The sequence below is a fragment of the Antarctobacter albus genome (assembly GCF_900101505.1).
GTDB lineage: Bacteria > Pseudomonadota > Alphaproteobacteria > Rhodobacterales > Rhodobacteraceae > Antarctobacter > Antarctobacter albus.
On sequence record NZ_FMZI01000001.1, the window covers coordinates 500409 to 555474 of the forward strand.

Genomic DNA, 55066 nt, shown 5'->3' on the forward strand with positions numbered 1-55066 from the left:
CCTGCTGGCCGAGATCGCGGCGCACCCGGCCTTTGCCCGTGCCGATCTGCGCATCGCCCCCGCCAGCCCGGGCAAGGCCACGCGGCTCTCCGCCTTTCTGCGCGCGGGCCGCGGGACTCTTTACGTCAACCTCGAAGAGGCCTGCCTTCTCTGCGAAGCCCCCTTCACCAGCGCCGCCGAGGCCGCGCGCGCCCTGGTCGAGCGTGGCGCCGCGCGGGCGCTGGTCACGCATGGTGGCGCGCCCTGTTGCGATGCGACGGCCGATGCCAGCCATACAGAAACACCGCTGCCTGTCACCGTGACCCGCGTCACCGGCGCGGGCGACACGTTCATGGCGGCCCATATCGCCGCCGAACGCGACGGTTTTGACCGGCCCGAGGCCTTGCGCCGCGCGCTGGCCGCCGCCGCGACCCATGTTTCCGGAGGAACCTGATGATGAGCCCGATCAAATGCTCTCATGCCGTGGCCGAGGCCCTGGCCGAACATCGCCCCGTCGTGGCGCTGGAAAGCACCATCGTCACCCACGGCATGCCCTGGCCCCAGAACCTGGAAGTGGCGCGCCGGGTCGAGGCGACGGTGCGCGATAATGGCGCCGTGCCGGCCACCATCGCGGTGATCGAAGGCACGCTTTACGTCGGGCTGGAAGATGCCCAGCTGGAGGCGCTTGCGCAGTCCAAACAGGTGGCCAAGCTGTCGCGCGCGGACATGGCCGTGTGCATGGCACGCGGCGGCACAGGGGCGACCACCGTCGCCGCAACCATGATCGCCGCGCAACTGGCCGGGATCGAGGTCTTTGCTACAGGCGGCATCGGCGGCGTGCATCGCGGTGCCGAGACGACCTTTGACATTTCCGCCGACCTTCAGGAACTGGCCGAAACCCGCGTGACGGTGGTGGCCGCTGGCGCCAAGGCCATCCTCGACTTGCCCAAGACGCTGGAACGGCTGGAAACCCTTGGTGTGCCCGTCATGGCCTTTGGCCAGGACCAACTGCCGGCCTTCTGGTCGCGCGAGGCGGGCCTGCGGGCGCCCCTGCGCGCCGACAGCCCGGCAGAGATCGCCGCGGCCCACCGGATGCGCGCACGGTTGGGCCTGCCCGGCGGTCAGCTCATCGCCAACCCGATTCCCGCCGAGGCCGAGATCCCGCGCGAGACACTTGCCCCGATCATCGCCGAGGCCACGCGCGATGCGGAAACGCACGGAATCGCGGGCAAGGACCTGACCCCCTACCTGCTGCAACGGATCTACGAACTGTCGGGCGGTCGGTCGTTGGAGGCGAACATCGCGCTGGTCCTCAACAATGCCCGGCTCGCCGCCGGGATTGCGCAGGAATTGAGCGCCCTGCCCGCCTGATCGTCTTTCCGATGCAAAGCCCATTGTAGAGCCCGCGCGATGCACCTACTTTCGTCTTGATCGTCCCGGGACCTGCGATGACCACACCATTCGAGCCTACCACCCGCAAGCGGCCGGGTCTTTTCACGCGGCTGCGCACGTCATTCCTGACCGGCATCGTCGTGATCGCCCCGGTGGGCCTGACCGTCTGGCTGATCTGGACCGTTGTCGGCTGGGTCGACGGGTTCGTCTGGCCTTTCGTGCCCGATGCCTACCAGCCCAACGCGCTCCTCAATCGCTGGATGACCGGGCCGGACGGGCCACGCATTCCCTGGCTGTTCGACCTGTTGGACGCCGATGACGACGGACGGATCGAGGTCAACGTGCGCGGCCTTGGCGTCTTTGTCTTCTTGTTCTTCACCATTGTTGTCGGCTGGATCGCCAAGGGGCTGATCGGCCGCTCGATGATCAATTTCGCCGAAAGCCTGGTGGAACGTACACCCGTCGTGCGCTCGATCTATTCCGGCATCAAGCAGTTGGCGGAAACCATCTTTGCCCAGAGCGAGCGCAGTTTTGAAAAGGCCTGCCTGATCGAATACCCGCGCAAGGGCATCTGGGCCATCGGGTTCATTTCGACCGTGGCCAAGGGCGAGGTGGCCCGCCGTGCCGTCACCGGCGGGGACCTGATGTCGGTCTTTGTGCCGACGACGCCGAACCCGACCTCTGGATTCCTGCTGTTCTTCCCCAAGGAAGACGTGATCGAGCTGGATATGAGCCTTGAGGACGCGGCCAAGCTGGTGATCTCGGCGGGGCTTGTCTATCCCAACGGGCAGGACGCCAAGCAGGCGCTCGAGGCGCAGTTCCGCAAGGCGTCCTGAACCCGCGTCAGCTGAACATCGCCCGCAGGTCCGCCGTCTGCCGGTGGCCCAGGTCATCCTTGTGGCTGTCCAGGAACCGCCCCGCCGCGCGGCGTCCGGCCTCTTTCAACTGGGCGATCACCGTCGGCACCGGGACCATCTTGGTGGCCACCGACAGGGCATTCATCAGCGCATCGTCGGCGATCATGTGAATGCGCAGGTCCTTCATCGTGCCCGGCGTCAGCGCGCCGCTCTGCAGGAGGCGCTGCACGAAATCTATGGCCCTCAGCTCGCGCAGCAGCGAGGCGTTGAAGCTGATCTCGTTGATCCGGTTCTGGATCTCGGGCGGGCTGACCGGGGTCTTGTCGCGCAAGAGCGGGTTGATGTTCACCACCACCACATCGTCGGGCAGATGTTCCTCGAACAGGGGAAACAGCGCCGGATTGCCGGTATAGCCCCCGTCCCAGAAGGGTTCCATCGTCCCGGTCTGGGGGTCTTCAAGCTCGACGGCCTGGAACAGCGTCGGCAGGCAGGCCGAGGCCATGATGACCTGCGCATTGATCGCATCGCCGGAAAAGACCCGGATCTTGCCGTCACGCACCTGCGTTGCACAGACATAGAACTCTGGCCCGGTCGCGGCGCAGACCCTTCCAAAATCGAAGCGCTCGACAATCTTTTCCAACGGGTTGCGATAGAGCGGCCCCCAGGCATAGGGCGACACCATGCGCCCCACGGCTTCACCCCAGCTGTAGGGCAGAGAATATTCCAGGCTCTTGCTGACCACCTCGGGGTGCGGCATCCACCCCTGCAGCCAGTCGGGCAGCGCCTCGTCGCGCAGGGCGCCGATCTGCGACCACAGCCAGTCCAGCATCTCGCGCGCGCCCTCGTGGCCACCGGCCAGCATCCCGGACTTCAGCGCGGCCCCGTTCAGCGCCCCCGCCGAGGTGCCGGTGATGGCCGCGATCTCGATCTCGGGTTCTTCCAGCAGCCGATCCAGCACGCCCCAGGTAAAGGCGCCATGTGCGCCGCCGCCCTGCAGGGCCAGATTGATGCAAATGGATTTCGCCATGCGCCGCGCTCCCGTGATTTCTTGGATGCGAAAATGCCGCGGAGGTGACTGTGCCGAAGATGCAGGCGGGGGCCAGGCCCCGCCTGCCCCGTCAGGTCACAGCGCGGTCCAGCCGCCGTCGACGCTGATCGTCGTGCCGGTGATCTGCGCCGCCGCATCCGAACACAGGAAAACCGCCGTGCCGCCCAGCTGTTCGACCGTGGCGAATTCCTTGGAGGGCTGGCGCTTGAGCATGACCTCCTTGATCACCGTTTCCCGGTCCATGTCGTATTCCTTCATGGTGTCGGGAATCTGTGCCTCGACCAGGGGCGTCAGCACGTAGCCCGGGCAGATCGCGTTGGCGGTGATCGGCTCTTGGGCGGTCTCCAGTGCGGCGGTCTTGGTCAGGCCGACGATGCCGTGCTTGGCGGCTATATAGGCGCTTTTGTAGGGCGAGGCGGTCAGACCATGCGCCGAGGCGATGTTGACGATCCGGCCCCAGCCGGCGGCGCGCATCTTCGGCAGCGCGGCAGCGGTGGTGTGAAAGGCCGAGGACAGGTTGATCGCGATGATCGCATCCCACTTTTCGGTCGGGAACTGGTCGATCGGGGCAACGTGCTGGATACCGGCGTTGTTGATCAGGATATCGCAGCGGCCTGCCGTCTCGACCAAGGCGCGACATTCGTCCGGCTTGGACATGTCGGCCTTGATATAGCGCGCCTCGACGCCGTGTTCCTCGGCGATGGATTTCGCCAGGGCGTGATCCTCGTCGGAATCGGTGAAGGAGTTGATCACCACCGAGGCCCCTGCCCTTGCCATCTCATGCGCGATGCCAAGGCCGATGCCCGAGTTCGATCCGGTGATGATGGCGGTCTTTCCCTGTAGCGACATGAGGCTCCCCGATGCTGGTTGTGTTTGCAGATGCAGCATAGTCCTGGATGCGGCGGTATGCACCCGCTCAATCGCCGGGCTGAGGGTGAAATCAAGGGACGTTTCGGCGGGAACCCGCACAGGTCGAAATGCCGCGTGCCGATGCTGCTGTCTGGGGCTGGGAAGCGATGTAGGTGGTGCCTGGCGAATGGGCAAAAAAAACCCCGGCACAAGGCCGGGGTTCAGTCATTGAGGCAGGTTTCATACAGGCAAGAAACCTATCGAGCAGTGCCCCCTTTATAAGCGTTACGGTTTCTGAGTCCAAGCTAAAAGTTTGAAAAGGCGTAAAAGGAGCGATACGCTCGCCTTCAAGAAAACAAGGGCAGACAGGGATCGTTGCAGAAATGTGCGTAAATTTTTTCCGAAATCGGGTCGCAAAAATCGTCGCGGCCGGAGCGATTCTGTCAGCAGGCAGCCTGTGGGCCGATCCCCAGCATGGCATAGCTATGTATGGCGACCCGCAGCTTCCACCCGATTTTGTGTCGCTCCCCTACGCCAACCCGGACGCGCCGACCGGTGGCCGCATCGTCACCGGGGAGCTGGGCAGCTACGACAGTCTCAATCCGCTCATCCTGAAAGGCTCTGCGCCCTGGCAGTTGCGGTTCCTCGTCTACGAAAGCCTGATGGGCCGGAACTATGATGAACCCTTCTCGCTGTACGGGCTGCTGGCCGAATCGATAGAGGTCGGACCGAATCGCGAATGGGTTGAATTCACCCTCCGGCCAGAGGCCGAATTCTCGGATGGCAGCCCGGTGACGGTCGAGGATGTCATGTGGTCCTACGAGACCCTGGGCACCAAGGGGCATCCCCGATACCTGGGTCTCTGGGGCAAGGTTGAGAGCATGGAAAAGACTGGTGACCGGTCGGTGCGCTTCACCTTCAACGAGGACAACCCGGAACTGGCCCTGATCATCGGCATGCGCCCGATCCTGAAGAAGGCCCAGTGGGAGGGATTGGATTTCGAGAACTCCAGCCTCGATCTCGTTCCGATCACCTCGGCGCCCTATGTCATCGGCGACTACGAGGCGGGCCGCTATGTCGAGTTGAACCGCAACCCGGACTACTGGGGCAAGGACATCAATTTTCGCCGCGGGACCAACAATCTCGACACCATCCGGCTGGAATTCTTCGCGGACGACACCGCGCTGTTCGAGGCCTTCAAGGCGGGGATCATCAACACGATCCGCGAGACCAACGCCGAGAAATGGAAGACCCAATACGATTTTCCCGCAGTTCGCAATGGAGAAATCGTCAAATCCGAGATTGCCCACCAGCGCCCCACGGGGATCACCGGATTCGTGATGAACACGCGGCGCGCAAAGTTCGCCGACTGGCATGTGCGGGATGCGCTGATCCATGCCTTCAACTTTGAATACATCAACGACACGCTGACCGGCGGGGCGCAGCCGCGCATCACCTCTTACTACGGCAACTCCTTGTTGGGGATGCGCGAGGGCCCGGCCGAAGGGCGGGTCAGAGAGTTGCTGACCCCCTTTGCCGACGAACTGCTGCCCGGCGCGCTGGAGGGCTACAGCCTGCCCGTCTCGGACGGCAGTCCCCGCAACCGCGAAAACCTGGCCAAGGCCATTGACCTCATGGCCGAGGCCGGCTGGACGGTGCAGGACGGCGTGATGAAGAACGCCGCGGGCGTGCCTTTCACCTTCGAGATCCTGTTGCAACAGGGCCAGGGCGAAAACGTCGCGATGGCAGAGATCTTTATCCGCGCGCTGGAACGGATCGGCATCACCGCCGAGGTGACGATGATCGACCCGGCGCAATACAAGGAACGCACCAACCAGTTCGATTTCGACATGACCAGTTTCCGTCGGGGGCTCTCTCTCAGCCCCGGCAATGAGCAGTTCCTTTACTGGGGCGCCGAGGGGGCCGACCGGGAAGGCTCTCGCAACTGGATGGGGATGAAATCGGCTGCGGCGGATGCCATGATCAACGCGCTGCTCGGTGCGCAAAGCAGGGACGACTTTTTGGCCGCCGCCCGCGCGCTGGACCGCGTCCTGATCAGCGGGCGCTACGTGATCCCGGTACAGGACAAATACGCGGTCAGCCGCATCGCCCACGCGAAGGAACTCACCTTTCCCAAGGATAGCCTGCCGATCTATGGTGATTGGCTGGGCTTTCAGCCTGATGTATGGTGGTGGGAGGGCGAGTGATCTCGTCCCTCACCTAACGGCGACAAGACCGGACAAGAGGCAGATATGAGAGTGGTTTTCGTGATCGCGCTGGCCGTGGGGCTGGCAGGATGTGGCACCGTCGACGGCATCGGACAGGATATTTCCGCCGGCGCGCGGACGGTTCAGGGCTGGTTCTGAACCAGCGACTGTCCTTTGGAATGTAACGGCGCGCCGTAACCATCGGCGCGCCTTTTGCCGTCGGAGCGGGTTACAACATGCCCTTGCACTTGCTGGGGGATCCTCCCTTGCCCAGGTGATGCGGGTTCAGAACGATGATCCAACGCGCGGGCTGGCCCGGTGCCTGCGTCCGGCGATAGGTGCATCCGTCGGGTGTTGTCATGTAATCGCCCTGCGGCACCGCGTAACCCTGCGTGGCGACAAAGGGCTGGGCCTGTGCAAAGACCAGGTCCTTGGGCGTTTCGGCGTCGGTGGCGCTGAACGCGGCAAGCCCGATGGTGGCGGCGGTGACAAGCGGCATGATGGCCATCTGGGAACTCCTGTGATTTGTCTGCGTGCAAGCTGACGCAGAGGTCTTTCACCGAGGTGACTGCGAGACGGCAAAACAGTGGCGCATTCTTCGGATTTTCGGAAAATGCCCGCTGGCAGAGGTTCCGCGGAGCCCTGGATCACAGCGCGATGACGATGTCGGCGCGCAGGCCGCCAAGGCTTTCGCTTTCGCCCAGGCGCAACACGCCGCCGTGCGCCCGTGCGATGTCCGCCGCGATCGCCAAGCCCAGCCCGACACCAGAGCCGCGATCCTGGTTGCGCGCCGGGTCCAGCCGAACGAAGGGACGCAAGGCATCTTCGCGCCGGTCAGCCGGGATACCGGGCCCGTCATCCTCGACACGGATGCGGAGCGCCCCGCCAGTCAGCTGCACCGACACGCGACAGTCCGAGGCATAGCGGCGCGCGTTGGCCATCAGGTTCTCGACCGCGCGGCGCAGGGCACGCGGGCGCAGCATCGCCGTCCCCTCGCCCTGCATCTCGCCAAGCTCGACCTTCTGCCCGCCACGCTGCGCGTCCTCGACGACGCGTTTGATCAGCGTAAAGGGATCTGTGCGCTCCGAGGCGGCGGTTTCGGCATCCCCGCGCGCGAAATCCAGAAAGGCGTCGATCAGCTGCTGCATCTCTTCGACATCACGTTCCAGCGGTTCGCGGTCTTCGTCATCCAGCAGCGACAACCCCAGCCTGAGCCGTGTCATGGGCGTGCGCAGGTCGTGACTGACCCCCGACAGCATCATGGTGCGCTGTTCGATATGTCGTTCGATCCGGTCCCGCATTTCAAGAAAGGCATGGCCGGCGGCCCGCACTTCCGTGGCGCCGGCGGGCGAATAGCGCATGTTGCGACCCTTGCCAAAGGCCTCTGCCGCTGCCGCCAGCCGGGTGATCGGCCGCAGCTGGTTGCGCATGTAGAGAAAGGCGATGAGCGTCATCAGCGCGCCGAAGAAGACCATGTTCACGAACAGCTGGTGCGGGTTCGAGGCAGAAACCCGGGACCGCTCGAGACTGGCCCGGTAAAGCTGGTCGTCATGGCGCAGGAACAGAACCACCTCGCGGTCGCTGGGCAGCAGTATGCGTTCCAGCGTCGGGATTCGCATGTCCAGTTCGCGGATCACCACAAGGCCGGTGAAATCGTACCAGCGACGCTGGTTGACCGCCGGCAGTGCGTCTTCCGCTACGGCCTTGGGCCGAATGCTCAGCCGCAGTCCATTTGACCGGTCCGGCAGGTCTGCCACCACCAGGTTGACCTCACGCGCCAGTTCCTTGCTCATCTGGACGGTGACGCCCTCGAAGTGACGCTGGATGAAGACGACCGACACGACCAGTTGCAGTGTCACCACCGGCAGCACGAGGATCAGTGCGGCACGGCCATAGAGACTGCGGGGCATATATCGTTTGAGCCAGCGGAAGAACATGCGCTAAGCCTAGCCCGCGCCGCCCCGGCCCGCCATCGCCAAAAGGACCCATCCGATGCAGGATCCCCAGCCCGATTTCCAGCCCCGGACGGGCATTGCCGAAACGCTTGCCCCGGGCCTGCGCCGTGTCTTGGCACCGAACCCGTCACCGATGACCTTTCGCGGGACAAATACTTACCTACTGGGCACGGGCGGCATTGCGGTGATTGACCCGGGACCGGATGACCCGACCCATCTTCAGGCCCTGTTGGATGCACTGACCCCAGGGCAGGAAATCACCCATATCCTGGTGACCCACGCACATCTGGATCATTCCCCCCTCGCCCGCGACCTGTCGCGCCGGACCGGGGCACCGGTTCTGGGATTCGGTCCGGCCCAGGCCGGGCGCAGCGCGATCATGCGGAAACTTGCAGACGAGGGACTGGTCGGTGGCGGTGAGGGCGTCGACTCGGGCTTTGTTCCAGACATTGTGCTCGCCGATGGCGACACGGTCGCCGGGGATGGCTGGACCGTCGAGGCCCTGCACACGCCCGGCCACATGGCCAACCACCTGTCCTTTGCCTGGGGCGATGTCCTGTTCTCCGGGGACCTCGTGATGGGCTGGGCAACCTCGCTGGTGTCGCCGCCCGACGGGGATTTGACCGCCTTCATGTGCTCGCTGGAACGCCTGCAAGAACGCCCGTGGTCCCTGTTCCATGCCGGCCACGGCGCGCCCGTAACCGCACCCGCCGAGCGGCTGGAGGCACTCCTGACGCATCGCCGTGGCCGCGAGACCGCCATCCTCGAGGCGCTGACACAGACCCCTGCCACGGCGCGCGACCTGGCCGAGAGGATCTACACAGACGTTCCGCCTGCCCTTCTGCCGGCGGCCACCCGGAATGTCCTGGCTCACCTCATTGATCTGACGTCGAAATCCCGTGTTGCCCTGGTTGGGGATCTGTCCGCCGAGGCCGTTTTTCGGTCGATCTGATGTGGCGAACAAAAATCCTCATTTTTGTGACGAAACCCTCTGGACGCCCGGATTCCACGTTGTTATAGACCGCCGCATGTTCCGGCGTAGCTCAGCGGTAGAGCAGTTGACTGTTAATCAATTGGTCGTAGGTTCGATCCCTACCGCCGGAGCCAATCACCTCTAACTGTTTGAGATGGTTGGAAGGTCGTGATGAGTGTCGCGATCGAACTATATCCCTTCTAATGCAACCAAGGTCTCATCAACGCGGTGACCCTGCCCGGTCCGGACAGGGTCTTTGGTCGGTTTGCTGACGCGTGACCGTCAATGCAGCGCGCGCGTGACATGATCGGGGCCCACGGGGCGAATACCGGTCGGGTTCAATGCCTTGATCGAGTAGTACCCCCGCGTGATGTGGTCCATGTTCACGGTCACACGGACGCCGGGCAGATCCAGGATGCGCCGCATGTAGGCGGACAGGCGCGGATAGTCGGCGATCTGGCGGAGGTTGGTCTTGAACAGTCCGTGATAAGCCGCGTCGAACCGGATCAAGGTGACGAAAGCGCGGATGTCGGTTTCGGTCAGGCGGTCCCCGAAGAGGTAGTCACCGGTCAGGCGATCCTCGAGCATGTCGAGCGTGTCAAAGACGCCCGCGACGGCCTCGTCATAGGCCTCTTGCGACGAGGCGAAGCCGGCCTTGTAGACGCCGTTGTTGAGCCGGTCGTAGATCACGGCGTTCAGGGTGTCGATCTCGGCCGCCAGATCCTGCGGGTACAGCCTCAGGTCCGAAGGCACCAACCCTTCGAAGGCGGTGTCGAACATCCGCAGGATGTCGGCGCTTTCGTTGTTCACCATGACGCCCTGCTGCATGTCCCAGAGCACCGGAACCGTCGCGCGCCCCGTAAAGGAGCTATCGGCCCGGGTGTAGAGTTCGTGCATGTAGGTCGCATCGAAGAGCGGATCCGCATCAGCGCCGTCATAGCCGCCGAACTGCCAACCCTGGTCTGACAGGACCGGGTTGACCACGGTCACGGGAATCAGGTCCTCGAGTCCCTTCAGTTTGCGTGCGATCAGCGTGCGCGAGGCCCAGGGACAGATCAGCGCAACGTATAGCCGATAGCGCCCCGCTTCGGCCTTGAAGCCGCCCTCGCCGGTCGGTCCGGCACTGCCATCCGGCGTGATCCAGTTGCGAAAACTGGAGACCTGGCGGACGAACCGCCCTTTTTCATCGGCCTTCTGAACCGGTTGCCAGTCCGAGGCCCATTTTCCATCTACGAGCATCAGGCCGCTCCTTGTCTTGCGTGGAACACGAAGGACCGCATCGAGACCGCTGCGAGGTCGATGGCATCCGTCATGAAGGTCAGGTCGTCGCGCGCATCCGAGGCGCCTGCGACTGTGAGCGCGGGCAGGTAGTGATCCACCGACGGGTGGGCCATCTTCAACAGCGTCCCCAGGCCCGCGCGATCTGCCAGTGCGGTGAAGTCGCGGTCAGTCAGCTTGTCGGCAAAGAGCCGGTCGAACTCCAGCGCGAAGTCATGGGGTTTGACGTTCTTGCCCCATTCGACGGCGCGCAGGTTGTGCACCACGTTGCCGGAACCAAGGATCAACACACCTCGGTCTCGCAGGGCCGACAGTGTCCGCCCGATCTCAAGCTGATGGTCAAGGCCGCGGCTCATGTCGATGGAGACCTGGAAAACCGGGACATCGGCCCCAGGATAGAGGAATTTCAGTACCGTCCAAGCGCCGTGATCCAGCCCCCAGGTGTCATCCTCCTCGGCATGGTGGCTGGCCAGCAGGCTGGCCACCTCGCGAGCGAGGTCCGGTGCCCCCTGCGCCGGGTACTGTTGGGCAAAGAGTTCGTCCGGGAAGCCGTAGAAATCGTGGATCGTCTTCGGCATGGCTGAGACATCGACCAGGGTCGTGCCCCGGGTCATCCAGTGGGCGGACACTACGAGGATCGCCTTAGGACGGGGCAGCGACTTGCCCAGCTCTGTCCAGGCGCGGCTGTAGGCACTGTCCTGGATGGCGTTCATCGGGCTGCCGTGGCCGAGAAAGACCAGCGGCATCCGGTCGGAGGGCGACAAACTGTTCTTCAGGTCGTCAAGCGTGCGTGTTGCGGGCATCTTGTGGCCTTTCATCGGCAGAAGGAAGTGTGGACGCGCCGGGTATTGTCTCGCGGCGCGTCCATGTGGTCAGCGGTAGGAATAGAGGTACATTCCCACCAGCTCGGCATTCTTGGGCGTTGCGTGGTCAAAGCCGGAGTAGTCACCGTAGACCGGACGCAGTTTTTCTGTCGCGTATTTCCCGACTTCCGCAATCCAGTTGGACAGGTAGGCGGTATGGGCGTTCAGCTGCGCCGGGTCGGTGATTCCGTCTCCCCAGGGCACATTGCCGAGGGCTTCGCCGACCGCCGCCTCGAGGTCGTCGAGGAACTGCCGGTAGAAATCCACATCCGCCCGAGAGCCGACGTTGCCGTGACCGCCCGACAGGAAGTCCCAGTCCAAGGCGTCGAACACCAACACGCCCTCGTCACCCACGTAGAAGATGGTGCCGTAGAACTGGCTCTGGAAGAAATACCCCCCGGTCGGTCAGCTTCTGCGGGATGAACTCCTGCGTCACGTTCCGGGTGTAGAGGTACGAGATCTTCTTCCCGGGCGCCAACGCCCGGGAAGCGGATTCATCGACATGGACGGCGTCGACAGTCGACGGACTTTCACGGATGTCCTGCGCCGAAACCGGTGCGGTCAGCGCCAGTCCAAGCGCGAGGGCCAAAGTCAGCGTGACGGTGCGGTACATCTGTCCGTGCCTTGATATGCGGGTACCGTGATCAGGCGAATTGCCCGAGGGTCCGTTGCAGTGCCGGGATGCGCAGGGCGAAGGCACCAGCGCCAAGAAGGGCCACGGCCAGTTGTGCAACGGTCCAGAACAGCGGGAATTCCCAGCCGCCGCCTTCACCCGAGAACAGCCAGCCATTGCCGATGTGCACCCATGTCGCGCCCAGAAGGACGGGGATCAGGGCCAGCGACACCAGTCGTACGGCCACGCCAAGGATCAGCGCCAGGCCGCCACCCAGTTCGGCGGCGATGGTCAGGTAGGCCAGGAAACCCGGCAGGCCGAGGCTTTCGAAGTAGCCGACGGTGCCCGCGATGGTGAAGACGTTCACCTTGAGCAGCCCGTGGGCCAGGAAAAGAACACCGCTTGAAACGCGCAGCAGCGTGGCGGCATAGTCGGTCGAAGTGGTCATGTCATCTCTCCATTCAGGTGCCCTGCTCCAGGTCAGGCTGTCGGGTCGGGCTGTTGCTCTGACCGCTACCTAGACCTTGCGGCTTTCCCACAAAATGGCGACATTATGGAAATACTATCCTTGAAATGTTCTGAATGGGTGGCGCATGGACGTTGTTGACGAAATCAGGGCTTTCGTGGCCACGGCCAAGACCGGCTCGTTCACTGCCGCTGCCGATCAACTCGGGGTGTCGAACCGGCTGACCTCCAAATATGTCGCCGAACTGGAAAGCCGATTGGGTGTCCGGCTGCTTCAGCGGACCACCCGCAAAGTCGGGCTGACGCCAGCGGGCGAAGACCTGTTGGCGCGCGCGCCTGCTCTGCTGGATGATCTGGACGACCTGCTGGCCGAAGTCTCCGAAGGGTCGCGCGGGTTTACCGGTTTGATCCGGATTTCGGCCCCCGTGACATTTGGTGAGATTTACGTCGCCGGCCTGCTGTCGCGCTTTGCCGAGGGCAACCCGGGGCTGAGTTTCGACCTGCGCCTGCGCGACGACTACGTCGACCTTGCCAGCGAGGGGATCGACCTGGCCTTTCGGATCGGGCGGTCGGACATGCTGTCGCTCAAGTCCCGCAAGTTGGGCGAGATACGATCGGTGGCCGCCGCCAGCCCGGACTACCTGACCCGGCATGGCAGGCCCGAGACGCTGGAAGATCTCAGGCAACACCCTTGCATCCTTGACACCAATCGGCGCGCGCCGCGCCGCTGGGTGTTCCGCCCCGATGGGGTCGAGGAAGTGGTCGAGGTGCAGGGGCGGTTCCAGGTGAATTCCGCCAGCGCGGCGATGCAACTGGCCGCCGAGGGACTGGGCGTCTGTTATGGCCCGCGATTTGCGCTGGAAGATGCGTTGGAGGCAGGCCGCCTCGTGCCGATCCTGCAGGGCGTGCCGAGCGAATCCGTCCCCGTCAGCGCCATCTACCTCGAAGGCCGCGCCTTGCCGCGCAAGATCCGGGCCTTGATCGAATTTGCCGCCGAGGACATTCGCCGCAACGGCAATCTGTGAGGCCCGGGATGGCTGCGCACCGCTGCCATCCCGGTGCAAGCGGACGTCAGCCCAGCATGGCCTTCAGAGTCTCGCGCATCGGTGTCGTCGGACGCCCGATCAGGCGGGACAGGTCGCGGCTCTGCGTGGTCAGCGCCCCGGACGCGGCGCGCGCATCGCTGTCGGCCAGGATCGCGGCAAATCCCTCGGGCAGACCCGCGCCGACAAGCGCGCCGGTATAGCTGGCCTCGTCGAGGTTCACATAGGTCACCGGTTTGCCGGACATATCGCTCAACAGCGCGGCATAGTCGGACAGGCTGAAATCCGTGTCGCCCGCCAGTTCATAGGTCTTGCCCTCATGGCCCTCACCGGCCAGTACAACCGCCGCGGCCTCTGCGAAGTCCTGCCGCGACGCGGTTGCAAAGCGCCCGTCACCCGCCGCCCCAAAATGCTGTCCCATCTCCAATGCCTGCGGCGCGGTCCCGGCGATGTTCTCGGAGTACCAGCCGTTGCGCAGGATCGCATGCGGCAGACCGCTCTCGCGCAGCGCGGCCTCGGTGGCGTTGTGTTCCTGCGCCAGCGCCATGCCGCCGCTATCCGCGTTCAGGATAGAGGTATAGGCCACGAACGCCACGCCTGCATCCCTTGCCGCCTCCAGCACGTTGCGGTGCTGATCCGCGCGCTTGCCGACCTCCGACGAGGAAATCAGCAACAGCCGGTTTACCCCGTCGAAGGCCTTGCGCAGGCTTTCCAGGTCCTCGTAATCGCCCGTGCGGGTGGCGATCCCCTTGGCCTCGAACGCCTCTTGGGCCGAGTTGGAGCGCACCAGCGCGATGATGTCTTCGGCAGGGACAAGGCTGCGCAGGTGATCTACCACGCGTTGCCCAAGCTGCCCCGATGCGCCGGTAACCAGGTAAGTCGTCATTGTCGTTCCTTTCAGGTCTCGAATCGAATATAGGTCTCATTTAGAGACTCATATGCCGCCGCGTAAGGAGGCAGGTTTTCGGAACAAGGTCACAAAATGGGAACCTAGAGATGGCCCAGGTGAGCGCACGAAAATTGCAGGACTGGAAGGACCAGGGGTTTGAACCGGGCAATTGCCCCGTGCGCCAGGTGCTGGACCATGTCTCGGCCAAGTGGCCCGTCCTGATCCTTTTGGAGCTTGGTCGAAAACCGATGCGGTTCAACGAGTTGCTGCGCGCCCTGCCCGATATATCCAAGCGGATGCTGACCCAGTCCCTGCGTAATCTCGAACGTGACGGTATCTTGCGCCGCGAGGTCTTCGACACAAAGCCGCCCAGCGTGACCTACAGTCTCTCTGCGCTTGGCGAGGGGTTCCTGCCGCACCTGCTTGCGCTGGTGGACTGGGCCGAAACCGCCATGCCCGAAATCGTCGCCGCGCGACAACGGTTCGACACGGTGTGACAGGTTTCTGACCGCTTGGGCGGTCCCCGGCACAATGCCCACGCAGGCCAAGAAATGTACGGCTTCATGAATTCGAAAGACCCTTCGCCTTAACCTCCGGCCCAATGGACAAAGGGCTTTGGCCCGTCTCGCGGGTATCGAAGGAATTCGAAGCATGACCAATTTTACGGACGGACTATCCCTTTCAGACCTGTGCCAGGGAATCGTGACATCCGGAAGTGCGCTGCGCCTGAGAGTTGCAGACGGTCGCATCAGTGCGGTCTCGCCCCAGATGCGTGAGTTTCTGCCGCGCCGCACACGCCTGCCCTAGCCTCCGATACGCTTTTTGCCGAGACCGGACCGCTGATCGCGGCGCTCGGCGCCAATTCGGACGTGCGGGAGATCACGCTGGCCCTGCCGGGCGGACAGTCCCTGTCAGGTCGGCTTGTGCCGCTGCCGGACACCGACCCGGCAGAGGTTCTGCTGATCGGCGAAACCGCGCCGCGCCCGACCACCGACAGCAGTAACACCCTGCGGGCCAGGGCCATCGCGGAGGCGGCGGAACACGGCCTGAGACTGGTGGAATTCGACGCCGCTGGCACCGTCCTATATGCGAACGCCACCTACCTGGAGTTGACGGGCTATTCCGAGAAGGAGGTGACCGGCAAGTATCACAGGATCTTCTGCGAACCGGCCTACGCCAAGTCCAACCAGTACGCCGAATTCTGGAGCGCGTTCAGCGCGGGCGATTATCACCAGTGCGAATACAAACGCATCACCAAGGAGGGAAAGGAGGTCTGGATTCAGGCCAACTAAAAGCCGATCCTCGATATCGCCGGGCATCCGGTCAAGGTGGTGAAATTCGCTATGGACGTGACCGAACGCAAGCTCAACGAGCTGGACACCGGCAACCTTCTCCGTGCCATCGACCGCAGCCAGCCGATCATCCCGTTCGACCTCGACGGGCATGCCATGACCGCGAACGAGGTGGTCACGGAACTCTCGGGGACGATCCACCGGATAGCGGATTCCTCCCGCGACTCGCGCGAACCCTCGAATGCCACCTCGCAGAACGCCAACAAAAGCCTCGAATGCCTTGGCGCCGCGATCGAGGCCGCGCGGGCCGGCGAACACGGCGTGGGATTTTCCCTGGTGGCCGACGAGGTGCGCAAGCTGGCCGGGCGCAGCTCGAAGGCGGCGCGGGAGATTGGCTAGTTGATCGTCATGTCCAGCGAGCGGGTGAACCAGGGCACCGAACGCACGCGCAGCGCCCTGCAAAGTTTCGAGGAAATCGTATCCTCTTTGGATCGGACGTCCAGCTCGATCGAGGCGATCTCGGAATGTGCCGTCTCGCAGGAGAATGTGTCCTGCATCGTCTCGGAGATGATCCAGGACCTGAACCGCGCGGTCAGCCGCCACTGGGCGTGCCATTGCGGAACCGGATCCCGGAGCAGACAAAAAAGTGCCGCGCAAACGCGCGGCACTTTGCTTTTCCAGGGTCATGCGAGTCAGACCAGGATCATGTCCTCGGTGATCTCGCCCAGGGCGGTGTTCAGGTAGACGATGGTTTCACCCTGGTCGGTGAACACGACGTCATTGCCCACCTGGCTCATGTTGGCGCGGGCTTCTGCAGCGGTGCCGTAACCGAAGCCTACGAACTCGATCATGTCCCAGGCCTCGACACCGACCACCTGATCATTGCCCGGCTCGGAGGCGTCGAACTGGAAGGTGTCGGAGAGAACACCGCCGAACAGCAGGTCGTCGTCCGCACCGCCGACCAGCAGGTCGTCCTGGCCAAGCGCGCGCATGTGGTCCAGGAGGTCGTCCGCCTGTGCGTTGACCGCGCCCGCGCCCTTGGCAAGGATCGAGATCACCTGCGGACGAGTCATGGTGCCCGCGTCCAGCTGCGCCGGCCAGAGGCTGAGTGCCACCGGATCGGCACCCCGCTCCAGCAGGGTCTGGTAGACCAGCTCGACGAACTCGACGTTCGTGGTGCCGCCGTAAAGCGCCGTCGCCGCGTCCGATGCAAAGAGCTCGGTCGCCACGTCCAGCATTGTGGCGCCTTCGGCCAGGTCCATCGTCAGAGATTCGATGACCGAAACAGAGGGTTCCTCGCCGGTGACCCCGACATAGAGGCGATAGGCCTCGTCGGTGTAGTCCTGCTGATAACCCGCCTGCGAGTATTCCAGCGCCACGGGGCTGGTCTTGGCAATCGCCTCGGGGCTGTCGGCGAAGAAGGCCATGACATCCGCGCGGGTCCAGGTGCCGCCATCCAGCAGCGCGACCCAGCCCGCAAGCCCGCCATCGGGTGCACGATCCAGCGCGTTTTCGTACATCGCTGTCACGAACTCGGTGTTGGTCAGGGCACCGTAGGTCGAAACGCCCTCTGCCGAGTTGAGGAAGGCCTGCGCCATGTCCGTGAGGTCAAGCGTTCCCGCGACCACGGCAGAGGTCCAGCCAAAGTGGCCCGGACGATCCGGCAGGCGGTCGAAGGCGGTCTGGTACATGCGGAACACCTGGTTGGCCGCGGCGTCAAAGACGGGATCGACCGGCTCTGCCAGAAGTTCGTCATCGCCGGCACCGCCCAGCAGGACATCCTCTCCGCCCTGGCCCAGGATGGTGTCGTTGCCTTCCATGCCGTCGATGACATTGTCACCCGGCGTTCCGACCAGCAGGTCGTCGCCGCTGGTGCCGTCCACCGGCACGTCCGGCGCGCGGTTGATCAGCAGGAAGTCCTCGATCGTCAGTTCCTCGGTGACGCCCGCCAGCACGGCGATGCGGTTGCCGTCGATCGAGATCTCGAGGTTTCCGCCCACGACCGTCTGGGTGATCTTGGAGTCGAAGTTGACGTCGTTCACACCCAGGTCGATCAGGCCGATCACGTCCTCGCCGTCGATGAAGTCATTGATCGTGCTGGTGGCGAAGACGGTGTCGCCGTCCTTGCCATAGGACAGGACAAAGAGGTCTTCGCCGTCGCCGCCGGTGAAGGTGTTGCCCCCCTGCCCCACGAGGTGATCCGCCTCGGCGGTGCCGTTGATTGCGACGGCCTCGTCGTGGATCGGGATTTCCTCGTATTCCATCAGCAGCGTGGTGTCATAGAGGGTGGCCGGCTTGATGTCGCCCTTGATGTAGAAAGCCACGTCGAACCCGTCGGTCATGTTCAGACCGTTCGCGGTGGCCAGGCCAGAGTTGTTCTGCCAGCCAGCGCTGATCGACAGCGGCGAAACGGGCAGGCCCCAATCGAGCAGGTTGATGACGGTCGTGTCATCGGCGCCAACCTCGTATTTCACCTCATCGCTGGTGATGGGCAGCGGGTCGCTGGGGTCGATCGGGATCACGACGCCGGGCAGGTCCTGGCCGTACTTGTCGGTCTGCAGGCGCCAGCGCGGGCCAGAGATGTAGTCGCCGTTCGCGTCGAAGTCCGCCTCGAAGGGTTCGCGGTCCATCGTCGTGTACCAGGCGTTGGTATAGCCTTCCAACAGGTCCTCGGAGGCCAGACCGCCCGCCGCAAGCGAAGAAACCGCAGCCTGCTGGGCCAGCCATTCGTCCTTGAGGATGGTTCCTGCCGGGTACAGCGTGCCGTCGCCGGAATAATAGTCGTCGGTCGTCACCCAGACCTCGCGCGGACCGTTGCCGTCAAGGTTGTAGTCCGTGATGATGGTATAGGTCGGCAGCTTGCCGATCGCCGCTTCGTTCTCGAAGTCCTCGGGCCGGATCTGGTCGTTGGGGTTGTTGGTGATCGTGTGGTTGGTCACCAGTTCCGCGGCCGTCACCTTGTAGAGCGGAATGAGACCGTTGTCCGGATCGGTGTCGCTCCACTCGTCCGGCAGGTCCATCGTCGCCTCAAGGCGGATGTCGTTCGGGCGCTTGACCGTGTTCCCCCAGCGATACAGCAGCTTGCCGTCGTCCTTGAGCGTCACCGAGTAGTCGCTGCTGTAGGCAATGTCGTATTCGATGGTGGATTCATTGGGGTTGAGCAGGTCGCGGATGTCCAGCACGCCGTCATCGTTGCGGTCGGTCACACCGTAGGTCACCGGATCCGCCAGAAGGTCGGACACGTACTGCCCGTCCCAGTCGGGATTCTGGCTGAGCAGGATCAGATTGTCGTCCAGTTGATAGACCGCGTCCGGATCGTCCGGGTATTTCTGATCGGACAGGATGTTCTGCATGACCGAGTAGTGCTCGGTCGAGGCCTTCACGGTGTTGAAACCAAGGCCGGACAGCCAGGTGCCCAGTACGGCGGGTGTGCGGAAACTGTCGGTCGGAGCATCCGAGACGACGATGCCCAGCTGTTCACCCGCCGGGCCGGTCAGGTCGCCGACCCAGCCTTCGGCATAATCGTAGTCACGGATCTTTTCCTCGGCACCGACGAAATCGGTGACGTAGAAGCCGAATTCGCTGTCCACGGGATACAGCATGACCCCTTCCTTGGTCACCATCGGCGTGGCGGTGAAATCAACGACCGGCGCTTCGCCGGGCAGGACATCACCCTGCGTCAGACCGTCGAACGTGCCGGTGACGTCATCGGTGCTGAAGACGTGCGTGGTGGTGTAGGTCGGGTTCGTGATGGTCGGGGTATCGGCCATGATCATTATCTCTTGATACGGTTTCGGGGCGGGAACTACCGGAACATATGCCACGGGTTACATATAATAGTTTCGGGATATTTTCGGGATATTTCGAACGTAGCATTGATATGAATCAAATAATGACAATCCATGCATGTTTTTGCGCAACACTGGCGGACATGGATTGAAATGATGCGAGGTTGATCAACCTTTGATTGTATTCGGAGAGATGCGAAACGTCACACAGAGCAGTTGAACCGGGTGTGCAGCATGATCTGCGACGGCGCGGGCTCGCTCTCGACGCCATTGCGGGAATCGGTGATCCAGCGCACCGCCTGGGTCAGTTCCGCCTCGAAGTCGTGGGAGACCACGAAATCCATCGTCCCCGCCTGCAAGAGCCGCTGCGTGACCGGAGTCAGCTCGTGCCCGACAAAAAGCGTCGCGGGCGCCTCGCCGGTCACGTCCAGCGCCTGCGCCACGCCGCGGTTGGCCCCGGCCACGTTGTAGATCGCCGGCGGCACGCCGTTGCTTTCAAAGTGGCTGACCAGCTGGCTGCGCATGGTCTCGGGGCGTTCGTCCGTGAACAGGCGTTCCTCGATCCTCAGGTGGGGAAAGCCCGCGCGCAGGACCCGGCGAAAACCCATCTCGCGCTCTTTCTGGCACCGGTAGGCGACGCTCATGATCAGCAGGATCTGTCCGGGCACGCGCGGCAGCGCGCGACCGATGACTTGCGCGGCGACGGCCCCCGCCTCTGACTGGTCATTGCCGACATAGGCGCTGCGGCGGGAACTGGGCAGGTCCGTGGTCAGACAAACCACCGGCTTGCCCAAGCGGCGCAACTGGCGGATGGCGCTGTTGATCGCCGGGTGTTCGCGGGCAACCACGATGCTGCCGTCCGCTCCCTTGCCCTGGTCCAGCAGGTCGGCCGCAAAGAGATTGGCGTCAAGGTCATTGGTCACCGAATAGGTGCTGCTCAAGGTGATCCCCGGCTCCTTGCGGTGCAGTTTCTGGACAGCCGATTCCACCGCCGCGTTGAAGCTTTCGCCGGACTCGCAATGCAGGGCGATACGCAGCGAAGGCGCGTTCAGCCGTTCCAGCCGCAGCTTGTCAAAGGCCGCCCGCACGCGCTGGCGCGTCTTTTCCCGCACGCCGGGTCGGTTGTTCAGCACCCGGTCCACGGTGGCGACGCCCACGCCGGAGACTTCGGCGACCTGCTGGATCGTCGGTCCCTTCCATCCGCTTTTGGCGTCCTGTCCGGTGATCTTCCGGTCTCCTCCCGACGGCATCCAAGGGGCTGGATCATCGCATTACTGATGGTTTTCACATCATTTTTTGCCTGTCTAGAGGGTTTTAGCTTTAGCGGTAACTGGGCATACTCACGTACACAAATGGGAGGATGCCGCCGCAAAGGCGGCACAGACGCACAGACATCGGCGCGCCCATCCGGGCGCCACCTGACGGGGCGGTTTATCCAGCCCTGACAGGGATTTGCCGGCCATCCTTGATGGCGGACCAAAGGTCGTGCGGACAAGGGAGGAAGCTGCGCATGAGCCTGATGGAGCTCAGACAGGTCACCAAGAGTTTCGGCGCGATCCACGCGCTGAACGGGGTCGATCTGAGCATTGCCCCCGGCGAGGCGATCGGCCTGATGGGCGACAACGGGGCCGGGAAATCCACGCTGATGAAGATCATCGCGGGGAACTTCCCTCCGACCACCGGCGAGATCCGCATCGACGGCAGCCCGGTGCATTTCACCCGCCCCCTCGATGCGCGCGACAACGGGATCGAGATCGTCTACCAGGACCTCGCGCTTTGCGACAACCTGACGGCGGCGGCCAATGTCTTTCTGGGGCGTGAGATCAAGTCGGGCATCTGGCCTTTCCGCAGTCTCAACTACAACGCCATGTACCAGAAGGCTGGCGAACTGTTTTCCGAGCTGAAATCGGAAACCCGCCCCCGCGATCTGGTGAAACAGATGTCCGGCGGCCAGCGCCAGGCGGTGGCCATCGCGCGCACCCGCCTCAGCGATCCGAAACTGGTCTTGATGGACGAACCCACCGCCGCCATTTCCGTCCGCCAGGTCGCCGAGGTTCTCAACCTCATCAAACGTCTGAAATCCACCGGCCACGCGGTGATCCTGGTCAGCCACCGGATGCCCGACGTCTTCGAGGTCTGCGACCGGGTCGCCGTCCTGCGCCGGGGGACCAAGGTGGCGGACAAGCGCATCGACGACACCAGCCCCGAGGAAGTCACAGGCCTCATCATCGGAGCCATCGAGGCAGCATGACCGACAGCACGAACACACCGCAAGACGCCCATGACAAGACCGCGCAGACGCCGGTGGATCACGCGGCCATCGACGACAGCATCACCTCGCGGCGCGAGGTCTCGGGCATCGGCGCCATCATCCGCACTCAGCCCTTCTGGGTCTTCGTGGCGATCCTCACCATCGGCGTGGTGATGACATTCGTCTCCGACGCCTTCCTGACCGAACGCAACCTCTTCAACATCACCCGCAACATGGCCTTCTTCGGCATCATGGCGCTGGGCATGTCGGCGGTGATCTGCACCGCGGGCATCGACCTTTCGGTCGGCTCGCTCCTGGGGCTTTGCGGGATCAACCTGGCGCTGGTGCTGCAGGCCGGGTGGAGCGTCGAGATCGGCTTTATCGCCTGCATCAGCACCGCCGCGCTCGTGGGGCTCATCAATGGCGTGCTGATCGCCTATGTCCGGCTTGCGCCCTTCGTGGTGACGCTGGGGATGCTGGCCATGGCCCGGTCCATCGCCATGGTGATCTCGAACAACAAGATGGTCTACGAATTCGGCCCCGACCAGGAGCTCTTTGAGTGGATCGGCGGCGGCAGCATGCTGGGCGTGCCCAATGTCGTCTGGGTGCTGACCGTGATGACGCTGTTTTTCCTCTGGGTCTGGCGCTACTCGGAATGGGGCCGCTGGGTCATCGCCATCGGCGGCAACGCCCATGCGGCGAAGCTTTCGGGCATCCCGGTCGAACGCGTGATCGTCTCGGTCTACATGGTCTGTTCGATCTGTACCGGCATCGCAGCCTTCATGTTCATCGGCTACACCGGATCGGCCACCAACGGCATGGGCGCCACCTATGAGCTCAACGTCATCGCGGCCAGCGTGATCGGCGGCGCCAACCTGATGGGGGGCATCGTCTACGCCCTTGGCGCGCCCATCGGGGCCGCGCTGGTCGAACTGATCCGCAATTCGCTGCTGCTCGCCGGGATCCCGGCGCTCTGGCAGCAATTCTTTGTCGGCCTGTTCCTCATTCTTGCAGTCCTGCTGGAACAGCTCCGCAATCGAGGGGGCAAATAAGCCCCTCACTTCATGAAACTCAGGGAGGAGAAAGACATGAAGAAACTGCTGACCGCGACCGCGCTGATCGGGGCCCTTGCCGCACCGGCCTTCGCAGAAAGCCACGGGGGCTACACCTTTGCCCTCGTACCCAAGGCGATGAACAACCCGTTCTTCGACCTTGCCCGCGACGGCTGTTACGCCGCGCAGGAAGAGCTGGACGACGTGACCTGCGAATACATCGGCCCCGGCGAACACACAGAGCTGGAGCAGATCCAGATCGTGCAGGACCTCATCACTAAGGGTGTCGACGGGATCGCCGTGGCGCCCTCCAACGCGCCCGCGATGGCCAAGGTCCTGCGCGCCGCGGCGGATGCAGGCATCCCCGTGATGACCTGGGACTCGGACCTGCTGCCCGAGGACCAGGCCCTGCGCACCACCTACGTCGGCACCAACAACTACAACATCGGCGTGCACCTGGCGGAACTGGTCATGGCGCGTCACCCCGACGGCGGCACCATCTGCCTGCAGACCGGCGGCGCCGCGGCGGCCAACCACAACGAGCGCCTGCTGGGCGCACGGGAAACCCTGGCCGGGGCCGAGCTGGGCGATCCTCCGGGCCGCCCGCTGGACGGTGACAACGGCTGGACAGAGATCGCGGGCTGCCCGCTGATCACCAACGACGACGGTAACGTCGCCGTGCAGGGGCTGACCGACATCCTGGCGGCCAACCCGGACCTGACGGCCTTCCTGTCGACCGGTGCCTTTACCCAGTGGTTCGACAACGCCTATCGCAACGCCGCCGAGCCCTACAAGGCAGAGATGGACAGCGGCGATCTGACCATCGTCGTGGCCGACACGCTGCCGATGCAGATCGCGCAGACCAAGGACGGGCTGGGCAATGGCCTGGTCGGTCAGCGCCCCTACGAGATGGGCTACAAGGCGATGTACATCCTCAAGGACATCGCCGAGGGCAAGGACGTGGACGACCCGATCTTTACCGGGCTGGACGTCTGCAACAACGAAAACATCGACACCTGCGTAAAGTGATCGCCGGTTGATGTGACAGGACGGCGGCGCAGCCCTGCGCCGCCGTTTTCACGGGGTGCCCCCCGTATACATGGGAGAAAGTTATTGGAACGGGTACGTTACGCGGTCGTCGGCGCAGGCTGGATCTCTCAGATCGCCTTTCTTCCGGCAGTGGCCCAGACCGATAATTCCGAAGTCGCGGCCATCGTCAGCGGCAGTGTGGATGCGGCGCGGAAACTGGCCGATTTCCACGGTATCCCCGAGGTGCTGCCCTATGACGCATTCGATGCATTGCTGGCCTCGGATCGCATTGACGCGGTCTATATCGCCCTGCCGAACTCGCTGCATGCGGATTACACCATCCGCGCGCTGAAGGCCGGGAAACATGCGCTGGTGGAAAAGCCGCTGGCCCCCACGGTGGCCGAATGCCAGGCGATGATCGCCGCGTCAGAGGCCTCGGGTGCCTACCTGATGACCGCCTACCGCCTGCACCACGAACCCGGCACCGTCGAGGTGCTGGAGCGCATCCGGCACGGAGAGATCGGCGATCCGCGCGTCTTTACCTCTGTCTTCGGGTTCCAGTCGGCACCGGACAACCACCGCTTGCGGGCGGAACACTGGGGCGGCCCCTTGCAGGACATCGGCGTCTATTGTCTGAACGCCGCCCGCCATGTCTTTGGCGATGAACCGACGGAGGTTGCCGCTATGGGCTCGCATGGCGAAGGCGACCCGCGGTTTTCCGAGGTCGAGGAAAGCGTGGCCGTCACCCTGCGTTTCCCGCGCGGACGGCTGGCGCAGTTCATCGCCAGTTTCGGCACGGATGAGCAGGACAGCTATACGGTTCTGGGTACGAAAGGCACGTTGGATGTCTCTCCGGCGTTCCGGTTCGAAACCGACCTTGCGCTAACCCAGCGCGCCGCCGGGGTGCCGCAAGACCGCATCGTAGCGCCCGACTGCGATCATTTCGGAGCGCAGACCGCCTATTTCTCGGACTGCATCCGGAGGGGGCAGCGGCCCGAGGATGACGGCGCCGAAGGGTTGGCCGATGTGGCGATCATGCGCGCCATCGAAGAGGCCATGAGGACGGGCCATTCACAGCCGGTCGCCCTGCCCCCGCGCCCGGTCCACCCGGGCCCGGACACGCTGCGCCGGGTGCCGCGCACCGACCACCGGCTTGTTCTCTGACGGAGGCGGACATGGACCATATCGATTCCCATCATCATTTCTGGCATCCCGCGCGCGGCGACTATGGCTGGATGCCCGCTGATGACCCGGTGCTGAGCGTCCCCTATCACCCGGCGGACCTTGCCCCGGGTCTGCGGGCGACGGGTGTCACGCGCACGGTCCTGGTCCAGGCGGCGCCCACGGTGGCCGAAACCGAGTACCTTCTGGGCATCGCCGATTGCACGCCGCATGTGGCAAAGGTCGTCGGCTGGATCGACTTCGAGGATCCCGATCAGAGGAACACCCTGCAACGTCTTGCCAAGCATCCAAAATTCGCCGGTGTGCGCCCGATGATCCAGGACCTTCCCGACGACATCTGGATGCTGAAGCCAGAGGTGCAATGGGCCTATGACGCCCTGATCGAGATGGACCTGACGTTCGACGCGCTTGGCTTTCCCCGGCACCAGGCGCCCTTTCTGGAGCTGCTGAACCGCTATCCCGACATGCGGGTGGTGCTGGATCATTGCCTGAAACCGCAACTGCGCAACCCTTCCGACGACAGTTTCCACGCCTGGGCGGAGGGCATGACCCGCCTGGCCCAAGAAACCGGCGCCTTCTGCAAGCTGTCGGGCCTCGTGACCGAGGCCGATGAACTGCCGTCGGATGATCTGCTCGCGCCCTACGTCGATCACATCCTGTCGGTCTTTGGGCCGCAGCGCGTCATGTGGGGATCGGACTGGCCGGTGGCCCGCCTGCGCTGCGACTATGCCGACTGGCACGCGCAGGCACTGCGGCTGACCACCGGTTTGTCACAGGCGGACCGCGCGCAGGTGTTCAGCGGTACGGCCAAGCGGTTCTACCGGCTTTGATAGCAGGTGAAGTTTTCCTCCCAATCTTTTGATTTAAAATAAATCAGAGGCTCGCAGGCGTTGAGGGTAGCGCCATTGCCTCCACCTCTCGCAGCATCTCGATGAACCCCGACACCTGGTGCCGTGCGGTTGCCGCGCCTTTTTCCGCCGTCGCGACAGAGGCGTCGCCCACGGTCCCCGCCGGGTTGAGATCCGAGGCGATCCATCCCCGGCTGATCGGTCCCGTGGGCGGGATCGCGGCGCCCTCTGCGGCCGACCGGAAGTTCTCGGCCCGGCTCATGTCCACGCACTGCGGCTGGCAGGCCAACATGATCGAGGTCTCGACATCGCCGCCATGAATGCCGAAGCGCCGTTCATGATCGGAATACATCCCCTCGGGGTGGCCGAAATTCCCCCATTGGCATTTGACCGCCAGCATCCCGGCCTGCACGCGCAGCTCGCGCGACAGGATAGAGATCAGGTCCAGGTTGCCACCATGCGAATTGGCGATGACGATCTTGCGCACGCCCGCGCGCGCCACGGACAAACCGATCTCCGTCCAGGCGGCCAGGGCCGTTGCCGCGCTCAGCGTCAAGGTGCCCCGCGCCCAGAGATGCTCGTTCGACTTGCCCACCGCCATGACCGGCAGGATCGCCAGGTCCAGGTCCTCGGGACATGTCTCGCGCAGCAGCGACAGCATGTAGTCCGCGATCATCGTGTCGGTCCCCACGGGCAGATGCGGCCCATGTTGTTCCACCGCCGCCGTGGGCAGCACGGCGATGGTCTTCATCGGGTCCACGGCCTCGAAGTCCGGTGCGCGCCGTTCGGTCCAGTCCAGTCGTCTCAAGCCTCAATCTCCCTTGTAAGTGGCGTCCAGCCGCGACCGGAGGTACGCGGCCCCGGTGATCGGCGCGTAGCGTGACGATCCCGTGCCCGGCAGGGCGGCGATCACGCTGTCCGGGTTCGGGTCCAGGAAAAAGGCCACCGACTTGCGCGCCCGCGCCGGGGGCAGCACGCGATGCGGCGTGGATCGGTACAGATCGTTGGACCAACGCATCAGGCAATCGCCGATATTGACGACAAAGGCGCCCGGCACATGCGGCACGTCGATCCAATCCCCGGACAGGGCCTGCACCTGCAGGCCCGGCTCGCCATCGGTCAAGAGCAGGGTGATCGACCCGTAGTCGCTGTGCGCCCCTGCGCCGATCTCTCCCTCCGCACCGCTGCCGGGCGGATAGGACAACAGCCGCAGCGTCGCCATCGGCGCGGTGAAATGCGGCGCGAAATAGCCGGGGGCCAGCCCGAAATCCCGCGCGATAGCCCCGTGTAGCGCCACGCCCAGCTGCCAGGCATGGTCATAGTAGTTGAGCAGGGTCTCACGAAACCCGGGCAGATCGGGCCAGACGTTCACACCCCGAAAGGGATCTCCACGCAGCACGCGGGGATCGTTCCCGGCCAGGTCCAGCCCGATGTTGAAGGCCTCCTTGCGGTCCACCTGCCCCGAGGTCTCGTCGAGGCGCTCACTGCCCATCCTGGCCCAGCCCCGGTTGTGCGGCGTAAGCGCGATGTCCAGCGCCGCCTTTTCCGCCTCCGGCAGCGCAAAGAACCGCGCGGCCTGGTCGAAGACCCCCGCAATCGTATCTTCCGGCACCCCGTGCCCGGTCAGGCAAAAGAACCCGCTATCGCGGCAGGCCGCGCCAAGACGGGCGCTGACCCCCTCGGGGTCGTCCTCGTACCGCGACCAGTCCAGAACCGGGATCATGCCTGCCTCCGTCGTGATGCAAGGAACCTGTCCAGCACCCGGTCCAGCCGGGCCAGGTGTCGGGCGCGGCTGGCCTGCGTGGAACTGTCCATCAGGTAATGCGCGGCAAAGGCGGTACGGCAACGCGGCGCACAGAGCAGGCGCACACCGCGCAAAAGCGTCCGCCGACCTGGCGCACCGATCCAGCGCGTCAGCCACCAGCTTGCCCCGCAGGTGGTAAAGACCCCCAGCCGCGTGACCTGCGTCAGCCCGGGCGCGATGGTCTCACCCGGCGCTTTCGGCATCTCGAAGGCCACGCCGGGCAGCATCACCCGGTCCAGCCAGCCTTTCAGCAAGGCCGGCAGACCGTACCACCAGGTCGGGTAGACAAAGATCAGCGTGTCGCACCATCGCAGGTCCGCCGCCTCTTCCGCCACGGGTGCCCGGTTGCCCGGTTCGTCCAGGTAGCCGGCCCATTCATCGGGGCCCAGCACCGGGTCGAAGCCCCGCGCATAAAGATCTTGCACCCGCACCTCGGCGCCTCGCGCCTCCAACCGCGACAGCACCGTGTCCCGCACCGCCGCGGTAAAGCTCTCGGGCGAGGGATGACAGTAAACCAGCAAGGCCCGCACGTCAGAACCTTTCCATCTCGCGTTCCACGCGATCCAGGAACCCCGCGTGCTGTGTCTCCGTGGCCCGGTTCATGCCATAAAGAGCAAGATAGCGCGTCTTTTCAGGCCGCGTGACATGCCAGACCGCGCGTTGCACGATCTTGCGCGGCGGGTCGCCCGCCATGAAGGCCCGCCAGCGGGTGCCGCCATAGGTCGTGACCGCCGCCAGCCGCCTGATATGGGTCAGGTTCGGCTTCACCCGCCCGTCCTCCAGCCGGAACGAGACGCCGGGCAGGAACACCCGGTCGAGATATCCCTTGAGAATGGCCGGAAAGCCGAAGTTCCAGACCGGAAAGACCAGCACCAGCGCCTGGGCCGCGCGCAACCGCTCGACATGCGCCGCCACCGGCCCCAGGTTCGCCGGCACCTCGTGATAGCCGCGCCGCTCGGTCTCGCTCAACACCGGGTCGAAGCCTTCGGCGTTCAGGTCGCAATCGTCCACCTCCCAGCCGCGGGCCGTCAGCGTCTCGACGACGCGCGCATGTAGCGCCGCGGACAGGCTTTCCGGACAGGGATGGGCAAAAAACACAAGCGCCCGCATCTCACCGCGCCCCCTGCTTCTTCTTGGCCAAAATAACCCCGGGGTGAATGGCGCCGCAGGCGCCAGAGGGGCAGCGCCCCTCTCCTTTCCCGTGCCGTCTCATTCCGCCGCCTGCATCCTTGGATAGGCATACATGCGCTCGTAGGCCCAGTCCGGATCGTCCCAGGCGATCATCTTGCCGGGGTTCAGAAGGCCCTTGGGATCCGCCTCGCGCTTGAAGGCCAGCTGCACGTCGTCCACCGTCTGCCGCCCGCCTTCTTCCAGCGTGTAACGATGCGGGTTGAAGACCATCGCGCCCTTTTCCTCGTGGATGCGAATGATTTCGTCCAGCCGCTCCTCGGTCGAAAACTTGACCAGCGTCAGCCCGGCAAAGCCGACCTTGCCATGTGCCCGGATCGCCTCGAGATGCTGGATGCATTCGCCCGGAAAGGTGTCGCGGATCTCCTCGACCAGCGCGCGGTGGTCGGGAAATCCATAGCGCACCTGCAGATAGGTGATCGAGGGGTCCACCTTCAGCGCGCGCAGCGTCGTGTGGTTCCAGCCGTATTCAAAGACCGGCCCCGGCCCGCGCGGCCAGTTGTGATCGTCAGAGCGATAGATCATCCGCACCCCGGGCCGCCGGGCGAGAAAGGTCAGGAACCCGTCCATGCTGTGCGGCGCGACCATCAGCCCGACCAGGTGATCATCTTCGCTCACATGCGGGCGGACGCGCTGGAAATAGGCATGGGCCGTGGGCGCCTCGTAGACGCTGGCCAGCTTGATCAGGAGGCCGTCCTCGTTCGCCAGATCGTCGGCAAGAGCCATCGCCGCGCCGAAGTCCTCGGAGGCGACAAAGATGTCGACCCAGTCATAGGCCGACGCCAGCGGCATCTCGATTTCCGTGATGATGCCATTGGTGCCATAGGCGTGGCTGACGCGCGCCAGTTCCTCGCCGGTGAATTCCAGCACCCTCGGCTCGGCCTCCATCGTCACCACGCGCAGGCGGATTATATTGCCCAGGTCGCGTAATGAGCCCCATGTGACCGATCCCACCCCGCCCGAGCCGCCCGCGATAAAGCCGCCGATTGTCGCCGTCGCCCAGGTGGAGGAGAACATGCGGATTTCCTGCCCGGTTTCGCGGCAGGCCGCATCCAGGTCCTTGAGCAGGCAGCCCGGCTCCACCACCACGCGGCCCGGCGCGATCTCCCGGACCTCGGTCATCCGGTTCAGGTGCAGGACGCAGCCGCCCTCGAAGGGCATGGCTTGGCCATAGTTGCCCGTGCCCGCGCCCCGCGTCGTCACCGGCACGTCGTGCTGATAGCAGGTTTTCAGGACCTCGATCACCTCGGCCTCGGTCCGGGGGCGGACAACGAAATCCGCCGTGACATGATCCAGCCGCGCCTTCAGCACCGGCGAGTACCAGAAGAAATCGCGCGAGGCGGCGCGCACCGGGGTTTCGGCATCGACGAGGTCCAGATGCGCCAGGGCGGTCTTGGCGGCGGTGATGTCTGCGGTCATGAGGTCTTCCAGAGGTTGTCGAGGTCGGAATAGTCGGGCAGCTTGCGGTCGATGGCCTCGCCCCCGCGCATCACGATGCGGTCGCTCTGCGGGCGGGCAAAGAACTCGGTCCAGTCGCGGGCGCGAAAGATCACGAGGTCGGCTGGCGCCCTCTGTTCCAGCGAGCTGACGCCAAACCCGCAGGTCGCCTCGGGCGCCAGGGTAAAGCTCTTGATCCAGTCGGTTTCGCAGTGGTCCAGGTGGGCGATGCGGGTGGCCTCGCGCAGGACCTCGACCATGTCCATGTCGCCATAGGCATAGAACGGGTCGCGCGTGTTGTCGGAGGCAAAGCTGACCGGAATGCCCCGCGCCCGCATTTCGTGGACCAGCGTCACGCCCCGGCGGCGCGGCGTTCCGGTGCCCCGGTCCTGCAGGTAGAGGTTGCACATCGGCAGGCTGACCACGTGCAGACCGGCCCTGGCGCACAGATCCAGCGTGTCCAGCGCCCGCGCCTCGTCCTGGGTGGACAACGAACAGCAATGCCCCACCACGACGCGGCCCTTGTAGCCGGTTTCCAGCACCGTCTCGGCGATCATGCGCAGGGTTTCGGAACTGGCATCCATCGTCTCGTCGGTGTGGAAATCCACGTCCAGCCCGTGCGCGTCCGCGGTTGCGAAATGACCCAGCAGGCGTTCCTTGATGTCCGGCACCGGGTAGGTGACCATGCCCAGCACGCCGCCATGTTCTGCCACGGTGCGCGCGATCTTCGGGTATTCCTCGGTGCCGTAGGCCTCGCAGGACACCAGGCTGGCGGCCTGCAACTCGATCCGACCGGTCCATGTCTCGCGCAGGTCGGAAAACACCGGCCAGCTGCGCAGGTATTGCCCGTCCGCCGAATCCAGATGCGTGCGGATCTGCTTGGTGCCATGCGCCCAGGCACACTGCAAAGAGAACCCCATGCGCGCCTTCAGGTCGTCCTCACTCCAGTTGACGTGATCGGCGCGCACGGTGGTCAGCGCACCCATGAAGGTGCCGTCGGGATTGGACGCGCGGGGCCAGATGTGCCCCTTGTCCAGATGCGTGTGCATGTCGGTGAAACACGGCAGGACCATCGCCCCGCGCATGTCCACGGCCACGCCTCCCGGCGAAGCGATGTGGCCTGCCTCGATCCCCATGTCGATCCGCACCAGGTCGCCCTCCTGCCCGACAAGGCAGGCGGGCACGGTGACATTGGCCAGGGTGAAGGCCCCGTGCGGCAGAGAGGTGAAATCCATCAACCGTCCTTTTTCAACGCGCTTTCGTGCCAGCGGAACAGCGCGAGGTGACTGATCAGGCTCATGACCGCAAAGATCGTCACCCCCATCAGGGAAATCAGGATCAGCGCCGCGTAGAGCCTGCCGAAGTTGAACCGGTAGGACGCCTCGAGAAGCGTCGAGGCAAGGCCCAGCCCGGTCCCGGCCCGGCCGATCACGAATTCCGCCACCACGGCCCCGATCAGCGCCAGCCCGCCCGCGATCTTGAGGCCCGACAGGAAATAGGGCAAGGCCGATGGCGCCGCGAGATAGCGCAGCCGCTGCCAGCGGCTGGCTCCGTAGATGGTGTACAGGTCCTCGAGGTTGCGGTCGGTGCTTTTCAACCCGACCGTCGTGTTCGACAGGATCGGGAAAAAGGCCACGATCCAGGCACAGAGCAGCGCCGCGACAAAGGGACTGTCCAGGTAGATCTGCAACAGCGGTGCTATCGCCACCACCGGCGTCACCTGCAGGATCACAGCGTAGGGAAAAAAGGACATCTCGATCCATTTCGACTGGGTAAAGGCCACCGCCAGCAGAGCACCGCCCAGGATCGCGAAGACCAGCGCCAGCAGCGTCAGCCGCCCGGTGGTCAGCGTGGCGGCCCACAAGAGGTCCCAGTCCTCGATCAGCTTGTCCAGCACCAGCAAAGGCCCCGGCAGGATGTAATGCGGCACTTCCCAAAGCGTGACATAGAGATGCCAGCCCAGCAGCGTCAGCACCATAACAAGCGACGGCAGCGTCCATTTGGCGATCCGCAGCACCTGTTCGCGGCGCGCGCGGGCGGCTTCCTCGTGATCGAGGGGGGGCGTCCTGCTGTCCGTCACGCTCATGCTGCCTCTCCCGTGGCGCGGTGCAGCGCGTTGGACGCCAGGCGGCAATAGCGGGCATATTCCGCCGAGGTGCGGAACGCCTCGCTACGCGGATAGGGCGCGTCCACGGTCAGTTCCTCGATCACGCGCCCGGGCCGTGCCGCCATGACCACCACGCGGTCGGACAGGAAGACGCTTTCAAAGACCGAATGGGTGACGAAGATCACCGTGCAACCGATCTTTTCGCGCAAGGCCAACAGGTCGTTGTTCAACTTGAACCGCGTGATTTCGTCCAGCGCGGCAAAGGGTTCGTCCATGAGGATCAGCCGGGGTTTCGTGACCAGGGCCCGCGCGATGGACACGCGCATCTTCATGCCGCCGGAGAGTTCGCGCGGAAAGGCGCGCTGGAATTTCTCCAGCCCGACGAGGCGCAGCACCTCCAGCACCTCGTCGCGGACCTCGGCAAAGGGCACGCCCCGGATACGGAACGGCAAATAGACATTGTCCATGACCCGCGCCCAGGGCATCAGCGTCGGTTCCTGGAACACCACGCCCAGATCCCCTGCCCCCTTTTCCCCGGCGCCATCTTCTCCGGCCCAGTCGATCCGGCCCGATGTCGGCTGCATCAGCCCCGTCACCAGTTTCAGCGCCGTCGACTTGCCGCAGCCCGATGGCCCCAGCAACGAGATGAAATCGCCTTCGTTGACGGTCAGGTTCATGTTGCGCAAGGCTATGACGCCGCCGTGGAATGTCTTTTCCACCTGCGCCATCCTGAGCAGTTCAGGGCGTTGGCCCAAGGGTTGGCGGAACGGTGTCATCGCATCGCTGTCCCGGATCGCGGTGGGGGCGCGGCCCGGGCCTTTCCTTACTTCAGGTCCATCCCCACGCCCTTGCCCACGAATTCGGTGGTATAGGCGGATTTCCAGTCGACCTCGCCGATCACCCCGGCTTCGACCATCTTGGCGTAGAAATCGCCCACCTTCTCGTCGGTGATGACGCCGATCCCCGCCTCCAGCGTGTCACCGGAATCGACGATGCCGTTTTCCTTCATCTTCTCGATGGCAAAGGCGATCTTGTCGTCGGTCATCTCGGGGTTGTCGGCCTTGATCAGTTCGTTGGCCGCGGCGTTGTCGCCATAAAGATAGGTGTACCATCCCTTGATCGAGGCATCGACGAAACAGCTGACCTCGTCCGGTTTTTTGGCAATCGTGTCGGCCATGACCTCGATCGTGGTGGCATAGGTGGAATAGCCCGCATCGGCGATCAGGAAGACATCCGGCGTAAAGCCGCCTTCCTTTTCCACCAGGTACGGTTCCGACGACAGGTAGCCCTGCATCCCGGCATTCTCATTGGCCAGGAACGGCCCGGGGTTGAAGGTATAGGGCTGGCGCTGTTCGGGGGTGAACCCATAGGCCGCCATCATCCACTGGTAGTAGGACTGATAGCCGTTGTCGCCGATCAGCAGGTCCAGCGCCTTGAGATCCTCGAAGGTCTCGGCCTTTCCCGGGTGGGTGACGATGACCTGCGGGTGCTTCTGAAAGATCGCCGCGACGGAAACCACCGGGATGCCCTCCTGCACGGCGTTGAAGGCCTGCAGCAGGTCGCCGCCCATGTGGTAGTCGATCCGCCCGGCCAGCAGCAGCGCTCGGTTGTTCACCTGCGGACCGCCCGGCAGGATCGAGACCTTGAGCCCGCAGGCCTCGTAGGTGCCATCCGCCACGGACTGGTAGAACCCGCCGTGCTCGGCCTGGGCCAGCCAGTTGGTGCCAAAGGCGACCTCGGTCACGTGGCTTTCGGCAAAGGCGGGCGCGGCAAGGGTGCCGGCCGCGGCACATGCAAGGGCAGTGAACTTCATGGGGGACCTCTCTGTCGCGGTTTCTTGTGTCTTTGCGCAAAGCCTGAAAGCGCACCTTGTTCCGGGCAATCGGCATCTCTGACCGGATGGTCCGTTTTTCGGCGGGCGCGCACAGGATTCGTGCAGACGCGGGGCGTGCGATGAATAATGCGGCGCCCGGAAAGCGCCTGTTGCGGGTGATCTGGTCAATCCCGCCGACAGGCGCCAATGTGCCCCCGCACAACGGAGCGCCAGGGATGCCAATCGACAGCCTGATCCCCGACACGATCGCCGCGCCCTTCGCGCGCTATGCCCACGGCGTCGCAACCGATTCCCTCGTCCTGACATCGGGGCAGTTGCCGCTGGCCCTGAACGGCAGCGTCCCCGAGGGTCCCGAGGCGCAGGCCGCGCTCTGCTTCGCCAATATCGACGCCATCCTGGCAGCGGGCGGCACATCGAAACATCACGCCCTGCGCATCAATGCCTATGTCACGCACCGCGATCACATGCAGGGCTACATGGCCGCCCGCGACGCCTGGCTGGCGGATGCGCGCGTGTTGCCCGCGTCGACCCTGATGATCGTCTCGGGCTTTACCCGCCCCGAATTCCTGGTCGAGGTCGAAGTCACCGCCCTGCGCCCCTGATCCGATTGCACTCCGCGGGCCGCCCTGAAAGAGTGGCGGCCAAAGAGAGTGCCATGACCGCCTTCCGTTTCATCCATGCCTCGGACCTGCACCTGGGACGCCGGTTCGCCAATATCCCCCAGCCCGAGGATGGCAACATCCGCGGACGCCTGATGGAGGCGCGTCACGGCGTCATCGCGCGGCTGGCGCAGGCCGCCCGCGATACCGGCGCGGCGCATGTCCTGCTGGCGGGGGACACCTTCGACACGGCCACGCCCTCTCCGACCGTGCTGCGGCAGGCACTGACCGCGATGGCCGAGGATGCGGGCCTGACCTGGTGGCTACTGCCCGGCAACCATGACAACTTGGCCAATGCGGAACCGCTCTGGGAACGGATGTTGGCCGAGGCGCCGACGAACGTGCAGCCCCTGATGGATGCCACCCCCCGGATGATGGCCGATGGGGCCTGCCTGCTGCCTGTTCCGGTGACCCACCGCGCCCCCGGGCGCGACCTGACAGAGGGGCTTGGCGCCATGCCTTCGCCCGAGGGCGCACAGCGCATCGCCCTCGCCCACGGCGGTGTCACCGATTTCGAGGATACGGGCGCGCATATCCCGCCGGACCGTGCGGCGCGTGCAAATCTGGATTACCTCGCGCTGGGCGACTGGCACGGACGGTTGCAGATCGACGCCCGCACGCACTATCCCGGCACGCCCGAACAGGACAGGTTCAAGCATGGGCGGCGCGGGCTGTGCCTGGCGGTCACCATCGACGCCCCGGGCGCCACGCCGCAGGTCAAAGAGGTCGAGACCGGCCAGTTCTGGTGGACCGAAACGGAATTGCCGGTGCAAGCCGGGCTGGAGACCTCTCTGGCACTGGAGGCGCTCTTGCCTGCCACCGGACGCCGCGACGTGCTGATGCGGGTACGGGCCACCGGCTGGGCCAGCCTGGCGCAGCGGGCGGACCTGTCACGCGCCGTCAGCGCCGCCGCGCCGGATTTCGCCTGGCTGACGCTGAACACCGAAGGCCTGGGCGCGCTTCTGGACGATGTCGATCTCGACACGATCGACCACGCGGGCGCCCTGCGCCAAGCCGCCGAGACGCTCAAGACCGAGGCCGAGAACCCCGACCTCTCCGCCGAGGATCGCGGCATCGCCGCCGAGGCGCTGGCCCGGCTTTACGCCTATGTGACGGAGCAGCCCGCGTGAAACTTCGCCGTATCGCCGTCCAGAACCTGCGCCGCTTCACCGCCCCCGTCCAGATCGAGGGGCTGGCCGATGGGTTGAACGTGCTCAGCGCCCCGAACGAACAGGGCAAGTCGACACTCTTCGACGGGTTGCAGGCGCTGTTTTTCACCGCTCACGGCGGCAGTGGCAAGGAGATCAAGGCGCTTCAACCCCATGCCAAGGGCGCACCCGAGGTGCTGGCCGAGATCGAGACGCCCGAGGGGCGATTCACCCTGGCCAAGCGGTGGCTGTCGAAACCGCGCGCCCATGTCTGGCAGGACGGGCGCCTGATCGCCCAGGCCGATGCCGCCGAGGCCTGGATTTCGCAACTGGCCGCCGCCGATGCGGGCGGGCCCGCCGGCCTTCTCTGGGTGCGGCAGGGGCTGACCGGCTTTGATGAGAGCGGGAAAAAGGCGCAGGACACGGCGCGCGAGGCACGGCGCGACCTGCTGTCCTCGATCGCCGGAGAGGTCGACACCATGACCGGCGGCGCGCGCATGGATGCCGCGCTGAAACGCTGCCGCGAGGAACTGGGCCGCTATGCCACCGCCACCGGACGGACATTGAAGACCGGCCCCTGGAAGGCGGCGCAGGACAGGGTCGAAGAACTGCGGGCCGAACATGACAGGCTGGATCAGCTGGTGGCAGAGCTTCGCCACGATCTCACCGCCCGCGCCCGCGCCCGCAGCGAACTGGCAGAGCTGACCGAGCCGGAGGCCGCCGCGCGCCGCAAGTCCCGGCTGGCCGAGGCGCAAGAGGCGCAGGCCAATGCCGAACGCCACGCGGCGCAGCTCGATACGCTCACCCGGGCCGCAGAGACCGCGCGCCTGCGGCTCGACGCGCTGGACAGCCGCCGCAAGGCGCGTGCCGCCGCGCTGGCTGAACGCGACGAGGCGGCGCAGGCAACGCAGGCCGCCGGATCGCTCAAGGCAGAGGCCGAGACCGCGCAGGCCGAGGCCGAGCGCGCGGTAGTGCAGGCCCGAGACATCCTGAAAGCCGCCCGCGACCGCCTGGCCGCGGCCGAAACAGATCTGCGCACCGCGCAACACGCCCGGCAGGCCCACGAGGCCGAGCATCAACGCAAGGAACTGACCCAGCGCATCGCCGAGGCCGAGGATCTCCGTCAGCAGGCCGAAACCGCCCGCCGCGCAGCGAGCCACGGCCCCGATGCCAAGGCTATCGACCGGCTGGAAAGACTCGCCCGTGCGCTGGACCAGGCCCGCGCCCTGCAGGCCGCCAGCGCCGCGCGGCTGGAAATCTCCTACGCGGCAGGGCGTGAGGGCGCGATCACCCTGGATGGCCAGCCACTGCCCGGTGACAGGGCGCTGCCCCTGTTGCAGGTCAGCGCGCTGGGCCTGCCCGGCCTCGGAACGCTGACCGTCACCCCCGGCGATACCGGCGACGAGACGGCGGTGGACAGTGCTGGTGAGGCTTTGTCCGCGGCCCTGCGCAAGCTTGACCTGCCCGACATCGACGCCGCCCGCCAGGCCGCCCGTGCGCGAAACGAGGCAGAGCGCCGGCTGTCCGAGATCACCGCCACCCTGCGGGCCCTTGCCCCCGATGGCGCCGAGGCGCTGCGCCAGCGGTTGGCCGCCCTGCCCGCCCCGCTGCCAGAGGATGCGCCCCAGCCGCCGAGCCCGGAGGTGGCGGACACCGCGCTGCGCGAGGCCGAAAGTGCCCGCCAAGAGGCCGAGATCCGGGCCGAAACCGCGCGCGACCAGCTTGAAATCGCGCGCACCGAGACCGCCCGCGCCCTTGCCGGCGCACAGGCCGCCGCTGACCGTCTGACCCGGGCCGAAACCGCCCTGGAGCAGGCGCCCGAAACACCCGAGGCAGAGCACAGCGCCGCGCTGGAACAGCTTGCGCAGGCCGAGGAGGCTCGCGCCAAGGCCGCCACCGAGGCCCCGGACATCGAAAGCACGCGGGCCGCCTTGTCCCGCGCGCAATCGGCCGAGACCTCGGCGCAAGAGGCCATCGCACGGCTGAACCTCGATCTCGCCCGCCTGGACGAACGCGTGCGCCGCAGCGCCGAGGGGGCGGTCGAGGAACGGCTGGCCGATCTGGCGCAGGACCTGGAAACGGCGCAGGCCGACCTTGGCCGGATCACCCGGGACGTGGCGGTGCTGCGCCGCCTGGAAACGGCGCTGGAAACCGCGCGCATCGCCGCACGGGATCGCTATTTCACACCGGTTGCCAATGCCTTGCGACCACTTCTTCACCTGCTCTGGCCAGAGGCGCAGTTGGATTGGGACGATACCGAGCTGTTGCCCCGGCACCTGATCCGCAACGGCACCGAAGAACCGATCGACATTCTCTCCGGCGGCACCCAGGAACAGTTGGCGCTGCTGGTTCGGCTGGCCTTTGCCCGGCTTCTGGCCCGCGACGGGCGCGCGGCGCCGGTGATCCTGGACGACGCGCTGGTCTTTACCGACGATGACCGGATCGAACGCATGTTCGACGCGCTGCACCGCCAGGCCTCGGACGTGCAGATCCTCGTCCTGACCTGCCGCCAGCGCGCCTTCCGTGATCTCGGGGGACAGCAACTGCAGATCCGCGCGATGGATCCGGCGCCCGACAGCCTGCTGGAGCAATAGGGACAGTCCCCGGCCCGAAATCTTTTCAATAATTCGGCGTAACGCCCCCGGCCACCGACGAATCCCCCTTTGCAAGCGGATCGGCCATCCCTATATTCCTCCTGTCCCCTCGGGGACTATGGGCATAAACGCGCATGTAATAAACGGATCGGACCCGGGGGCGGTACCCGGCGGCTCCACCATATATCCTTTGTTGGGGGATCATGGGGCCGAAACAGGATCGACGAACGCGTAAAGATGTAGCTTTGTCCCGGTGAGATACCACCGTTATCGGTTCACAAAGTACAATTGCCAACAACAATCGTGCTCCGGTTGCTCTGGCTGCGTAAGCAGTCCGAAAGACCGAAATCTAAGCCCTTGCGCCTAGCCGCGTAAGGCGGGGTTCGCAGGCACCTGGCAACAGAAGCCTGCACTTTCCCCAGATGCGATTCCGACCGGACACGCGGCGCGCCGCGTCCGCCTCTCTGTGCGGAAACCGAACATAACAATTTCTTTACAACGGGTTGTCAGCGAAACCTTGCCCTGACCAGACTGGGGCATGATTCCCCAACCCTTCCAGTTCCGCCCCGCATTGGCCATCGGCGTCTCTCTTGTCCTGACGGCTCTCGCCGCGCCCTTGCCCGCCCAGGATTATCCCCAGGGTCCGGCAAAACTGCGCGTCACCAGCACATGCAACGACGACATGACACTTGCCGGGCGATACCGCGTTTCTCCCACCAGGTGGCGCTATTTCCCCCGCAAACGCCTGCCTGCCGGGGCCAGCGGCCTGATCCGCGAGGATGACAAGCCCATCGTGTTCCGCCAGGGGGTCGTGCTCTACGCCGAAACCGAGGACGGACGCGGTTACTACGACAAGACCCCTGGCACCGACGTCGAGGGTTTGTTGCTCGTCAAACGCCATGACCAGCTGTTTGCCGCCGGTCGCGAACCTCGTGGCGTGGTCGAAAACGGTGACACATTCCACGTCCGGATCCCCTGCAATTGAGGCCCGACATGAAACATCTCCTCGCCGCCCTTGTGCTTGTCCTCTCCGGTTCGGCCGCGCTCGCGGACCGCAGTCGGGACCTCGTGATCGTCAATCCCTGTGAAAGTCGGACTTGGCAGATCATGGTCAAACATTCGCCGCGCGACGATGTCTGGGTCAAACATGGCTGGTGGGAACTGGCGCCAAAGTCCCGCATCAACCCGCTGAGTGACGGCAAACGCCTGCGCCACCGCGACAATGCCAAGCTATATGTCTTCTACGAGACGGTCGACGGGCGCAAGCGGGTCAAGGGCGACTACGGCATCAGCTACCAGGGCGACTTTTTCGAGAGGGTCGAGGCGGTGCGGGTCCTGCGCGGGCCGGACGTGGAATACTGGATCGCCAGCTGCTGATGGCCCTGCGGGCTTGACCCCGGGCGCCGACCTGTCACACCGGCGTCGTCCATCGCTGCTAGGCCCCGAGGTCATGACCGCCTATTCCACGTTGATCCAAGTCTTTGGCCGTATCGGTGTCCTGTCCTTTGGCGGCCCGGCCGCCCAGATCGCCCTGATGCACCGCGAACTGGTCGAGGAGCGACCCTGGCTGACGGAACAGCAATTCCTGCGCTCCCTGAGTTTCTGCATGTTGCTCCCCGGACCGGAGGCGATGCAACTGGCCACCTACGCCGGCTGGCGCCTGCGCGGCATTCCCGGCGGGCTGATCGCGGGCGGGCTATTCGTACTGCCCGGCGCCGTTGTGATCGCCCTGCTGGCGCTGCTTTATGCGCAATACGGCGCGCGCCCCGAGACGGAAGCGCTGCTTTTGGGCGTCAAGGCCTGCGTCGTCGTGATCGTGGCGCAGGCGCTGGTGCGGCTGTCGCAAAAGGCGCTCAAGGGAACTGCGGATTACCTGGTGGCGACGCTGTCCTTTCTTGCGATCTTCCTGCTTGGCCTGCCCTTTCCGCTGATCATCGCGCTGGCCGCGCTCTGGGGTGCCTTCCGGGCCTCGGCGCCGGTCGAAACGCCGCCCGAACCGGCGACGCGCAAGACCCGCCCTGCCACGATCGCTCTCTGGGCCGCGCTCTGGCTCATGCCCCTGCCGGTCCTCTGGCTGACCGGGCAGGATCTGCTGTTCGACCTCGCACTGTTCTTTGCCAAGCTTGCGGTCGTCACCTTTGGCGGCGCCTACGCGGTGCTGGCCTACATGGCGCAGGAAGTGGTCGAGACCCGCGCCTGGCTGGACGCCACCCAGATGGTCGACGCCCTGGGCCTGGCCGAGACCACGCCCGGCCCGCTGATCCTGGTGACGCAATTCGTGGGCCAGCTGACCGGCCACGCGCAGGGTGGCCCCTGGCTGGCACTGGCGGCGGGGGGGCTGACGCTCTGGATGACCTTTGTGCCCTGCTTCCTCTGGATCTTCGCGGGCGCCCCCTACATCGAGAACCTGCTGGCCCGGCCCCGGCTGCAATCCGCCCTGGCGGCCATCACCGCCGCCGTGGTGGGCGTAATCCTGAACCTTTCCCTCTGGTTCGCGCTGCACGTCGTCTTTGCCACGCTCACGCCGGTTGCCCTGGGTCCCGTGACGCTGGATCTGCCCCGGCCCGACACTCTCCGCTGGGAGGTTCTGCCACTGACAGCCCTTGCCACGGTGCTGCTTGTCTGGGCAAAACGCGGTGTTCCTGTCACACTCGCCCTGTCGGCGGCGCTGGGATGGGCGCTTGTGAATGTGTGACAATCGCCCCTTTTCCTCCACGTCAAAAACAATATGGTGAGGGCACGCTCAGAAAGGTCCCCAAATGTCCGAAGGCATCGATTACGGCAAACTCATGCACCGCGCCATGCGCGGGTTGATTCAGCAGGTTCTCGAGGATGTTCAGGAAAACGGACTGCCCGGGGATCATCATTTCTTCATCACCTTCGACACCGGTCACCCGGATGCCGAGCTGGCCGACTGGCTGGCCGACCGTTATCCAGAGGAAATGACCGTGGTGATGCAGCACTGGTACGACGGGCTGGACGTGGGCGATGACGGATTCGCGGTCACGCTGAACTTCGGCGATGCGCCCGAACGGCTGTACATCCCCTATGACGCGATCAAGACCTTCGTCGATCCCTCGGTCGAATTCGGCCTGCGCTTTGAAAGCCAGGACGACGACGAAGACGGCGACGACGATCCGACGCCCCCCGATGACGACGGCCCCGGTGGCGAGCCGAAAGAGGAACACCACGACGCGGAGGTGGTCAGCCTCGATCGTTTTCGGAAGTGATCCCCGGAACAGCCTGACGATTTCCCGGTGCCGCGCCCTGGCGCGTCAGGTGGCACCGGCATTCTGACGCATGTTAACGGTATCCCGTGGTATGCCGCCTTGTCTTTCGCCGCTTCTGGGGTAAGAGGAAGACAACCCCATCAAGGAGGCATGTCCATGACCGCGACCCGCACCGAATCCGACAGCTTCGGCCCGCTCGAAGTTCCCGCAGACAAGTACTGGGGCGCACAGACCCAGCGTTCGATCATGAATTTTCCCATCGGCTGGGAAAAGCAGCCCGTGGCCATCGTGCGCGCGCTGGGCGTGATCAAGCAGGCCTGCGCGATGCAGAACAAGGCCACCGGCAAGCTGGACGCGAAACTGGCCGAAGCCATCATCCAGGCCGCCGGCGAGGTCATCGCGGGCAAGTTCGACGACAACTTCCCGCTGGTGGTCTGGCAGACCGGTTCCGGCACACAGTCGAACATGAACTCGAACGAGGTGATCGCCAACCGCGCCATCGAGATCCTGGGCGGCACCATCGGCACCAAGGACCCGGTGCACCCGAACGATCATTGCAACATGGGCCAGTCGTCCAACGACACCTTCCCCACCGCCATGCATATCGCCACCGCGATGAGCGTGCGTGACGTGCTGATCCCCGGCCTGACGAAACTGGCCGAGGGGCTGGAGCAGAAGGCCGAGGAATTCAAGGACATCATCAAGATCGGTCGCACCCACACCCAGGATGCGACACCGCTGACGCTTGGCCAGGAGTTTTCGGGCTACGCGCACCAGATCCGCCAAGGCCTGAAACGGGTCGAGGCGGCGATGCCCGGCATCTATGAACTCGCCCAGGGCGGCACCGCGGTCGGCACCGGGCTGAACACTGTCCCCGGCTGGGGGGAGGCCGTCGCCAGCCACATGGCACAGATCACCGGCCTGCCCTTCGTCACCGCCCCCAACAAGTTCGAGGCGCTGGCCGCGCATGACGCGATGGTCTTCCTCTCGGGCGCCTTGGCGACGATTGCGGGCAGCTGCTACAAGATCGCCAACGACATCCGGTTCCTCGGCTCCGGCCCGCGGTCCGGCCTCGGCGAGCTGATCCTGCCGGAAAACGAGCCGGGTTCGTCGATCATGCCGGGCAAGGTCAACCCGACCCAGGCCGAGGCGCTGACCCAGGTCGCCGCCCACGTCATGGGGAACGACGCCGCGATCAAGTTCGCCGGGTCGCAAGGCCATTTCGAGCTGAACGTCTACAACCCGATGATGAGCTACAACCTGCTGCAGTCGATCCAGCTTTTGGGCGATGCGGCGGATTCCTTCACCGAGCGGATGCTCATGGGCATCCAGGCGAACGAGCCGCGCATCGAAAAGCTGATGAAGGAATCGCTGATGCTGGTCACGGCACTGGCGCCGACCATCGGCTATGACAATGCCACCAAGGTTGCCAAGACCGCGCACAAGAACGGCACGACGCTGAAGGAAGAGGCCATCGCGCTGGGCTTTGTCGACGAAGCGACATTCGACGCCGTGGTACGCCCCGAGCAGATGATCGGCCCCAAGGCCTGATGTCGACGGCAGGTGCGAGGGGCCAGCCCCTCGCGCTCCCCGGGGTATTTCAGCCAAGAAGAAACAGGGGCGCCGGGCCAAGTGTCAGGCGCCCTTTCTTCGTGTTGCGGTCCTTTTGAGCGACGGGAATGCCGCACTGCGGCGTATCAGTCCTGTCCCGATTGAAAGGAGGGCCCGATGTCCCGTTTTTCTCCCTATTGGCTTTGGCTGGCCCTGTCCCTGCCCGGTCTTGGCATGGCCTATGATCTCGCAACGTCGACCAACCCGCGCATTGCCCATATCCTCGTGCATCCCACCGGCGAATTCGCCGCGCGGTTCCTGATCATTGCGATGCTGGCGACGCCCCTGATGCTGCTCTTCAAGGGGTGGCGCGGGCCGCGTTGGCTCAGGAAGAACCGCCGCTATTTCGGCGTGGCGGCCTTTGCCTACGCGCTGGCGCATACGGTGTTCTACCTGGTCGACAAGGCCACGCTGGAACGGATCGTGGACGAGTTGCCCCGGCTATACATCTGGACCGGTTGGCTGGCCTTTGCGATCTTCGTCCCGCTGGCCGTGACCTCGACGGACTATTTCGTCCGGATCATGGGGCCGCGCTGGAAGCACTTGCAACGCTGGACCTATCCCGCCGCCGCGCTGACGCTGGTGCATTGGGCGGCGCTACATGACTGGGGGCACCCGGCGGCCGCGCTGGTGCATTTCGGACCGCTGATCGCGCTCGAGGCCTACCGCGTCTGGTACTGGTATCTGCGCCCGCGGCCGATGCGGACCAGCGGCGCCTGAGCGGCTTGTACAAAACGCCGGAAACCGCGTAGGTTTTGTACAAAACGTACAGGTGCCGGCGGAGCGCAGGTCATGTCCAAACTGGTCAATCTCAACCGCTTCAAGAAGCAGAAAGCGCGCGACGACAAGCGTCGCGCAGGCGATCGGAATGCCGCGCGCCACGGGGTGAGCAAGTCGGAAAAGGACCTGGCCGAGGCCCGGCGGGCCAAGGCCCAACGCGATCTGGACGGGCATGAAAAGGAATGAGCGGTCGGCCGGTCAAGCATTCCCTGACTCTCAAGGGGCACCGGACATCGGTGTCCCTGGAAGAGGAATTCTGGCGGGAGTTTCGTCGCATCGCCCGTGAAGACGGGCTTACGATCAATGCCTTGGCGGCCAATATTGATGTCGACAGGAATCCGGACGTCGGGCTCGCGTCCTCGATCCGGGTGTACGTCCTGCAAAGGGCGCTGGCCTCACGCGATGCCTGAGGTTTTATCCACAGGCTCCTGTGAATAAATCAGGATGCCGGAAAGACGAAGCATCGATCCCGGCGGATGCTCAGCCACATGGGTGTGCCGGGTTTCGGCAAGAAGACATTGGGCACCGTGGCGCGCAGCTTTTCGCCATCGTGGTCCATGCGAAATTCCACCAGGCTTTCCGACCCCATGAACCGCGCCCGCTGCACCACGCCGCGCGCCGGGGCGCCGGTCTTGGCCGAAGGGCTGGGCCCCTTGCCTGCGCGGTCAAAGTCGATGCCGACGTGCTGGGGCCGAAAGACGATATCGACACGGCTGCCATCGGCATAGCCGGGCGCCAGGAACTGGCCAAAGGGCGTGGCCACAAGGGCGCCTTTGACTTCACCTCGGATCGTGTTGATATCGCTGAAAAATGCCACCGCCTCACGATCGGCCGGGGCATTGTAGATATTGTAGGGCGCACCCTGCTGGACGATATGCCCCTGCCGCATCAGCGCGATCTCGTCGGCCATGCGCATCGCCTCTTCGGGTTCATGCGTGACCAAGAGGACCGAGGTCCCTTCTTCCTTGAGCAGTTCCAGCGTCTCGTCCCGGATGCCATCGCGCAGCCGGTTGTCGAGGCCCGAAAACGGCTCATCCATCAGCATCAGCCGCGGTTTGGGTGCCAATGCACGGGCCAGGGCCACACGCTGTTGTTCCCCGCCCGACAATTGGTGCGGGTAGTCGTCGATGTAGCCGGCAAGACCGACGCGATCGAGGTATTCCTTGGCCCGCGCGCGTTTTTCAGAGGCGGAGGTCTTTAGCCCGAAGGCCACGTTCTCGCCCACGCTAAGGTGCGGGAAAAGCGCGAAATCCTGGAACATCAACCCGACGGAGCGACGTTCCGGCGGCACCCGGACGACCGTGTCGCAAATCAGGTTGCCGTCGATGTAGATCGAACCGGCATCCTGCATCTCGACGCCGGCGATGATCCGCAGGGTCGTCGACTTGCCGCAGCCGGAAGGACCCAACAGGCAGGTCACCTTGCCCGGTTGAATCGTCAGCGAAACGTTGTTCACCACCGGTTTGCCGTCGTAGCGGCGGATGATGTCGCGGATCTCCAGTCGGGGTGCCTGCACGGGGTGTCCTTTGTCGTCTCCGACGGAAAGCATCGGGTTTTCACAGACAGATAAAGCGCGCGGCCCCGCCCCGCAAGGTCAGCCGCCCAAGGCCTTGCCCAGGCGCGGCAGCCGCGCCTTTTTCATCAAGGCCCGCATGGTCCATGCCTCGCCCGAGAGCCGTTCCGCCTCGGCCCGGACGGCTTCGCCGACCTGGGCCATGATCTTCGGTTGAGCCTGGTGAAACCCAAGCAGGAAACCATCCGGATCAGCCCGGCTCAGCCCCTCTTCGGCCAGTATGTTGCGGGGAAAATCGCTGGCATTCATGGTGACGATGACATCCGCATGTCCCGCGATGGCGGCGGCCAGAACATGCGTGTCATTGGCGTCTGGCAGCCACAGGCGCTTTTCCAGCGACGGCGGGTAAGTCACCTCGGCCCTGGGCCATGCGGCGCGGACAAGGGCGATCTCTGCCCGCGCCTGCGCCTCTCCCTCCGGGCCCAGCTTGCGCGCGGCACGGGCCCATTCCTCGAGGATGCGTTCGGACCAGAGCGGCGTGTAGAGACCGGCGCGCGCGGCGCCCAGCAGGACCTCGCGCATCACCGTCGGGTAGAGCACGCAGGTGTCCAGCAGGACCTTCACAGGCGGAACACCAGCGCCTTGAGATAGCCGGATTCCGCCAGTTGTGGCAGCAGTGGGTGGTCCGGGCCGGCAAAGCCCGTGTGCAGCAGTTGCGCGCGGCGTCCGGACCGGCCGATGCCCCGCAGGCAGGCGCCGGTAAAGGCGTTCAGATCCGCCGCATGCGAACAGGAACAGAGCACCAGGTAGCCGTCTTCTGCCACCAGAGGCGCGGCCAGGCGGGCCACGCGCTCATAGGCGCGCAGGCCCTTTTCCAGCGCGGCTTTGTTCGGGGCAAAGGCCGGCGGATCGCAGATCACCAAGTCAAACCGTGTATCTTCGCCGGCCAGCGCCTCGAGCGTGTCGAAGGCATCGCCTTGCCGGGTGGAAAAACGGTCGGAGGCCCCCATGCGCCGCGCGCCCTCTTCGGCCAGGGCCAGCGCGGGCGCCGATCCGTCGACCGCTAGCGCGCTGTTGGCGCCGCCTGCCAGTGCCGCCAGGGCAAACCCGCCGACATGGGAAAAGACATCCAGAACCGAATGCCCCCGCGCCAGCCGGGCCGCGAACCCGTGGTTCTCGCGCTGGTCATAGAACAGGCCGGTTTTCTGCCCGCCGGTCAGGTCGGCCATGTAGGTGGCGCCGTTCATCTCGACTGGCACAGGCGCCTCTGGCGCAGCACCGCGCAGGACCGCGTCGACGTCATCCAGCCCTTCCAGCGTGCGGCCTCGTCCGGCGGCGTTCTTCAGCACGTTGGTCACGCCGGTCACCTCGACCAGCGCGTCCGTGAGTATCTCAAGATGCGCCTCGGCCCAGGCTGCGTTGGGCTGCATCACGCAGGTGTCGCCGAAGCGGTCGATCACCAGACCGGGCAGCCCGTCGCCCTCGGCATGGACCAGCCGGTAGAACGGCGCGCCATAGGCCGCCTCGCGTAGCGACAGCGCCTTGCGCAGCCGCGCGGCCAGCCAGTGGCGATCGACAACCACCGTCGCGTCGCGGTCCAGCACCCGCGCCACGATGCGCGAGCCCGGGTTGACCGCGACCGTGGCCAGAGGCTTGCGTTCGCCGTCCTCCAGCGTCGCGATGCTGCCCGGCGCAAGCGCCTTGCTGCGCCGGTCCATGACCAGCTCGTTGTCAAAGACCCAGGGCGCACCACGTCGAATGGCGCGCGCATTGGCCTTGGGTTTCAGCCGCAGAACCGGGCGGTCGGGTATGGTCTTGGAATCCGTCATGCGCTTCGCTTAACTGTATTTGCGTGCCCGGGAAAGCGCCGCCGTGCAGGCAAATGCCCGACCCGTCGTGGTTGGCGCACGATCCGGCCTTTACCGTTAGCGCTAACTGGCGTATGTGAGGCGCATAGCCAAGCCAGAGACGATCCCCGGAGGGAGACCCGAATGCCGCTTGATGCCACCATCGCGCGTGTCACCGCCCGTATCGAAGCCCGTTCCGAGCAGATGCGCAGCACTTATCTTGACCGGATGCGCCGCGTCGCCGACGAGGGCCCGCGCCGGGCGCATCTGACCTGCGGCAATCAGGCCCATGCCTATGCCGCCATGACCGGCGACAAGGACACGCTGGCCGAGGGGCGCGCGCCCAACCTGGGGATCGTGACCGCCTACAACGACATGCTTTCGGCCCACCAGCCGTTCGAAACCTATCCGCAGGTGATCCGCGCCGCCGCACGCGAGGCCGGCGGCACCGCGCAGGTCGCGGGTGGCGTGCCCGCCATGTGCGACGGCGTCACCCAGGGCCAGGTCGGCATGGAGCTGTCCCTGTTCTCTCGCGACGTGATCGCGCTGGCGACGGGTGTGGCGCTCAGCCACAACACCTTTGACGCGGCCGTCTACCTTGGGGTCTGCGACAAGATCGTGCCGGGGCTGGTGATCGCCGCCGCGACCTTCGGCTATATCCCCGGTCTGTTCATTCCCGCCGGTCCGATGACCAGCGGCTTGCCCAACGACGAAAAGGCCAAGGTGCGCCAGCAGTTCGCCACCGGCGAGGTCGGCCGCGACAAGCTGATGGAGGCCGAGATGGCCTCGTACCACGGGCCGGGCACCTGCACCTTCTACGGCACCGCGAACTCCAACCAGATGCTGATGGAGTTCATGGGGCTGCACCTGCCGGGCACCAGTTTCATCAACCCGGGCACCCCGCTGCGCGAGGCGCTGACCGTCGAGGCGGCGAAACACGCGCTGTCGATCACGAACCTGGGCAATGCCTACCGGCCCGTCTGTGACGTGCTGGACGCCAAGGCCTTTGTGAACGGGATCGTCGGGCTTATGGCGACGGGCGGGTCGACAAACCTTGTCCTGCACCTGCCTGCGATGGCGCGCGCCGCGGGCGTCGCGCTGGAACTGGAAGATTTCGACGAGATCAGTTCCGTCACGCCGCTGATGGCCAAGGTCTATCCCAACGGCCTTGCCGACGTGAACCATTTCCACGCGGCGGGCGGGCTGCAATATATGATCGGCGACCTTCTGGACGCGGGCCTGCTGCACGACGATGTCAAGACCGTGGCGGGCGACGGGCTGTCGCTCTACACCCGTGAGCCGGTCCTTGAGAACGGCGCGATCTCGTATCGCGACGGCCCGCGCGACACCCAGAACGACAAGATCCTGCGTCCCGCGCGCGATCCCTTCCAGGCCACCGGCGGGTTGAAGCAACTGTATGGCAACCTTGGCCACGGCATGATCAAGGTTTCTGCCGTCGCGCCCGAACGCCATGTGATCGAGGCGCCCTGCCGCATCTTCCACGACCAGGAAAGCGTCAAGACCGCCTTCAAGGCCGGTGAGTTCACCTCGGACACGGTCGTCGTCGTCCGCTTTCAGGGGCCGTCCTCCAACGGGATGCCGGAACTGCACGGGCTGACGCCGACGCTGGCGGTGCTGCAGGACCGGGGGCTCAAGGTGGCGCTTGTCACCGATGGCCGCATGTCCGGCGCCTCCGGCAAAGTGCCTGCGGCCATTCACGTCTCGCCCGAGGCGGCCAACGGTGGCCCGCTGGCGCGGCTGCGTGACGGCGACGTGGTGCGCGTGGACGCGGTCCAGGGCACGATCGAGACGCTGGCCGAGGATTTCGACAGCCGCGAGCCCGTTCAGGCGGACCTGACCGGCAATGGCCACGGCGTCGGGCGCGAGCTGTTCGAGGCGTTCCGCCAGAATGTCGGCCTTGCCTCCAATGGCGCCGCCGTGGTGGTGTGACCGCAGCATCGTCTTTGTAAGAACACCCAATCCCAACGACCCAAGGGAGCTATGCCCATGACCCCCCAGGACGCCAGCCAGAGCAACGAGGCGCTCTGCCGTCTTGCCCCCGTGATCCCCGTTCTGGTGGTCGATGACGTGGCGACCGCCCGCCCCCTGGCCGAGGCGCTGGTCGCCGGTGGTCTGCCGGTGCTGGAGGTGACGCTACGCACGCCCGTGGCGCTGGACGCGATCCGCGAAATGGCACAGGTCGAGGGCGGGATCGTCGGCGCGGGCACCCTGCTGACGCCGCAGGACGTGGCGGCCGCCAAGGAGGCCGGTGCGAAATTCGGTGTCTCGCCCGGCGCGACAGACCGGCTGCTGCAGGCCTGCGAGGACGCCGACCTGCCGCTGCTTCCAGGCGCCGCCACCTCGTCCGAGGCGATGCGCCTGCTGGAACGCGGCTATTCCGTGCAAAAGTTCTTTCCGGCCGAGGCCAATGGCGGCGTGCCCGCGCTGAAATCCATCGGCGCGCCCATCCCGCAGGTGCGGTTCTGCCCCACGGGTGGCGTCAGCCCGGCCAATGCGCCCGACTACCTGGCCCTGTCCAACACGCTCTGCGTCGGCGGCAGCTGGGTCGCCCCCAAGGACGCGGTGGCCAAGGGCGACTGGGCCCGGATCGAGGACCTGGCCCGCGAAGCGGCTGACCTGCCCCGCAGTTGAACCCCGCTCAGGCCTCGCCCGACGGGCGGGGCCGTGACTTCCAGCCGCCCCGGCGGCGCGGCTTTTGCGCCTGTTCCAGCCCCTCGCGCAGTACCTGTGTCATCGGGTGGTCGGCGTTTTCACCGTAACGCGCCAAGAAGCCGCCGATCAGCACCTGCATGTCGGCCCCATCCGGCGCCGACAACGCCCAGTCCAGGAAGATCGACCGGCATTCTTCTGCCGTCAGCCCCTCCATCGCGTAGGCTTCCACCATCAGGCCCTTGGGGTCGCTTGCATCACCCTTGCTCATGTCTCGCTCTCCGGTTCCGGCAGCACTTTGCCGATGATTTCTGCCGCGCGGCCCGCCTGTCTCTCGAGGTCCGCCCGCATGCTTTCCATGTCCGGGGCCTCTGCCAGGCGCAACAGGAAGGTGCAGCCGCCAAGGCCCAGTTTCTCCGGGTCGATCGCCTCTTCGCTGACCAGTCTTGCCCCGATCTGCAAAGACCAGAACAGCTCGTAGGCGGCGATCAAAGCGGTGCGATCCGCCTCGTCCAGCCACTTGGCCAGCCGCAGCGCGCGGGGCGCCTCGCGCACCGCGCGCCCCGCCTCGAGCGCGCAAAGCTGCGCGAACAACTCGATGTCCTGCAGGCGCCCCGGGCCGATCTTGGCATCCAGCGGTCCGCCCGGCCCCTTGGCCGCGGCGATCCGCGCACGCATCTCGGCCACGCCGCGCCGAACCTCCTGCACGTCTCGGGCCTTGCCGATGACCTCCTTGCGCAGCGCCTCGACGTCCTCGGCCAGTTCCACCGGCCCCGCGACCACCCGTGCCCGTGTCAGCGCAAGGTGTTCCCAGACCCAGGCCTCTTCGCGCTGGTAGCTCTGGAACGAGGCCCAGGACGTTGCCACCGGCCCCTGGTTGCCCGAGGGCCGCAGCCGCATGTCGATCTCGTAGAGCTTGCCTTCGGACATGGCCGCGGTCATCGCGGTGATCAGCGCCTGCGTCAGCCGGGCGTAATAGGTGCGGCTGGCCAGCGGCTTGCGGCCCTCCGAGGCCTCGACGCCCTCGGCATCGTAGATCACGATCACGTCGAGGTCGGAGCGCGCGTGCTGGCGCCGCGCCCCCAGCGAGCCCATGCCCAGCACAACCGCGCCGCGCCCCGGCGGGGTGCCGTGTTTTTCGGCGAACATCTTCTGGACCTCTGGCCAGACGGCGGCCAGCGAGGCGCCCGCCAGGTCCGCATAGGCCTTGCCCGCTTCTTCCGGCCCCATCAGTCCGCGCAAGAGGTGCACGCCGATGCGGAAATGCCAGTCCTTGGCCCAGCGGCGGGCGGCGTCCAGCTTGCGCTCGTAATCCCCGGCCTCTTGCAGTTGCGCAACCAGCGCCGCCCGCAACGCATCCGGGCCCGGCCAGTCGCTGAAGAAATCACCCGCGATCACCGCGTCGAAAACACTGGCATTGCGCGACAGGTAGCGCGCCAGGTCCGGCGAGGTCCCGACGATGTCCACAAGCAGGTCGATCAACTGGTGATTGGCCTCGAAGAGCGAGAACAGCTGCACACCGGCGGGCAACCCAGCCAGGAAACTGTCAAAGGCCTTCAGTGCCTCTTCGGGGCGGTCGGTCTGGCCCAGCCGACGCAGGATCTCGGGGCGCAGGCGTTCAAAGATGGTGACCGCCCGCTGCGAGCGCAGGCAAGGATAGTTGAGCCAGCGCCCCGGCACCGGGCTGTCGGCAAAGACCTCGGGCACCTCCTGGTCCTTGCCGCTGCCGGGGGCAAAGAAACCCTCGGTCAGGTCGTGGACCTCGGTCAGGCGATCGGTCAGTTCGCGCTTGACCTCTGCAAGGTCGCGCCCCATCAGGCAGGCCAGCCGTTCCATCCCCTCGGGGGATTTCGGCAGGTCGTGGGTTTGTGCGTCGCCGATCATCTGGATGCGGTGTTCGACTTCACGGTGGGCCCGGTAGTGCCCGCTCAGCACCCTGGCGACGTCGCCCGGAATCCAGCCCTTGTCCGCCAAACGCCCCAACCCCTCGACCGTGCCGCGCACGCGCAACTCTGGGTCGCGCCCGCCGGCGATCAGCTGCCGGGTCTGGGTAAAGAACTCGATCTCGCGGATGCCGCCGCGCCCCAGTTTCATGTTATGGCCGGGAAGGCTGATGCCGCCGCCCAGGCCCTTGTGCTCGCGGATGCGCAGGCGCATGTCATGCGCGTCCTGGATGGCCGCGAAATCCAGGTGCTTGCGCCAGACGAAAGGGGTCAGAACCTCCAGGAACCGCGCGCCGGCATCCATATCACCGGCCGAGGGGCGCGCCTTGATATAGGCGGCCCGTTCCCAGGTGCGCCCGACGCTTTCGTAATAGCGTTCCGCCGCCTCCATCGCCATGCAGACCGGCGTCACCGCCGGATCGGGGCGCAGCCGCAGATCGGTGCGAAAGACATAGCCTTCGCCTGTCAGGTCGTTCAGCGTTGCGGCCATCTTGCGCGTCGCCCTAACCAGGCTGGCGCGCGCCTCGTGGTAGTCGTCCGGGTCGTACTGCTGTTCGTCGAAAAGGCAGATCAGGTCGATGTCCGAGGAGTAATTCAGCTCTCCGGCGCCCATCTTGCCCATCGCCAGCGCGACCATGCCACCCGCCGTGGCAATGTCATCCTCGGTCTTGCCGGGCAGCTTGCCGCGCGTGATCTCGGGCGTGATCGCCGCACGCAGCGCCAGCGAGACCGACAGGTCCGCGAACTCGCTGAGTGTCCCCGTGACCTGTTCCAGTTCCCAGGCGCCGGACAGGTCGCACAGTGCGATCAGCAGCGCCATCCGTCGCTTGGCCTGCCGCAATGCCACGCCGATCTGGGCCGGTGTCACTTTGTCGAGATCGGCGTACAAGGCCCTGACCGCGCCTTCCGGGTCCATGACCGCGCCTTCCAGCCAGCCCGCCTCCTTGCCGATGAGGCCCCGCAGGTAGGGGCTTGATCCGCCCGTGCCTTTGATGAGTTCGGCCATTGCCCCCGCGGCCCAGGGACAGTCTTCCAATGCCTCGGTGCCCCGGTCGGGTTCGAAGGCACGCGGCGTGCGGGTCATGCGTCGTTCCAGCGTCATGGCGGCAGATGGCCACCAAACGCGACCGAGCGCAACTCCCTTGCAGCCGCTCCGCCCCTGTCCCAGTCTGCGCCCCGAAGCAGCAGGGACCAGGGTGATGAGCAAGAGTTTGAAACGTGTCCGCAAGGCGCTCGAGGATGCGGGGCTGGCCCATGAAATCCGCGAGGTCGGCCAGGCGCGCACCGCGCAGGAAGCCGCCGACAGCGTCGGCTGCCACCTCGACCAGATCGCCAAGTCGATCATCTTTCGCGCCGAAGACAGCGGCGAGGCGGTGCTCTTCCTGACCGCCGGTGGCAACAAGGTCTGCGCCGAGAAGGCCACGGCCCTGGCGGGTGAACCCCTGGGCAAGGCGGATGCCACGCTGATCCGCGCCCAGACCGGCTTTGCCATTGGCGGCGTGTCCCCGGTTGGTCACTTGAATCCGATCCGCGCCTGGATTGATCCCCGGCTGCTGGAGTTCGAAGACGTCTGGGCCGCCGCCGGAACGCCCCGGCATGTCGTTGCAATGGATCCCCGAGAGCTGCCGCGCCTGACCGGGGCAGTCGAGGCCGATTTCACGCTTTGACCGGCGCCGGAACCGCGGCCTTGCGTCGTTTGTGCGGGAAACTTCCGTCGGGAAGACGGTCAGGGGGCATTCAGGTGGCCGCCGATTTTCATAATAAGTAACTGATATAAATTGTGATTATGGATAATGTAAAAAACATTCACATCGCCCCTTGAAAGCCCCGGACCAAACTCCGATCTGATGTAATGTGAAAGGCATTCACATAACGAACAAACGGAGAGAGACATGACCACCGCCGCTTATACGAGCCACCTGCCCGCCAATGCCGGCTGGTTCGCACGGGCCGAGGCATGGCTGGATCACAAGGGGAAAGGCGCATGGATCGCGGCAATGGTCCTGGGCTTCATCTTCTTCTGGCCCGTCGGCCTTGCCCTTCTCGCCTACATGATCTGGAGCAAACGCATGTTCAGCAAGTCCTGCCGCACCGCCTCGCGTCACCATGAGGGCCGCAAGGCCGCCTGGGCCGCGATGAAACCCTCGGGCAACAGCGCCTTCGACGCCTACAAGGCCGATACGCTGCGCCGCCTCGAAGCGGAACAGGAGGCTTTCGAACAGTTCCTGGAACGCCTCCGCGAAGCCAAGGACAAGTCCGAGTTCGACCAGTTCATGGACGACCGCGAGCGCCGGGCCAAGGCCGAGGCCGACGAATCCGAAAACGCCTGATCGACCGGGCGCCCCTGCTTCGGGGGCGCCCTGCCCTTTACCTCGCTGGAGCCAACGATGTATTCCGACACCATGTCCCACCTGCCCGACCCTGACCGCCAGGCGGCCTTTTACGATGGCGTGACCGTCAAGCGCGGCTTGGCTTGGGTGGTGGACACCGTGCTGATTTCTCTGATTACCCTGCCCATCGCCGTCTTTTCCATCGTCGGCCTGTTCATGTTGCCGCTGATGTTCCTGGTGATCGGGTTTCTCTACCGATGGATGAGCATCGCCGGAAAATCCTCGACCCCCGGAATGCGGCTGATGAACATCGAATTCCGCAATGCCTGGGGCGAACGCTTTGACGGCGGAGAGGCCTTCCTGCACACGCTGGGCTATACGTTGATCGCAACCACGGTGATTCTGCAGATTGCCTCGATCGTGCTGATGTTCGTCAGCGAGCGGGGCCAGGGCCTGCACGACATGGTATTGGGCACCGTCGCCCTGAACCGTCGCGCCTGAGGCAACAGAAGCGCCCC

At 65.1% G+C, this 55066-nt stretch carries 57 protein-coding genes, 1 tRNA gene, 1 other RNA gene and 1 pseudogene (1 of these 60 running past the window's edge); 33 read left to right on the top strand and 27 right to left on the bottom strand.

The features are described from left to right. From BLQ71_RS02405 to BLQ71_RS02415, 3 genes are all read left to right on the top strand, one after another. On the top strand, positions 1-433 hold the end of the coding sequence (locus BLQ71_RS02405) for a PfkB family carbohydrate kinase (RefSeq protein ID WP_074620568.1). 458 nt of this gene lie to the left of the window's left edge; the window shows 433 of its 891 coding nt (coding positions 459-891); the start codon falls outside the window, past its left edge; the stop codon is at positions 431-433. 2 nt (positions 434-435) lie between these two features. Beyond that, complete coding sequence (locus BLQ71_RS02410; RefSeq protein WP_074620569.1) at positions 436-1350, top strand: pseudouridine-5'-phosphate glycosidase; 915 nt, start codon at positions 436-438, stop codon at positions 1348-1350. 77 nt (positions 1351-1427) lie between these two features. Next, positions 1428-2207: a DUF502 domain-containing protein gene (locus tag BLQ71_RS02415; protein ID WP_043138886.1), complete on the top strand. Its 780-nt coding sequence runs from the start codon at positions 1428-1430 to the stop codon at positions 2205-2207. Between the two features lie 7 nt (positions 2208-2214). Here the strand turns inward: BLQ71_RS02415 and BLQ71_RS02420 are convergent, their stop codons facing one another. Both BLQ71_RS02420 and BLQ71_RS02425 read right to left on the bottom strand, forming a co-directional pair. After that, positions 2215-3255 carry a patatin-like phospholipase family protein gene (locus BLQ71_RS02420; protein WP_074620570.1) on the bottom strand — a complete coding sequence of 347 codons (1041 nt, stop codon included), beginning with the start codon at positions 3253-3255 and terminating at the stop codon, positions 2215-2217. A gap of 96 nt (positions 3256-3351) precedes the next feature. Next, positions 3352-4125 carry a 3-hydroxybutyrate dehydrogenase gene (locus BLQ71_RS02425; RefSeq protein ID WP_043138881.1) on the bottom strand — a complete coding sequence of 258 codons (774 nt, stop codon included), beginning with the start codon at positions 4123-4125 and terminating at the stop codon, positions 3352-3354. Between the two features lie 383 nt (positions 4126-4508). On the opposite strand from BLQ71_RS02425, the gene BLQ71_RS02430 reads away from it, so the two are divergent. Next, positions 4509-6332 (top strand): extracellular solute-binding protein, encoded by a 1824-nt coding sequence (locus tag BLQ71_RS02430; protein WP_074620571.1) that lies wholly within the window; start codon positions 4509-4511, stop codon positions 6330-6332. A gap of 45 nt (positions 6333-6377) precedes the next feature. After that, positions 6378-6491, top strand: a complete 114-nt coding sequence (locus BLQ71_RS02435) for an entericidin EcnA/B family protein (RefSeq protein WP_069208312.1) — start codon at positions 6378-6380, stop codon at positions 6489-6491. A gap of 70 nt (positions 6492-6561) precedes the next feature. On the opposite strand, the gene BLQ71_RS02440 is transcribed toward BLQ71_RS02435, so the two are convergent. Together BLQ71_RS02440 and BLQ71_RS02445 are read right to left on the bottom strand one after the other, a co-directional pair. Further along, positions 6562-6840 (bottom strand): hypothetical protein, encoded by a 279-nt coding sequence (locus BLQ71_RS02440; protein ID WP_074620572.1) that lies wholly within the window; start codon positions 6838-6840, stop codon positions 6562-6564. 139 nt (positions 6841-6979) lie between these two features. After that, a complete protein-coding gene (locus tag BLQ71_RS02445; protein WP_074620573.1) occupies positions 6980-8269 on the bottom strand; it encodes an ATP-binding protein in 1290 nt (429 codons plus the stop codon). A gap of 55 nt (positions 8270-8324) precedes the next feature. Between BLQ71_RS02445 and BLQ71_RS02450 the strand changes: the two genes are divergently transcribed. Then, positions 8325-9239, top strand: coding sequence for an MBL fold metallo-hydrolase (locus tag BLQ71_RS02450; protein ID WP_074620574.1), 915 nt, complete (start codon positions 8325-8327; stop codon positions 9237-9239). An 80-nt stretch (positions 9240-9319) separates the two neighbouring features. Continuing rightward, positions 9320-9394: transfer RNA gene (locus BLQ71_RS02455), tRNA-Asn, on the top strand. A gap of 148 nt (positions 9395-9542) precedes the next feature. Here BLQ71_RS02455 and BLQ71_RS02460 read toward each other — a convergent pair. From BLQ71_RS02460 to BLQ71_RS02480, 5 genes are all read right to left on the bottom strand, one after another. After that, positions 9543-10499, bottom strand: a complete 957-nt coding sequence (locus BLQ71_RS02460) for a glutathione S-transferase family protein (protein WP_074620575.1) — start codon at positions 10497-10499, stop codon at positions 9543-9545. After that, positions 10499-11341, bottom strand: coding sequence for a 4,5-DOPA-extradiol-dioxygenase (gene ygiD / locus BLQ71_RS02465; RefSeq protein ID WP_074620576.1), 843 nt, complete (start codon positions 11339-11341; stop codon positions 10499-10501). Before ygiD ends, BLQ71_RS02460 begins: the two co-directional genes overlap by 1 nt. Positions 11342-11410: 69 nt before the next feature. Then, a complete protein-coding gene (locus BLQ71_RS25890; protein ID WP_133066103.1) occupies positions 11411-11734 on the bottom strand; it encodes a hypothetical protein in 324 nt (107 codons plus the stop codon). 13 nt (positions 11735-11747) lie between these two features. Continuing rightward, a complete protein-coding gene (locus tag BLQ71_RS25895) occupies positions 11748-12014 on the bottom strand; it encodes a hypothetical protein (protein WP_074620578.1) in 267 nt (88 codons plus the stop codon). Between the two features lie 31 nt (positions 12015-12045). Beyond that, positions 12046-12462: a DoxX family protein gene (locus BLQ71_RS02480; RefSeq protein ID WP_069208294.1), complete on the bottom strand. Its 417-nt coding sequence runs from the start codon at positions 12460-12462 to the stop codon at positions 12046-12048. Positions 12463-12607: 145 nt separating this feature from the next. Between BLQ71_RS02480 and BLQ71_RS02485 the strand changes: the two genes are divergently transcribed. After that, positions 12608-13504, top strand: coding sequence for a LysR family transcriptional regulator (locus BLQ71_RS02485; protein ID WP_074620579.1), 897 nt, complete (start codon positions 12608-12610; stop codon positions 13502-13504). Positions 13505-13550: 46 nt separating this feature from the next. Here BLQ71_RS02485 and BLQ71_RS02490 read toward each other — a convergent pair whose 3' ends face one another. After that, entirely contained in the window at positions 13551-14408 is an 858-nt protein-coding gene (locus BLQ71_RS02490) for an SDR family oxidoreductase (RefSeq protein WP_074620580.1), read from the bottom strand. A gap of 110 nt (positions 14409-14518) precedes the next feature. Between BLQ71_RS02490 and BLQ71_RS02495 the strand changes: the two genes are divergently transcribed. The 3 genes and pseudogenes from BLQ71_RS02495 to BLQ71_RS02505 all read left to right on the top strand — a co-directional run. Continuing rightward, positions 14519-14908, top strand: a complete 390-nt coding sequence (locus tag BLQ71_RS02495; RefSeq protein WP_074620581.1) for a winged helix-turn-helix transcriptional regulator — start codon at positions 14519-14521, stop codon at positions 14906-14908. A 372-nt stretch (positions 14909-15280) separates the two neighbouring features. Beyond that, complete coding sequence (locus BLQ71_RS02500) at positions 15281-15703, top strand: PAS domain-containing protein (RefSeq protein ID WP_074620582.1); 423 nt, start codon at positions 15281-15283, stop codon at positions 15701-15703. 156 nt (positions 15704-15859) lie between these two features. Further along, a pseudogene (locus BLQ71_RS02505) lies at positions 15860-16076 on the top strand (methyl-accepting chemotaxis protein); the annotation flags it as partial. 22 nt (positions 16077-16098) lie between these two features. On the opposite strand, the gene BLQ71_RS26265 reads toward BLQ71_RS02505, so the two are convergent. From BLQ71_RS26265 to BLQ71_RS02520, 3 genes are all read right to left on the bottom strand, one after another. Further along, positions 16099-16260 carry a hypothetical protein gene (locus tag BLQ71_RS26265; protein WP_157903759.1) on the bottom strand — a complete coding sequence of 54 codons (162 nt, stop codon included), beginning with the start codon at positions 16258-16260 and terminating at the stop codon, positions 16099-16101. Positions 16261-16395: 135 nt separating this feature from the next. Then, positions 16396-19473, bottom strand: a complete 3078-nt coding sequence (locus BLQ71_RS02515; protein WP_162846264.1) for a DUF4214 domain-containing protein — start codon at positions 19471-19473, stop codon at positions 16396-16398. Between the two features lie 221 nt (positions 19474-19694). Continuing rightward, positions 19695-20741, bottom strand: coding sequence for a LacI family DNA-binding transcriptional regulator (locus tag BLQ71_RS02520; RefSeq protein ID WP_074620586.1), 1047 nt, complete (start codon positions 20739-20741; stop codon positions 19695-19697). Positions 20742-21001: 260 nt separating this feature from the next. On the opposite strand from BLQ71_RS02520, the gene BLQ71_RS02525 reads away from it, so the two are divergent. From BLQ71_RS02525 to BLQ71_RS02545, 5 genes are all read left to right on the top strand, one after another. Then, on the top strand, positions 21002-21742 hold the full coding sequence (locus BLQ71_RS02525) for an ATP-binding cassette domain-containing protein (protein WP_043138822.1): 741 nt from the start codon (positions 21002-21004) through the stop codon (positions 21740-21742). Next, positions 21739-22794, top strand: a complete 1056-nt coding sequence (locus BLQ71_RS02530) for an ABC transporter permease (RefSeq protein WP_083342124.1) — start codon at positions 21739-21741, stop codon at positions 22792-22794. Before BLQ71_RS02525 ends, BLQ71_RS02530 begins: the two co-directional genes overlap by 4 nt. Before the next feature lie 36 nt (positions 22795-22830). Further along, complete coding sequence (locus BLQ71_RS02535) at positions 22831-23823, top strand: sugar-binding protein (protein ID WP_043138820.1); 993 nt, start codon at positions 22831-22833, stop codon at positions 23821-23823. A gap of 84 nt (positions 23824-23907) precedes the next feature. Further along, a complete protein-coding gene (locus BLQ71_RS02540) occupies positions 23908-24987 on the top strand; it encodes a Gfo/Idh/MocA family protein (RefSeq protein ID WP_074620587.1) in 1080 nt (359 codons plus the stop codon). Between the two features lie 11 nt (positions 24988-24998). After that, a complete protein-coding gene (locus tag BLQ71_RS02545; protein ID WP_074620588.1) occupies positions 24999-25835 on the top strand; it encodes an amidohydrolase family protein in 837 nt (278 codons plus the stop codon). A gap of 43 nt (positions 25836-25878) precedes the next feature. On the opposite strand, the gene BLQ71_RS02550 is transcribed toward BLQ71_RS02545, so the two are convergent. The 9 genes from BLQ71_RS02550 to BLQ71_RS02590 all read right to left on the bottom strand — a co-directional run bounded on the left by BLQ71_RS02550 (position 25879) and on the right by BLQ71_RS02590 (position 34202). Further along, complete coding sequence (locus tag BLQ71_RS02550; RefSeq protein ID WP_074620589.1) at positions 25879-26661, bottom strand: creatininase family protein; 783 nt, start codon at positions 26659-26661, stop codon at positions 25879-25881. A gap of 3 nt (positions 26662-26664) precedes the next feature. Beyond that, positions 26665-27576 (bottom strand): isopenicillin N synthase family dioxygenase, encoded by a 912-nt coding sequence (locus BLQ71_RS02555; RefSeq protein WP_074620590.1) that lies wholly within the window; start codon positions 27574-27576, stop codon positions 26665-26667. After that, positions 27573-28187 (bottom strand): NAD(P)H-dependent oxidoreductase, encoded by a 615-nt coding sequence (locus tag BLQ71_RS02560; protein ID WP_074620591.1) that lies wholly within the window; start codon positions 28185-28187, stop codon positions 27573-27575. The genes BLQ71_RS02555 and BLQ71_RS02560 overlap by 4 nt, the downstream gene beginning before the upstream one ends. A 1-nt stretch (position 28188) precedes the next feature. Continuing rightward, positions 28189-28767 carry an NAD(P)H-dependent oxidoreductase gene (locus tag BLQ71_RS02565; protein ID WP_074620592.1) on the bottom strand — a complete coding sequence of 193 codons (579 nt, stop codon included), beginning with the start codon at positions 28765-28767 and terminating at the stop codon, positions 28189-28191. Positions 28768-28866: 99 nt separating this feature from the next. Next, positions 28867-30264 (bottom strand): FAD-binding oxidoreductase, encoded by a 1398-nt coding sequence (locus tag BLQ71_RS02570; RefSeq protein ID WP_074620593.1) that lies wholly within the window; start codon positions 30262-30264, stop codon positions 28867-28869. Further along, entirely contained in the window at positions 30261-31517 is a 1257-nt protein-coding gene (locus tag BLQ71_RS02575; RefSeq protein WP_074620594.1) for a cytosine deaminase, read from the bottom strand. Before BLQ71_RS02575 ends, BLQ71_RS02570 begins: the two co-directional genes overlap by 4 nt. Next, entirely contained in the window at positions 31517-32368 is an 852-nt protein-coding gene (locus BLQ71_RS02580) for an ABC transporter permease (RefSeq protein ID WP_074620595.1), read from the bottom strand. Before BLQ71_RS02580 ends, BLQ71_RS02575 begins: the two co-directional genes overlap by 1 nt. Beyond that, positions 32365-33117, bottom strand: a complete 753-nt coding sequence (locus BLQ71_RS02585; RefSeq protein ID WP_088702275.1) for an ABC transporter ATP-binding protein — start codon at positions 33115-33117, stop codon at positions 32365-32367. Before BLQ71_RS02585 ends, BLQ71_RS02580 begins: the two co-directional genes overlap by 4 nt. A 95-nt stretch (positions 33118-33212) precedes the next feature. Beyond that, positions 33213-34202, bottom strand: a complete 990-nt coding sequence (locus BLQ71_RS02590) for an ABC transporter substrate-binding protein (protein WP_074620597.1) — start codon at positions 34200-34202, stop codon at positions 33213-33215. 236 nt (positions 34203-34438) lie between these two features. Between BLQ71_RS02590 and BLQ71_RS02595 the strand changes: the two genes are divergently transcribed. From BLQ71_RS02595 to BLQ71_RS02650, 12 genes are all read left to right on the top strand, one after another. Beyond that, on the top strand, positions 34439-34825 hold the full coding sequence (locus BLQ71_RS02595; RefSeq protein ID WP_074620598.1) for a RidA family protein: 387 nt from the start codon (positions 34439-34441) through the stop codon (positions 34823-34825). A 53-nt stretch (positions 34826-34878) separates the two neighbouring features. Next, positions 34879-36012, top strand: coding sequence for a metallophosphoesterase family protein (locus BLQ71_RS02600; protein ID WP_074620599.1), 1134 nt, complete (start codon positions 34879-34881; stop codon positions 36010-36012). After that, positions 36009-38624 carry an AAA family ATPase gene (locus tag BLQ71_RS02605; RefSeq protein ID WP_074620600.1) on the top strand — a complete coding sequence of 872 codons (2616 nt, stop codon included), beginning with the start codon at positions 36009-36011 and terminating at the stop codon, positions 38622-38624. The genes BLQ71_RS02600 and BLQ71_RS02605 overlap by 4 nt, the downstream gene beginning before the upstream one ends. 64 nt (positions 38625-38688) lie before the next feature. Continuing rightward, positions 38689-39038: a transfer-messenger RNA gene (ssrA, locus tag BLQ71_RS02610) on the top strand. Between the two features lie 124 nt (positions 39039-39162). Beyond that, a complete protein-coding gene (locus tag BLQ71_RS02615) occupies positions 39163-39609 on the top strand; it encodes a hypothetical protein (RefSeq protein ID WP_074620601.1) in 447 nt (148 codons plus the stop codon). 8 nt (positions 39610-39617) lie between these two features. Next, positions 39618-40001: a hypothetical protein gene (locus tag BLQ71_RS02620; RefSeq protein WP_074620602.1), complete on the top strand. Its 384-nt coding sequence runs from the start codon at positions 39618-39620 to the stop codon at positions 39999-40001. A 73-nt stretch (positions 40002-40074) separates the two neighbouring features. After that, on the top strand, positions 40075-41319 hold the full coding sequence (gene chrA, locus BLQ71_RS02625; protein ID WP_074620603.1) for a chromate efflux transporter: 1245 nt from the start codon (positions 40075-40077) through the stop codon (positions 41317-41319). A 64-nt stretch (positions 41320-41383) separates the two neighbouring features. After that, complete coding sequence (locus BLQ71_RS02630; protein ID WP_043138791.1) at positions 41384-41854, top strand: SspB family protein; 471 nt, start codon at positions 41384-41386, stop codon at positions 41852-41854. 156 nt (positions 41855-42010) lie between these two features. Beyond that, positions 42011-43405 (top strand): class II fumarate hydratase, encoded by a 1395-nt coding sequence (gene fumC / locus BLQ71_RS02635; protein ID WP_074620604.1) that lies wholly within the window; start codon positions 42011-42013, stop codon positions 43403-43405. Positions 43406-43582: 177 nt separating this feature from the next. Further along, positions 43583-44185, top strand: a complete 603-nt coding sequence (locus BLQ71_RS02640) for a protein-methionine-sulfoxide reductase heme-binding subunit MsrQ (RefSeq protein WP_074620605.1) — start codon at positions 43583-43585, stop codon at positions 44183-44185. Positions 44186-44257: 72 nt separating this feature from the next. Further along, positions 44258-44431 carry a DUF4169 family protein gene (locus BLQ71_RS02645; protein WP_074620606.1) on the top strand — a complete coding sequence of 58 codons (174 nt, stop codon included), beginning with the start codon at positions 44258-44260 and terminating at the stop codon, positions 44429-44431. Beyond that, positions 44428-44655 carry a ribbon-helix-helix domain-containing protein gene (locus BLQ71_RS02650; protein WP_074620607.1) on the top strand — a complete coding sequence of 76 codons (228 nt, stop codon included), beginning with the start codon at positions 44428-44430 and terminating at the stop codon, positions 44653-44655. Before BLQ71_RS02645 ends, BLQ71_RS02650 begins: the two co-directional genes overlap by 4 nt. Before the next feature lie 29 nt (positions 44656-44684). Here BLQ71_RS02650 and BLQ71_RS02655 read toward each other — a convergent pair whose 3' ends face one another. From BLQ71_RS02655 to BLQ71_RS02665, 3 genes are all read right to left on the bottom strand, one after another. Then, positions 44685-45761, bottom strand: a complete 1077-nt coding sequence (locus tag BLQ71_RS02655; RefSeq protein WP_229754895.1) for an ABC transporter ATP-binding protein — start codon at positions 45759-45761, stop codon at positions 44685-44687. A gap of 78 nt (positions 45762-45839) precedes the next feature. Further along, positions 45840-46382 carry an RSP_2648 family PIN domain-containing protein gene (locus BLQ71_RS02660; RefSeq protein ID WP_074620609.1) on the bottom strand — a complete coding sequence of 181 codons (543 nt, stop codon included), beginning with the start codon at positions 46380-46382 and terminating at the stop codon, positions 45840-45842. Then, a complete protein-coding gene (locus BLQ71_RS02665) occupies positions 46379-47587 on the bottom strand; it encodes an RSP_2647 family RNA methyltransferase (protein WP_074620610.1) in 1209 nt (402 codons plus the stop codon). Before BLQ71_RS02665 ends, BLQ71_RS02660 begins: the two co-directional genes overlap by 4 nt. A gap of 162 nt (positions 47588-47749) precedes the next feature. Here BLQ71_RS02665 and edd point away from each other — a divergent pair, with 162 nt between their 5' ends. Beyond that, complete coding sequence (gene edd, locus BLQ71_RS02670) at positions 47750-49555, top strand: phosphogluconate dehydratase (RefSeq protein WP_074620611.1); 1806 nt, start codon at positions 47750-47752, stop codon at positions 49553-49555. Between the two features lie 57 nt (positions 49556-49612). After that, positions 49613-50257, top strand: a complete 645-nt coding sequence (locus BLQ71_RS02675) for a bifunctional 4-hydroxy-2-oxoglutarate aldolase/2-dehydro-3-deoxy-phosphogluconate aldolase (RefSeq protein ID WP_074620612.1) — start codon at positions 49613-49615, stop codon at positions 50255-50257. 7 nt (positions 50258-50264) lie between these two features. On the opposite strand, the gene BLQ71_RS02680 is transcribed toward BLQ71_RS02675, so the two are convergent. Together BLQ71_RS02680 and BLQ71_RS02685 are read right to left on the bottom strand one after the other, a co-directional pair. After that, the gene (locus BLQ71_RS02680; RefSeq protein ID WP_074620613.1) at positions 50265-50546 is read right to left on the bottom strand and encodes a hypothetical protein; all 282 of its coding nucleotides are present in this window, start codon (positions 50544-50546) and stop codon (positions 50265-50267) included. Next, positions 50543-53320: a [protein-PII] uridylyltransferase family protein gene (locus BLQ71_RS02685; RefSeq protein ID WP_074620614.1), complete on the bottom strand. Its 2778-nt coding sequence runs from the start codon at positions 53318-53320 to the stop codon at positions 50543-50545. Before BLQ71_RS02685 ends, BLQ71_RS02680 begins: the two co-directional genes overlap by 4 nt. A gap of 97 nt (positions 53321-53417) precedes the next feature. Here BLQ71_RS02685 and BLQ71_RS02690 point away from each other — a divergent pair, with 97 nt between their 5' ends. The 3 genes from BLQ71_RS02690 (at position 53418) to BLQ71_RS02700 (ending at position 55049) form a co-directional block, all read left to right on the top strand. Then, positions 53418-53885 (top strand): YbaK/EbsC family protein, encoded by a 468-nt coding sequence (locus BLQ71_RS02690; protein WP_043138766.1) that lies wholly within the window; start codon positions 53418-53420, stop codon positions 53883-53885. A gap of 225 nt (positions 53886-54110) precedes the next feature. Beyond that, complete coding sequence (locus tag BLQ71_RS02695; RefSeq protein WP_043138764.1) at positions 54111-54548, top strand: DUF2852 domain-containing protein; 438 nt, start codon at positions 54111-54113, stop codon at positions 54546-54548. A 57-nt stretch (positions 54549-54605) separates the two neighbouring features. Then, positions 54606-55049: an RDD family protein gene (locus BLQ71_RS02700; RefSeq protein WP_229754896.1), complete on the top strand. Its 444-nt coding sequence runs from the start codon at positions 54606-54608 to the stop codon at positions 55047-55049. Positions 55050-55066 lie beyond the last annotated feature (17 nt).

Excerpts from the sequence above, each read along its gene's own strand:
- BLQ71_RS02410 (WP_074620569.1), top strand. The coding sequence starts at position 436 with ATGAGCCCGATCAAATGCTCTCATGCCGTGGCCGAGGCCCTGGCCGAA.
- BLQ71_RS02415 (WP_043138886.1), top strand. The coding sequence starts at position 1,428 with ATGACCACACCATTCGAGCCTACCACCCGCAAGCGGCCGGGTCTTTTC.
- BLQ71_RS02420 (WP_074620570.1), bottom strand. The coding sequence starts at position 3,255 with ATGGCGAAATCCATTTGCATCAATCTGGCCCTGCAGGGCGGCGGCGCA.
- BLQ71_RS02425 (WP_043138881.1), bottom strand. The coding sequence starts at position 4,125 with ATGTCGCTACAGGGAAAGACCGCCATCATCACCGGATCGAACTCGGGC.
- BLQ71_RS02430 (WP_074620571.1), top strand. The coding sequence starts at position 4,509 with ATGTGCGTAAATTTTTTCCGAAATCGGGTCGCAAAAATCGTCGCGGCC.
- BLQ71_RS02435 (WP_069208312.1), top strand. The coding sequence starts at position 6,378 with ATGAGAGTGGTTTTCGTGATCGCGCTGGCCGTGGGGCTGGCAGGATGT.
- BLQ71_RS02440 (WP_074620572.1), bottom strand. The coding sequence starts at position 6,840 with ATGGCCATCATGCCGCTTGTCACCGCCGCCACCATCGGGCTTGCCGCG.
- BLQ71_RS02445 (WP_074620573.1), bottom strand. The coding sequence starts at position 8,269 with ATGTTCTTCCGCTGGCTCAAACGATATATGCCCCGCAGTCTCTATGGC.
- BLQ71_RS02450 (WP_074620574.1), top strand. The coding sequence starts at position 8,325 with ATGCAGGATCCCCAGCCCGATTTCCAGCCCCGGACGGGCATTGCCGAA.
- BLQ71_RS02460 (WP_074620575.1), bottom strand. The coding sequence starts at position 10,499 with ATGCTCGTAGATGGAAAATGGGCCTCGGACTGGCAACCGGTTCAGAAG.
- ygiD (WP_074620576.1), bottom strand. The coding sequence starts at position 11,341 with ATGCCCGCAACACGCACGCTTGACGACCTGAAGAACAGTTTGTCGCCC.
- BLQ71_RS25895 (WP_074620578.1), bottom strand. The coding sequence starts at position 12,014 with ATGTACCGCACCGTCACGCTGACTTTGGCCCTCGCGCTTGGACTGGCG.
- BLQ71_RS02480 (WP_069208294.1), bottom strand. The coding sequence starts at position 12,462 with ATGACCACTTCGACCGACTATGCCGCCACGCTGCTGCGCGTTTCAAGC.
- BLQ71_RS02485 (WP_074620579.1), top strand. The coding sequence starts at position 12,608 with ATGGACGTTGTTGACGAAATCAGGGCTTTCGTGGCCACGGCCAAGACC.
- BLQ71_RS02490 (WP_074620580.1), bottom strand. The coding sequence starts at position 14,408 with ATGACGACTTACCTGGTTACCGGCGCATCGGGGCAGCTTGGGCAACGC.
- BLQ71_RS02495 (WP_074620581.1), top strand. The coding sequence starts at position 14,519 with ATGGCCCAGGTGAGCGCACGAAAATTGCAGGACTGGAAGGACCAGGGG.
- BLQ71_RS26265 (WP_157903759.1), bottom strand. The coding sequence starts at position 16,260 with ATGCAGGACACATTCTCCTGCGAGACGGCACATTCCGAGATCGCCTCG.
- BLQ71_RS02515 (WP_162846264.1), bottom strand. The coding sequence starts at position 19,473 with ATGGCCGATACCCCGACCATCACGAACCCGACCTACACCACCACGCAC.
- BLQ71_RS02520 (WP_074620586.1), bottom strand. The coding sequence starts at position 20,741 with ATGCCGTCGGGAGGAGACCGGAAGATCACCGGACAGGACGCCAAAAGC.
- BLQ71_RS02525 (WP_043138822.1), top strand. The coding sequence starts at position 21,002 with ATGAGCCTGATGGAGCTCAGACAGGTCACCAAGAGTTTCGGCGCGATC.
- BLQ71_RS02530 (WP_083342124.1), top strand. The coding sequence starts at position 21,739 with ATGACCGACAGCACGAACACACCGCAAGACGCCCATGACAAGACCGCG.
- BLQ71_RS02535 (WP_043138820.1), top strand. The coding sequence starts at position 22,831 with ATGAAGAAACTGCTGACCGCGACCGCGCTGATCGGGGCCCTTGCCGCA.
- BLQ71_RS02545 (WP_074620588.1), top strand. The coding sequence starts at position 24,999 with ATGGACCATATCGATTCCCATCATCATTTCTGGCATCCCGCGCGCGGC.
- BLQ71_RS02555 (WP_074620590.1), bottom strand. The coding sequence starts at position 27,576 with ATGATCCCGGTTCTGGACTGGTCGCGGTACGAGGACGACCCCGAGGGG.
- BLQ71_RS02565 (WP_074620592.1), bottom strand. The coding sequence starts at position 28,767 with ATGCGGGCGCTTGTGTTTTTTGCCCATCCCTGTCCGGAAAGCCTGTCC.
- BLQ71_RS02570 (WP_074620593.1), bottom strand. The coding sequence starts at position 30,264 with ATGACCGCAGACATCACCGCCGCCAAGACCGCCCTGGCGCATCTGGAC.
- BLQ71_RS02575 (WP_074620594.1), bottom strand. The coding sequence starts at position 31,517 with ATGGATTTCACCTCTCTGCCGCACGGGGCCTTCACCCTGGCCAATGTC.
- BLQ71_RS02580 (WP_074620595.1), bottom strand. The coding sequence starts at position 32,368 with ATGAGCGTGACGGACAGCAGGACGCCCCCCCTCGATCACGAGGAAGCC.
- BLQ71_RS02585 (WP_088702275.1), bottom strand. The coding sequence starts at position 33,117 with ATGGCGCAGGTGGAAAAGACATTCCACGGCGGCGTCATAGCCTTGCGC.
- BLQ71_RS02590 (WP_074620597.1), bottom strand. The coding sequence starts at position 34,202 with ATGAAGTTCACTGCCCTTGCATGTGCCGCGGCCGGCACCCTTGCCGCG.
- BLQ71_RS02595 (WP_074620598.1), top strand. The coding sequence starts at position 34,439 with ATGCCAATCGACAGCCTGATCCCCGACACGATCGCCGCGCCCTTCGCG.
- BLQ71_RS02600 (WP_074620599.1), top strand. The coding sequence starts at position 34,879 with ATGACCGCCTTCCGTTTCATCCATGCCTCGGACCTGCACCTGGGACGC.
- BLQ71_RS02615 (WP_074620601.1), top strand. The coding sequence starts at position 39,163 with ATGATTCCCCAACCCTTCCAGTTCCGCCCCGCATTGGCCATCGGCGTC.
- BLQ71_RS02620 (WP_074620602.1), top strand. The coding sequence starts at position 39,618 with ATGAAACATCTCCTCGCCGCCCTTGTGCTTGTCCTCTCCGGTTCGGCC.
- chrA (WP_074620603.1), top strand. The coding sequence starts at position 40,075 with ATGACCGCCTATTCCACGTTGATCCAAGTCTTTGGCCGTATCGGTGTC.
- BLQ71_RS02630 (WP_043138791.1), top strand. The coding sequence starts at position 41,384 with ATGTCCGAAGGCATCGATTACGGCAAACTCATGCACCGCGCCATGCGC.
- fumC (WP_074620604.1), top strand. The coding sequence starts at position 42,011 with ATGACCGCGACCCGCACCGAATCCGACAGCTTCGGCCCGCTCGAAGTT.
- BLQ71_RS02640 (WP_074620605.1), top strand. The coding sequence starts at position 43,583 with ATGTCCCGTTTTTCTCCCTATTGGCTTTGGCTGGCCCTGTCCCTGCCC.
- BLQ71_RS02645 (WP_074620606.1), top strand. The coding sequence starts at position 44,258 with ATGTCCAAACTGGTCAATCTCAACCGCTTCAAGAAGCAGAAAGCGCGC.
- BLQ71_RS02650 (WP_074620607.1), top strand. The coding sequence starts at position 44,428 with ATGAGCGGTCGGCCGGTCAAGCATTCCCTGACTCTCAAGGGGCACCGG.
- BLQ71_RS02665 (WP_074620610.1), bottom strand. The coding sequence starts at position 47,587 with ATGACGGATTCCAAGACCATACCCGACCGCCCGGTTCTGCGGCTGAAA.
- edd (WP_074620611.1), top strand. The coding sequence starts at position 47,750 with ATGCCGCTTGATGCCACCATCGCGCGTGTCACCGCCCGTATCGAAGCC.
- BLQ71_RS02675 (WP_074620612.1), top strand. The coding sequence starts at position 49,613 with ATGACCCCCCAGGACGCCAGCCAGAGCAACGAGGCGCTCTGCCGTCTT.
- BLQ71_RS02680 (WP_074620613.1), bottom strand. The coding sequence starts at position 50,546 with ATGAGCAAGGGTGATGCAAGCGACCCCAAGGGCCTGATGGTGGAAGCC.
- BLQ71_RS02685 (WP_074620614.1), bottom strand. The coding sequence starts at position 53,320 with ATGACGCTGGAACGACGCATGACCCGCACGCCGCGTGCCTTCGAACCC.
- BLQ71_RS02690 (WP_043138766.1), top strand. The coding sequence starts at position 53,418 with ATGAGCAAGAGTTTGAAACGTGTCCGCAAGGCGCTCGAGGATGCGGGG.
- BLQ71_RS02695 (WP_043138764.1), top strand. The coding sequence starts at position 54,111 with ATGACCACCGCCGCTTATACGAGCCACCTGCCCGCCAATGCCGGCTGG.
- BLQ71_RS02700 (WP_229754896.1), top strand. The coding sequence starts at position 54,606 with ATGTATTCCGACACCATGTCCCACCTGCCCGACCCTGACCGCCAGGCG.